At 74.6% G+C, this 47,979-nt stretch carries 51 protein-coding genes and 2 pseudogenes; 21 read left to right on the top strand and 32 right to left on the bottom strand.

Annotated elements, in window-relative coordinates; translation table 11 throughout:
* Positions 1-160: 160 nt before the first annotated feature.
* The 3 genes from ACGFIZ_RS28665 to ACGFIZ_RS28675 form a co-directional block, all read right to left on the bottom strand.
* A complete protein-coding gene (locus tag ACGFIZ_RS28665) occupies positions 161-997 on the bottom strand; it encodes an undecaprenyl-diphosphate phosphatase (protein ID WP_393424555.1) in 837 nt (278 codons plus the stop codon).
* Positions 994-2,046 (bottom strand): LLM class F420-dependent oxidoreductase, encoded by a 1,053-nt coding sequence (locus ACGFIZ_RS28670; RefSeq protein WP_393424558.1) that lies wholly within the window; start codon positions 2,044-2,046, stop codon positions 994-996. The genes ACGFIZ_RS28665 and ACGFIZ_RS28670 overlap by 4 nt, the downstream gene beginning before the upstream one ends.
* Positions 2,047-2,109: 63 nt before the next feature.
* On the bottom strand, positions 2,110-2,247 hold the full coding sequence (locus tag ACGFIZ_RS28675; protein ID WP_393424561.1) for a hypothetical protein: 138 nt from the start codon (positions 2,245-2,247) through the stop codon (positions 2,110-2,112).
* Here ACGFIZ_RS28675 and ACGFIZ_RS28680 point away from each other — a divergent pair.
* On the top strand, positions 2,246-3,217 hold the full coding sequence (locus tag ACGFIZ_RS28680) for an aldo/keto reductase (protein ID WP_344750565.1): 972 nt from the start codon (positions 2,246-2,248) through the stop codon (positions 3,215-3,217). The genes ACGFIZ_RS28675 and ACGFIZ_RS28680 overlap by 2 nt on opposite strands.
* 96 nt (positions 3,218-3,313) lie before the next feature.
* Complete coding sequence (locus ACGFIZ_RS28685) at positions 3,314-3,505, top strand: DUF5703 family protein (RefSeq protein ID WP_091265978.1); 192 nt, start codon at positions 3,314-3,316, stop codon at positions 3,503-3,505.
* A gap of 81 nt (positions 3,506-3,586) precedes the next feature.
* Here ACGFIZ_RS28685 and ACGFIZ_RS28690 read toward each other — a convergent pair whose 3' ends face one another.
* Positions 3,587-4,255, bottom strand: a complete 669-nt coding sequence (locus ACGFIZ_RS28690) for a hypothetical protein (RefSeq protein WP_393424565.1) — start codon at positions 4,253-4,255, stop codon at positions 3,587-3,589.
* Positions 4,256-4,313: 58 nt separating this feature from the next.
* Positions 4,314-5,642: a M20/M25/M40 family metallo-hydrolase gene (locus tag ACGFIZ_RS28695; protein WP_393424568.1), complete on the bottom strand. Its 1,329-nt coding sequence runs from the start codon at positions 5,640-5,642 to the stop codon at positions 4,314-4,316.
* Between the two features lie 145 nt (positions 5,643-5,787).
* Between ACGFIZ_RS28695 and ACGFIZ_RS28700 the strand changes: the two genes are divergently transcribed.
* The 4 genes from ACGFIZ_RS28700 to ACGFIZ_RS28715 all read left to right on the top strand — a co-directional run bounded on the left by ACGFIZ_RS28700 (position 5,788) and on the right by ACGFIZ_RS28715 (position 9,128).
* Entirely contained in the window at positions 5,788-6,993 is a 1,206-nt protein-coding gene (locus tag ACGFIZ_RS28700; protein ID WP_393424571.1) for an RNA-guided endonuclease InsQ/TnpB family protein, read from the top strand.
* A gap of 167 nt (positions 6,994-7,160) precedes the next feature.
* A complete protein-coding gene (locus ACGFIZ_RS28705; protein ID WP_393424574.1) occupies positions 7,161-7,775 on the top strand; it encodes a hemerythrin domain-containing protein in 615 nt (204 codons plus the stop codon).
* Positions 7,776-7,866: 91 nt separating this feature from the next.
* Positions 7,867-8,871, top strand: a complete 1,005-nt coding sequence (locus tag ACGFIZ_RS28710) for a LysR family transcriptional regulator (protein WP_393424577.1) — start codon at positions 7,867-7,869, stop codon at positions 8,869-8,871.
* A 20-nt stretch (positions 8,872-8,891) separates the two neighbouring features.
* Positions 8,892-9,128: a hypothetical protein gene (locus ACGFIZ_RS28715; protein WP_393424580.1), complete on the top strand. Its 237-nt coding sequence runs from the start codon at positions 8,892-8,894 to the stop codon at positions 9,126-9,128.
* 232 nt (positions 9,129-9,360) lie between these two features.
* On the opposite strand, the gene ACGFIZ_RS28720 is transcribed toward ACGFIZ_RS28715, so the two are convergent.
* The 3 genes from ACGFIZ_RS28720 to ACGFIZ_RS28730 are packed head-to-tail and all read right to left on the bottom strand — an operon-like array spanning position 9,361 to position 12,460.
* Complete coding sequence (locus ACGFIZ_RS28720) at positions 9,361-9,711, bottom strand: DUF3140 domain-containing protein (RefSeq protein ID WP_347668215.1); 351 nt, start codon at positions 9,709-9,711, stop codon at positions 9,361-9,363.
* Positions 9,711-9,887: a hypothetical protein gene (locus ACGFIZ_RS28725; protein ID WP_393424583.1), complete on the bottom strand. Its 177-nt coding sequence runs from the start codon at positions 9,885-9,887 to the stop codon at positions 9,711-9,713. The genes ACGFIZ_RS28720 and ACGFIZ_RS28725 overlap by 1 nt, the downstream gene beginning before the upstream one ends.
* 17 nt (positions 9,888-9,904) lie before the next feature.
* Positions 9,905-12,460 carry an ATP-dependent Clp protease ATP-binding subunit gene (locus tag ACGFIZ_RS28730; protein WP_393424586.1) on the bottom strand — a complete coding sequence of 852 codons (2,556 nt, stop codon included), beginning with the start codon at positions 12,458-12,460 and terminating at the stop codon, positions 9,905-9,907.
* 157 nt (positions 12,461-12,617) lie between these two features.
* Between ACGFIZ_RS28730 and ACGFIZ_RS28735 the strand changes: the two genes are divergently transcribed.
* The 5 genes from ACGFIZ_RS28735 to ACGFIZ_RS28755 all read left to right on the top strand — a co-directional run bounded on the left by ACGFIZ_RS28735 (position 12,618) and on the right by ACGFIZ_RS28755 (position 17,927).
* Positions 12,618-13,001: a hypothetical protein gene (locus ACGFIZ_RS28735; protein WP_393424589.1), complete on the top strand. Its 384-nt coding sequence runs from the start codon at positions 12,618-12,620 to the stop codon at positions 12,999-13,001.
* Positions 13,002-13,323: 322 nt separating this feature from the next.
* The gene (locus ACGFIZ_RS28740; RefSeq protein ID WP_091462511.1) at positions 13,324-13,584 is read left to right on the top strand and encodes a hypothetical protein; all 261 of its coding nucleotides are present in this window, start codon (positions 13,324-13,326) and stop codon (positions 13,582-13,584) included.
* An 8-nt stretch (positions 13,585-13,592) separates the two neighbouring features.
* Complete coding sequence (locus tag ACGFIZ_RS28745; RefSeq protein ID WP_393424592.1) at positions 13,593-14,588, top strand: hypothetical protein; 996 nt, start codon at positions 13,593-13,595, stop codon at positions 14,586-14,588.
* A complete protein-coding gene (locus ACGFIZ_RS28750; RefSeq protein ID WP_393424595.1) occupies positions 14,581-17,265 on the top strand; it encodes an FtsK/SpoIIIE domain-containing protein in 2,685 nt (894 codons plus the stop codon). Before ACGFIZ_RS28745 ends, ACGFIZ_RS28750 begins: the two co-directional genes overlap by 8 nt.
* A complete protein-coding gene (locus ACGFIZ_RS28755; protein ID WP_393424598.1) occupies positions 17,262-17,927 on the top strand; it encodes a hypothetical protein in 666 nt (221 codons plus the stop codon). Before ACGFIZ_RS28750 ends, ACGFIZ_RS28755 begins: the two co-directional genes overlap by 4 nt.
* A 10-nt stretch (positions 17,928-17,937) precedes the next feature.
* Here ACGFIZ_RS28755 and ACGFIZ_RS28760 read toward each other — a convergent pair whose 3' ends face one another.
* From ACGFIZ_RS28760 to ACGFIZ_RS28810, 11 genes and pseudogenes are all read right to left on the bottom strand, one after another.
* Positions 17,938-19,215, bottom strand: a complete 1,278-nt coding sequence (locus ACGFIZ_RS28760; RefSeq protein ID WP_393424601.1) for a cupin domain-containing protein — start codon at positions 19,213-19,215, stop codon at positions 17,938-17,940.
* A 9-nt stretch (positions 19,216-19,224) separates the two neighbouring features.
* Entirely contained in the window at positions 19,225-19,515 is a 291-nt protein-coding gene (locus tag ACGFIZ_RS28765) for a hypothetical protein (RefSeq protein WP_393424604.1), read from the bottom strand.
* A gap of 203 nt (positions 19,516-19,718) precedes the next feature.
* Entirely contained in the window at positions 19,719-20,147 is a 429-nt protein-coding gene (locus ACGFIZ_RS28770) for a DUF2267 domain-containing protein (protein WP_393424607.1), read from the bottom strand.
* 270 nt (positions 20,148-20,417) lie between these two features.
* Positions 20,418-20,699: pseudogene (locus ACGFIZ_RS28775) on the bottom strand (DUF72 domain-containing protein); the annotation flags it as partial.
* Positions 20,700-20,740: 41 nt separating this feature from the next.
* A complete protein-coding gene (locus ACGFIZ_RS28780; RefSeq protein ID WP_393424610.1) occupies positions 20,741-21,139 on the bottom strand; it encodes a TraR/DksA family transcriptional regulator in 399 nt (132 codons plus the stop codon).
* A 171-nt stretch (positions 21,140-21,310) separates the two neighbouring features.
* Positions 21,311-21,949 (bottom strand): uridine kinase, encoded by a 639-nt coding sequence (locus tag ACGFIZ_RS28785; RefSeq protein ID WP_393424613.1) that lies wholly within the window; start codon positions 21,947-21,949, stop codon positions 21,311-21,313.
* Positions 21,950-21,966: 17 nt separating this feature from the next.
* Entirely contained in the window at positions 21,967-22,572 is a 606-nt protein-coding gene (locus ACGFIZ_RS28790; protein ID WP_393424616.1) for a winged helix-turn-helix domain-containing protein, read from the bottom strand.
* 328 nt (positions 22,573-22,900) lie between these two features.
* Positions 22,901-23,593, bottom strand: coding sequence for a winged helix-turn-helix domain-containing protein (locus tag ACGFIZ_RS28795; protein WP_393424620.1), 693 nt, complete (start codon positions 23,591-23,593; stop codon positions 22,901-22,903).
* Positions 23,594-23,644: 51 nt separating this feature from the next.
* Entirely contained in the window at positions 23,645-24,142 is a 498-nt protein-coding gene (locus ACGFIZ_RS28800) for a rhodanese-like domain-containing protein (protein WP_393424623.1), read from the bottom strand.
* A gap of 61 nt (positions 24,143-24,203) precedes the next feature.
* A complete protein-coding gene (locus ACGFIZ_RS28805; RefSeq protein ID WP_393424626.1) occupies positions 24,204-24,665 on the bottom strand; it encodes a cysteine dioxygenase in 462 nt (153 codons plus the stop codon).
* A gap of 136 nt (positions 24,666-24,801) precedes the next feature.
* Positions 24,802-25,179, bottom strand: coding sequence for a signal peptidase I (locus tag ACGFIZ_RS28810; protein WP_393424629.1), 378 nt, complete (start codon positions 25,177-25,179; stop codon positions 24,802-24,804).
* A 105-nt stretch (positions 25,180-25,284) separates the two neighbouring features.
* Between ACGFIZ_RS28810 and ACGFIZ_RS28815 the strand changes: the two genes are divergently transcribed.
* Positions 25,285-26,235, top strand: coding sequence for a DUF3500 domain-containing protein (locus ACGFIZ_RS28815; RefSeq protein ID WP_393424632.1), 951 nt, complete (start codon positions 25,285-25,287; stop codon positions 26,233-26,235).
* A gap of 46 nt (positions 26,236-26,281) precedes the next feature.
* On the opposite strand, the gene ACGFIZ_RS28820 is transcribed toward ACGFIZ_RS28815, so the two are convergent.
* The 7 genes and pseudogenes from ACGFIZ_RS28820 to ACGFIZ_RS28850 all read right to left on the bottom strand — a co-directional run bounded on the left by ACGFIZ_RS28820 (position 26,282) and on the right by ACGFIZ_RS28850 (position 33,701).
* Positions 26,282-27,043 carry a class I SAM-dependent methyltransferase gene (locus tag ACGFIZ_RS28820; RefSeq protein ID WP_393424635.1) on the bottom strand — a complete coding sequence of 254 codons (762 nt, stop codon included), beginning with the start codon at positions 27,041-27,043 and terminating at the stop codon, positions 26,282-26,284.
* Positions 27,040-27,535: pseudogene (locus ACGFIZ_RS28825) on the bottom strand (GNAT family N-acetyltransferase). The gene ACGFIZ_RS28820 and the pseudogene ACGFIZ_RS28825 overlap by 4 nt, the downstream one beginning before the upstream one ends.
* Positions 27,536-27,658: 123 nt before the next feature.
* Entirely contained in the window at positions 27,659-28,159 is a 501-nt protein-coding gene (locus ACGFIZ_RS28830) for a DUF2231 domain-containing protein (protein WP_393424639.1), read from the bottom strand.
* A 110-nt stretch (positions 28,160-28,269) separates the two neighbouring features.
* Positions 28,270-29,010 (bottom strand): GAF and ANTAR domain-containing protein, encoded by a 741-nt coding sequence (locus tag ACGFIZ_RS28835; protein WP_393424642.1) that lies wholly within the window; start codon positions 29,008-29,010, stop codon positions 28,270-28,272.
* A 208-nt stretch (positions 29,011-29,218) separates the two neighbouring features.
* Positions 29,219-31,513: an accessory Sec system translocase SecA2 gene (secA2, locus tag ACGFIZ_RS28840; RefSeq protein WP_393424645.1), complete on the bottom strand. Its 2,295-nt coding sequence runs from the start codon at positions 31,511-31,513 to the stop codon at positions 29,219-29,221.
* A 75-nt stretch (positions 31,514-31,588) separates the two neighbouring features.
* Positions 31,589-32,677: a zinc-binding dehydrogenase gene (locus tag ACGFIZ_RS28845; protein WP_393424648.1), complete on the bottom strand. Its 1,089-nt coding sequence runs from the start codon at positions 32,675-32,677 to the stop codon at positions 31,589-31,591.
* Entirely contained in the window at positions 32,670-33,701 is a 1,032-nt protein-coding gene (locus ACGFIZ_RS28850; protein WP_393424650.1) for a Gfo/Idh/MocA family protein, read from the bottom strand. The genes ACGFIZ_RS28845 and ACGFIZ_RS28850 overlap by 8 nt, the downstream gene beginning before the upstream one ends.
* Positions 33,702-33,917: 216 nt before the next feature.
* Here ACGFIZ_RS28850 and ACGFIZ_RS28855 point away from each other — a divergent pair, with 216 nt between their 5' ends.
* From ACGFIZ_RS28855 to ACGFIZ_RS28870, 4 genes are all read left to right on the top strand, one after another.
* Positions 33,918-34,901: a glucosyl-3-phosphoglycerate synthase gene (locus tag ACGFIZ_RS28855; RefSeq protein ID WP_393424689.1), complete on the top strand. Its 984-nt coding sequence runs from the start codon at positions 33,918-33,920 to the stop codon at positions 34,899-34,901.
* A gap of 29 nt (positions 34,902-34,930) precedes the next feature.
* A complete protein-coding gene (locus ACGFIZ_RS28860) occupies positions 34,931-36,088 on the top strand; it encodes a glycosyltransferase (RefSeq protein ID WP_393424653.1) in 1,158 nt (385 codons plus the stop codon).
* A gap of 143 nt (positions 36,089-36,231) precedes the next feature.
* Positions 36,232-36,678: a DUF4383 domain-containing protein gene (locus ACGFIZ_RS28865; protein ID WP_393424692.1), complete on the top strand. Its 447-nt coding sequence runs from the start codon at positions 36,232-36,234 to the stop codon at positions 36,676-36,678.
* A gap of 116 nt (positions 36,679-36,794) precedes the next feature.
* A complete protein-coding gene (locus ACGFIZ_RS28870; protein ID WP_393424656.1) occupies positions 36,795-37,274 on the top strand; it encodes an STAS domain-containing protein in 480 nt (159 codons plus the stop codon).
* Positions 37,275-37,309: 35 nt separating this feature from the next.
* On the opposite strand, the gene ACGFIZ_RS28875 is transcribed toward ACGFIZ_RS28870, so the two are convergent.
* The 3 genes from ACGFIZ_RS28875 to ACGFIZ_RS28885 all read right to left on the bottom strand — a co-directional run bounded on the left by ACGFIZ_RS28875 (position 37,310) and on the right by ACGFIZ_RS28885 (position 41,111).
* Complete coding sequence (locus tag ACGFIZ_RS28875) at positions 37,310-38,191, bottom strand: SigB/SigF/SigG family RNA polymerase sigma factor (RefSeq protein WP_393424659.1); 882 nt, start codon at positions 38,189-38,191, stop codon at positions 37,310-37,312.
* 263 nt (positions 38,192-38,454) lie between these two features.
* Positions 38,455-39,900 carry a hypothetical protein gene (locus ACGFIZ_RS28880; protein WP_393424662.1) on the bottom strand — a complete coding sequence of 482 codons (1,446 nt, stop codon included), beginning with the start codon at positions 39,898-39,900 and terminating at the stop codon, positions 38,455-38,457.
* A gap of 74 nt (positions 39,901-39,974) precedes the next feature.
* Positions 39,975-41,111 carry a Vms1/Ankzf1 family peptidyl-tRNA hydrolase gene (locus tag ACGFIZ_RS28885; protein ID WP_393424665.1) on the bottom strand — a complete coding sequence of 379 codons (1,137 nt, stop codon included), beginning with the start codon at positions 41,109-41,111 and terminating at the stop codon, positions 39,975-39,977.
* Between the two features lie 141 nt (positions 41,112-41,252).
* On the opposite strand from ACGFIZ_RS28885, the gene ACGFIZ_RS28890 reads away from it, so the two are divergent.
* Entirely contained in the window at positions 41,253-41,798 is a 546-nt protein-coding gene (locus ACGFIZ_RS28890) for a hypothetical protein (RefSeq protein ID WP_393424668.1), read from the top strand.
* A gap of 58 nt (positions 41,799-41,856) precedes the next feature.
* Positions 41,857-42,045, top strand: a complete 189-nt coding sequence (locus tag ACGFIZ_RS28895) for a hypothetical protein (RefSeq protein ID WP_393424671.1) — start codon at positions 41,857-41,859, stop codon at positions 42,043-42,045.
* A gap of 2 nt (positions 42,046-42,047) precedes the next feature.
* Here the strand turns inward: ACGFIZ_RS28895 and ACGFIZ_RS28900 are convergent, their stop codons facing one another.
* A complete protein-coding gene (locus ACGFIZ_RS28900; RefSeq protein WP_393424674.1) occupies positions 42,048-42,386 on the bottom strand; it encodes a DUF3817 domain-containing protein in 339 nt (112 codons plus the stop codon).
* Between the two features lie 183 nt (positions 42,387-42,569).
* On the opposite strand from ACGFIZ_RS28900, the gene ACGFIZ_RS28905 reads away from it, so the two are divergent.
* From ACGFIZ_RS28905 to ACGFIZ_RS28915, 3 genes are all read left to right on the top strand, one after another.
* Positions 42,570-44,048, top strand: a complete 1,479-nt coding sequence (locus tag ACGFIZ_RS28905) for a glutamate--cysteine ligase (protein ID WP_347668249.1) — start codon at positions 42,570-42,572, stop codon at positions 44,046-44,048.
* Positions 44,049-44,429: 381 nt separating this feature from the next.
* The gene (locus ACGFIZ_RS28910) at positions 44,430-44,999 is read left to right on the top strand and encodes a hypothetical protein (RefSeq protein WP_393424677.1); all 570 of its coding nucleotides are present in this window, start codon (positions 44,430-44,432) and stop codon (positions 44,997-44,999) included.
* Positions 45,000-45,143: 144 nt separating this feature from the next.
* The gene (locus ACGFIZ_RS28915) at positions 45,144-45,737 is read left to right on the top strand and encodes a hypothetical protein (protein WP_393424680.1); all 594 of its coding nucleotides are present in this window, start codon (positions 45,144-45,146) and stop codon (positions 45,735-45,737) included.
* Here ACGFIZ_RS28915 and ACGFIZ_RS28920 read toward each other — a convergent pair.
* Together ACGFIZ_RS28920 and ACGFIZ_RS28925 are read right to left on the bottom strand one after the other, a co-directional pair.
* Positions 45,725-46,609: a ribokinase gene (locus ACGFIZ_RS28920; protein ID WP_393424683.1), complete on the bottom strand. Its 885-nt coding sequence runs from the start codon at positions 46,607-46,609 to the stop codon at positions 45,725-45,727. The two genes, ACGFIZ_RS28915 and ACGFIZ_RS28920, sit on opposite strands and share 13 nt — an antisense overlap.
* Positions 46,606-47,628, bottom strand: a complete 1,023-nt coding sequence (locus tag ACGFIZ_RS28925; RefSeq protein ID WP_393424686.1) for an XRE family transcriptional regulator — start codon at positions 47,626-47,628, stop codon at positions 46,606-46,608. The genes ACGFIZ_RS28920 and ACGFIZ_RS28925 overlap by 4 nt, the downstream gene beginning before the upstream one ends.
* Positions 47,629-47,979 lie beyond the last annotated feature (351 nt).

A 47,979-nucleotide genomic window follows, 5' to 3' on the forward strand; every position in this document is an offset into this window, starting at 1 on the left:
GACCGCCACTCACGGGCGGAGGGCGACCACGACGGGCTGGGGGCGACCGTGCCCGGCGTAGGGATCAAGCCTGACCGCCCGGAGCCGGGCACGGTCGCCCCCAGCCCCAACAGCAACCAGCAACCAGCAACCAGCAACCAGCAACCAGCAAAGAGCGAACTCAGGTAGCAGCGATGGTGCCGGTCATCAGGAGGGCGAGGACCAGGGTGCCCACCGCGACCCGGTACAGCACGAAGACGTACAGGGTGTGGTGCGCGACGTAACGCAGCAGCCAGGCGATGGCGGCGTAGCCGATGACGAAGGCGACCAGGGTCGCCACCACCATCTGCGCCCCGCTCGGCGCGGCGGTGCCGGGCGCCGACGGCTCGAACACGTCGGGGATGCTGAACACCCCGGACATCACCACGGCCGGGATGGCGAGCAGGAACGAGTACCGGGCCGCCGCCTCGCGGGTGAGGTTGAGCAGCAGGCCGGCGGTGAGCGTGCCGCCGGAGCGGGACACGCCGGGGATCAGGGCCATCGCCTGGGCGAAGCCCATGACGACGCCGTCGCGCATCCGGAAGTGCTCCAGGGTGCGGGACTGCCGGCCCCAGTACTCGGCGAACGCCAGCACGAACGCGAAGACGATCAGCGTGGTGGCCACCACCCACAGGTTGCGGGCCGTCTCGCGGATCGCGTCCTTGAACAGGAAGCCGAACAGCCCGATCGGAATGGAGCCGATGATGACGTACCAGCCCATGCGGTAGTCGAGGCTGCTGCGGACCGAGCGGTCGACGATCCCGACGAGCCAGGTGCGGGCGATGCGCCCGATGTCCTTGGCGAAGTAGATCAGTACGGCGGCCTCGGTGCCGAGCTGGGTGACCGCCGTGAAGGACGCGCCGGCGTCGCGGCCGAAGAACAGTGCGGAGGTGATCCGCAGGTGCCCCGACGAGCTGACCGGCAGGAACTCGGTCAGGCCCTGGACGATGCCCAGGACGATGGCTTCCACCCAGGTCACTCGCCCACCCCGGAGAGCTCGAGCGCCTCGGCGACCGTACGCAGGGTCTGCACGCCGCTGTCCCGGTCCGCGGTGAAGAGGGTCACCGACAGGGTGGTGACCCCGGCGGCCGCGTACTCCCGCATGCGCTCGGCGATGCGCTCCTTGGGCCCGAGCAGCGAGGTGCGGTCGACGAACTCCAACGGCACCGCGGCGGCGGCGTCGCGCTGCCGCTTGGCCAGGTAGAGGTCCTGGATCTCGCGGGCCGCGTCGCCGTAGCCCATCCGGGTGGCGAGCTGGTTGTAGAAGTTCTGCTGCCGGCTGCCCATCCCGCCCACGTAGAGCGCGGCGTACCAGCGGACCAGCTCGGCGCAGGAGGCGACGTCGTCGCCGACCACCACCGGCACGGACGGCACCACGTCGAAGCCGGCCAGGTCCTTGCCGGCCTTCGCCCGCCCGGCACGGACGGCGGCGAGCTGCTCGTCGGCGAAGTCGGGGGCGTAGAAGATGGCCAGCCAGCCGTCGGCGATCTCACCGGCCAGTTCGAGGTTCTTCGGGCCGACGGCGGCGAGGTAGATCGGGATACGCTCACGCGTCGGGTGGAAGCCCAGCCGCAGCGCCTTGCCCGGCCCGTCGGGCAGCGGCAGCGTGTGGAACTCGCCGTCGTACGCGACCTCCTTGCGCGCCATGGCGAGCCGGACGATGTCGACGTACTCCCGGGTGCGCGCGAGGGGCTTGGCGAACCGTACCCCGTGCCAGCCCTCGGAGACCTGCGGGCCGGAGACGCCCAGGCCGAGCCGGAACCGGCCGCCGGAGAGCGTGTCGATCGTCGCGGCCGTCATCGCGGTCGTCGCCGGCGTGCGGGCGGGGATCTGCATCACGGCGCTACCCACGTCGATCCGCTCGGTCTGGCCCGCGATCCAGGCCAGCATGCTGGGCGAGTCCGAGCCGTAGGCCTCGGCCGCCCACACCACCGAGTAGCCGAGCCGGTCCGCCTCCTGGGCGAGCGCCAGGTGGTCGGCCGGTGTGCTCCACGCTGTCTGATATCCGAGGCTGAGCCCGAGTCGCACTGGTCCTCCCCATCCCGCACCACAAGGTCGCACCAGGTTACGCAATGCCGGCGGCGCGGCGGATCACCGGCTCACCCGAACGCCGCGCACCGTGGGGCGGGCCGGACGGGTCGGGTGCCGGACCCCGGCCGGGAGGGCGAGCAGGAACTTGACGGAGGCGAGGATATCGGTGGCGGCGGGTTCGAAATAAGGTTCAACCATGCAACAGCGACCGCTCGGCCGAAGCGGGCTGGCGGTTTCCCGGCTCGCGCTCGGCACCATGACCTGGGGCCGGGACACCGACGCCGACGACGCGGCCGCCCAGCTGAAGAGCTACCTCGACGCGGGCGGCAACCTGGTGGACACCGCCGACGTGTACGGCGACGGGGACGCGGAGTCGGTGATCGGGTCGCTGCTGGGCAGCCTGGTGCCCCGCGACGAGGTGCTCATCGCGACGAAGGCGGGGCTGCGGCCCGGCAGCGGCCGGCGCCGGGACAATTCCCGGGGCCACCTGCTGCGTACGCTGGACGCCTCGCTGCGCCGGCTCGGCACGGACCACGTCGACCTGTGGCAGGTCCACGGGTACGACCCGGACACCCCGCTGGAGGAGACCCTGGCGGCGCTGGACCACGCGGTGGCCAGCGGCCGGGTGCGCTACGTGGGGGTGTCGAACTTCTCGGGCTGGCAGACGGCGCGGGCGGCGGCGTGGCAGGCGGCCTGGCCGGGGCGGGCTCCGGTGGTGGCCGCCCAGGTGGAGTACTCGCTGCTGGAGCGGGGGGTGGAGCGGGAGGTCCTGCCGGCCTGCGCCGCGCTGGGTCTGGGCGTGCTGCCCTGGTCGCCGCTGGGCCGGGGGGTGCTCACGGGCAAGTACCGGCACGGCCGGCCGGCGGATTCGCGGGCGGCGTCGCCGCACTTCGAGCGGTTCGTGGCGACGTACCTGGAGCCGCGCTGCTCGAGCATCGTGGAGGCGGTGGCCACGGCGGCCGGCGGGCTGGGGGTGTCGCCGCTGGAGGTGGCGCTGGCCTGGATCCGGGACCGGCCGGGGGTGACCGCGCCGATCCTGGGCGCCCGGACGGTCGGGCAGCTGCTCGGGGCGCTGCAGGTGGAGCGAATGACCCTGCCCGAGGAGATCATCGTGGCGCTGGACGACGTGTCGGCCGTGCCGGTCGGCTACCCGGAACGGGACGGCTGACCCGGGCCGGCCCGCCTGACGGGACGGCGAGTCCGCGGCTGCGGTCACGCCGCCGGGGGTGGCGGTGGGCCCCCGGGCTTGGGCAGCATGGAGCGCATGGACTACGAATACGCGCCGCTGCGGTTGCCCTCGAACGTCGACCGGTTGACCGCCGCGGCGCAGCTGGCGATCCAGGCGGAGTTCTCCGGGTGGGAGCTGGCGCGGGTGCGGCTGTACCGGGACGGCACGCGGCAGGTCATGCTGCGGCGCCGCCGGGTCAACCAGCCCCAGCCCGGCCTGTCGTACTGACGTCGGGGCGCCGCCCGGCGCCCGTCGTACGGGAACGCTCCGAGGCCCGGCCGGGTGGTCGGGCCCCGGGGCGTTCGCGGCCTAGTGGCGGTGCCCCGCGTGGTCGTGCTCCTCGTCGTCGACGTCGAGGAAGGGGTGCTCGTCGAGGCGGCCGATGAGCCGGTCGTCGGCGGCCGGCTGGAACGGGCCCACCGCGTCGTCGTCGTCGAAGGACTCCAGGTCGACGGGGCTACCCACCTCGCTGACCATCACCACCCCGTCGAGCGGCTCCAGCTCCGGGACGTCCAGCGCGCTGAGCGAGCCGTCGCCGCTCTGCAGCAGCTCCAGCACGGCCTCGCCGACGCCCTCCACGGGCGCGGGCTCGTCCTCCTCGGGGGTGCCCTCGCGGCGGGCCGCCTCGGCCACGCGGATCAGGGCGGAGACGCTGGGGACCCGGTAGTCGCGGCGCTGGCGCACCGAGATGACCCGCGGGTGCGGGTCGGTCGGCTCGGCGCCCTCCGGCCCGCCGGCGAGGCGCTCGTCGACCTCGTCGGGATCGATGGACTCCACGTCCCAGGGGGTGACCTCGCCGAACGCGTCGAGCAGCAGCTCGTCGTACGCGAACGAGGCGTTGTTCAGGGCGACATACGCCTGCCAGACCTCGTCGTCGTCGATGCGGCCCTCGGCGGCCCGAACGGCGGCCAGGTGTCGGCGGGCGGCGTCGATCACCCGCTCCAGGGCAGCATCCAGCTCCCCGTGCTGGTCGGTCATGTGTGTTCCCTTCGCAGTGGGGGATGATCCGCGCCGGGCGGTCGGGCGGCGGACACGGTCAGCAGGACCGGAGGAACCGGTCGAGAACCCGCACGCCGAACTGTAGTCCGTCCACCGGTACCCGCTCGTCGATGCCATGGAACAGGCCGGAGAAGTTGAGGTCCGCGGGCAGCCGCAGCGGCGCGAAGCCGAAGCAGCGGATGCCGAGCTGGGCGAAGGCCTTGGCGTCGGTGCCGCCGGAGAGCATGTACGGCACGGGTCGGGCACCGGGGTCCTCGGCGCGCAGCGCCGCCGACATGGCCTCGACGAGCGCGCCGTCGAAGGTGGTCTCCAGGGCGGGCTGGCGCTGGATGTACTCGATGTCGATGTCCGGGCCGACCAGCTCGCGCAGCTGCGCCTCCAGCATCTCCGACTGCCCGGGCAGGCTGCGGCAGTCGATGGTGGCGGTGGCCCGGCCGGGGATCACGTTGTCCTTGTAGCCGGCGGCGAGCCGGGTCGGGTTGGCGGTGCTGCGGACGGTCGCGCCGATGATGTTGGCGATCGGGCCCAGCTTGGCGATCGCCGTCTCCGGGTCGTTCGGGTCCACCTCGATGCCGAGCGCGTCGGAGACCTCCTCGAGGAAGGCCCGCACGGTCGGGGTGACGGTGACCGGGAAGCGGTGCCGGCCGATGCGGGCGACCGCCTCGGCGAGCGCGGTCACCGCGTTGTCGTCGTGGACGAACGAGCCGTGGCCGGGCCGGCCCTTGGCGTGCAGCCGCAGCCAGTCGATGCCCTTCTCGGCCGTCTCGATCAGGTAGAGCCGCTGCTGCTCGTCGATCGAGTACGAGAAGCCGCCGACCTCCCCGACCGCCTCGGTGCACCCTTCGAAGAGGCTGCGGTGGCGCTGGACGAGGTAGTGCGCGCCGTAGTCGCTGCCGGCCTCCTCGTCGGCGGTGAAGGCCAGCACGATGTCGCGGGCCGGGCGGACACCCGTGCGCTGCCAGTGCCGCAGCACGGCCAGCACCATGGCGTCGAAGTCCTTCATGTCGATCGCGCCCCGGCCCCACAGGTAGCCGTCGCGGATCTCCCCCGAGAACGGGTGCACCGACCACTCGTCGGCGTCGGCGGGCACCACGTCGAGGTGGCCGTGGACCAACAGCGCGTCCCGGCCGGGGTCGGTACCCGGGATGCGGGCGACGACGTTGGCCCGGCCCGGGGCGGACTCGAGGATCTCGGCGTCGACGCCGACCTCGGCCAGCTTCTGCGCGACGTACTCGGCCGCGGCGCGCTCCCCGGCGCTGGTCTCGTTGTCCCCGGTGTTGGTGGTGTCGATGCGCAGCAGGTCGCGGCAGAGGTCGACGACCTCGTCGGTGGGATCGGGTCGGGCGGGGGCGGCGTCGCTCGTCATCAGATCACCTTCCGTGGATACCCCGACCTTCAGGCCGGGAAGGAAACCGAACCCTGCAGAGCAGGGCAGGGGCAGCCGATGCGCCGCCTAGGCGGACCGACGCGCCAACGTTACGTTCACTGGTTGGCTTGCTAGTTTGTGAGGCGTGACCAAGGCCGTGAAGCGGGCGTTCAAGTACCGCTTCTACCCGACCGGCGGGCAGGCCGCTGAGCTGGCGCGCACGTTCGGCTGCGTCCGGAAGGTCTACAACCTGGCGTTGGCCGCCCGCACCGAGGCGTGGACGTTGCGCCAGGAGCGGATCAACTACAACACCACCTCGGCGATGCTGACCGGATGGAAGAAGACCGACGAACTGGCGTTCCTCAACGACGTGTCGTCGGTACCGCTGCAGCAGGCGCTGAGGCACCTCCAGACGGGGTTCACGAACTTCTTCGCCGGCCGGGCCCGCTACCCCCGGTTCAAGAGCCGGAAAAAGTCCCGGAAGTCGGCGGAGTACACCACCAGCGCGTTCCGCTACCGTGACGGCCGGTTGACGTTGGCGAAGATGACCGCACCGTTGGACATCGTGTGGTCCCGGCCGCTGCCCGACGGGGCGACACCGTCGACGGTGACCGTGTCGCAGGATTCGGCCGGACGCTGGTTCGTGTCCCTCCTGTGCGACGACCGGGTCAACGTTGCCCCCACGTCCGGCGCGGTCGGGATCGACGCCGGGCTCGACAGCCTGCTCACCCTCTCCACCGGGGAGAAGGTCGTCAACCCACGGTATGAACGCGCCGACCGGGCGCGGCTGGCCCGCGCCCAGCGGGCGCTGGCTCGTAAGGAGAAGGACTCCCACAACCGGGCCAAGGCGCGGCTGAAGGTCGCCCGCGTCCACGCCCGGATCACTGACCGGCGCCGGGATCACCTGCACAAGCTGACCACTCGACTCGTTCGTGACAACCAAACGATCGTGATCGAGGACCTGACCGTCCGCAACATGGTCACCAACCATACGTTGGCCCGTGCCATCTCTGATGCGGCGTGGCGGCAGTTCCGCACCATCCTGGAGTACAAAACCAACTGGTACGGACGCGACCTGATCACCGTCGACCGCTGGTTTCCGTCCTCCAAGCTGTGCTCGGCCTGCGGGAAGCTGGCCGAGAAGCTGCCGCTGAACGTAAGGACGTGGACGTGCCGGTGCGGCGCCGCCCACGACCGCGACGTCAACGCGGCCCGCAATATTTTGGCCGCCGGGCTGGCGGTGTCTGCCTGTGGAGCTGGTGTAAGACCTCAACGGGAGTCCTCCCGGACGGGGCGACCGGCGATGAAGCAGGAAAACCCAAGGGCGACCACGGGAACCCCCGCCCATTAGGACGGGAAGGATGTCAACGGTTCTTCATACCAGCCGGGGTCGCGGCGACAGGTCGCCCGGCCGGCGCCCCCGTTTCGCCCGGGCGCGCCGCGGGTACCGCCGCTGCCGTCCCCTACCCCACCGCCGGGCGCCTCCCCCCGCCCCGCCCGCCAGCCCAGGAGGGCACCATGACGGTTCCCCTGCCCCCGCTGCCGCCCGTGCCCGAGGAGGGCTACCGACCCGGCGGGCGCAGCATCGTCGACATCGTCGAACGCGAGCATCGGCAGTTGCGCGACCTGTCGTACCGGATGACCGACCCGGGAATCGCGCCGGAGCGGCTGCGCGAGGCGGTCGAGGTGCTGACCGCCGCGCTGTCGCGGCACCTGTCGGCGGAGGAGCAGTACCTGTTCCCCACCGCCCGGGCGGCGCTGCCGGACCGGTCGGGCCAGGTGGACCGGGAGATCGCCGCGGACGCCGACCTGCTGACCGCCCTCCGGGCCCTGACCGGCCCGGCCGACCCCGCGCTGGCCGCGGTCGCCGACCGGGTACGCCGGCACGTCGACGCCGTCGCCCCCCTGCTCGCGGCGCTGCGGGAGGTGGCCACCGAGGCCGAGCTGATCCGGCTGGGCAACCGGTGGGAGATCGCCGAGGAGGCCGCGCCGACGCGACCGCACCCGGGCGCTCCCGGCACCCCGCCGTGGAACCGCGTCGTCGAGCCCGCGCTGGGCGTGGTGGACAAGGTACGCGACGCGGTGACCGGCCGGCCGACCTACCTGTCGGACCTGGACCAGCCGCCGGCCTGAGGCGACACCGGCCGGACAGCCAGAGATATCGGCCGAGCCCGATCCGTTCCAGCCCTTCCGCCGATCGCCTCGGTGGTCCTACCGTCACCGTATGAATCTGGAGCTGCGACACCTGCGGGTGGTCTGCGCCATCGCGGAGACGGGGAGCGTGACCAAGGCGGCGTCGATGCTCGGCCTGGCCCAGCCGGCACTCACGGCCCAGCTCCAACGCATCGAGCGGGCGCTGGGCGGCCCGCTGTTCGAGCGGGACCGGCGGGGCGCCCGGCCCACCGCCCTCGGCGAACTGGTGCTGTCCCGGGCCCGGGTGCTGCTGCCGGCCATGCAGGGACTGCAGGACGAGGCGGCCCGGCTGGCCGGCGCCGGCCCGACCCCCGCCCGGTACCGCTTCGGCGGGGTGAACAGCCCGATCCTCGGCCCGCTGGTGCGCCGGCTCGCCGCCGAGCACCCCCAGGCCCAGATCACCACGTACGCCTCCTGGTCGGCCGACGGTCTGGCCCAGCAGGTCGGCGGCGGCCGGCTGGACTACGTGCTGCTCGGCGTCTGCGGCGACGCCGTCCCCCCGGTCGGGTACGGGCTGACCTGGCGGGAGGTGGCCCTCGAACCGGTGCAGGTGCTGCTGCCGGAGCGACATCCGCTGGCCGGCCGGGACGAGGTGCGGCTGGAGGAGCTGCGCCGGGAGCAGTGGGTCGCCGCCCCGGGCGACGGCTGCTTCGGCGACTGTTTCGCCGCCGCGTGCGCCCGGGCCGGCTTCACTCCCCGCAAGATGTACGAGGCCGACGTGCGCGGCTGCATGGACCTGGTGGAGGCCGGCGTGGCGGTCGCGCTGTGCCAGGCCACGTTCCGCCCGGTGCCCGGGCTGGTGACCCGGCGGCTGGCGGGGGCGCCCCTGCGCTGGCGACTGCTGCTCGGCTGGCACCCGGACTCGGCGGGCCCGGACTTCGCCGACGAGGTGTTCGAGGCGGCCGTGGCGGCGTACCGGGACTCGCTGGCCGCGCACCCGGACTACCTGGCCTGGCTGCTGCGCAACCCGGGCTTCGGGGTCCGGCGGGTGGGGCCGGTGGCCGGAGGCGCCGCTTCCGGGGTGCGAACCGCCTGACGGCGGGTAACTGAGCCCGCATGACCGATCTCCAGCCGAGCCCGGACGACCGGGAGACGCTGCGGCGGGCCGCCGCCGCGCACAGCGCCGCCTCCCAGGACGTGGAGGCGTTCCTCCGCCGTCTGCCGCAGGTGCCCGACCCGGCCGACCTCACCGAGTACGCCACCCTGCTCAGCCGGGAGGAGCGGGCGCGCGGCGCGCGGCAGGCCGCCGCCGACGCCGCGGGCCTGCAGATCGGCACCATGGAGTCCGAGTGACCTGGCGCTGCGTACGTCAGGGGGTCCGCGGCGCTGCCGCGGACCCCTGAGCGCGGACGGGACAGCAGCCGACCAGAAGGCTTCTCCGGGGCGGTGTGCCGCCGTGGGCGCTCTGCCCGGACGGGTGCCAACCGCCGGCGCTCTGCCCGACCGGCGCCGGGCTCCGCCAGGCCACCGCCGGCGCTCTGCCGTTGTGCGGCCGCCCGCGCTCCGCCAGAACGGCGTGCCGCCGTCAGCGCTCGACGAGCACGTCGTGGCCGAGGTCGAGCAGGGAGCGCCGCCACTCGTCGTCGGCGTTGCCGCGCTCGGGCCGCGCGGCCGTCAGCGACCGGATCCGGTCGACCGTCTCCCGCATCACCTCGACGTCCTCCCGGGTCAGGTCGACCTTGCGCTTGCCCAGCACGTGCAGGATCTGCCGGCCCGGCTCGGGCAGGCCGAGGTCCGGGTCCGGCCCGAACGCCTCCTCCCCCGAGCCGCGGGTGAGCAGCCACCGCCGCAGTTGCTCCGAGGGGACGTTCACCTCGGCGTGGAAGTCGTCCCAGAGCACGTCGACCTCCGGGTCGATCCGCTGCTCTCGTGCCATCACGCCTCCTCTCCGGACGGCGGGCCGGGTCGCTCCGGCTCGCCGCCGCGCTGGGGACCCACGCCCTCCGGCGGCACCCGCACCCGGCCGGGATTGGCCGTCGGCGGGGTCACGATGGGCCTGGATCGTTCCGACTCGGGTTCGGTCTCCGCACGGCCCTCCTCGGGCTCGGTCATCTTCGGCCTCCGCTCGCTCATCGCGGGTGGGAGGTGGCGGCGGCGGTGTGCCCCCGGTCACCGGCGGCCACGTCGAGGGCCAGGTTCCCGTGCCGGGCGTCCACGGTGATCTTCTGCCCCGGCGAGACCGCGTGTTCCAGCAGCATCCGGGACAGCCGGTTGTCGACCTCCCGCTGGATCACCCGGCGCAGCGGGCGGGCGCCGTACTCCGGCTGGTAGCCGTGCTCGGCGATCCAGTCGATGCCGGCGACGGTGAAGTCGACCTGGATGTCCTGGGCGTGCAGCCGGCGGCGGGTCTCCTCCAGCAGCAGCTCGGTGATCTGGCGCAGCTGCTGCTGCTCCAGGCGGCGGAAGATGATGACCTCGTCGATGCGGTTGAGGAACTCGGGGCGGAAGTTCTCCTGGAGCCGGCGGTTCAGCCGCTCGCGCAGCTCGTCGCTCTCCTGCCGGCCGCCCTCGCCGCCCCCCGCGAACCCGACGGTCCGCTGGGTGCCGGTGATCAGTTCCGAGCCCAGGTTGCTGGTCATGATCAGCACGGTGTTCTTGAAGTTCACCGTGCGGCCCTGGCTGTCGGTGAGCCGGCCGTCGTCGAGCACCTGCAGCAGGATGTTGAACACGTCGGGGTGGGCCTTCTCGATCTCGTCGAGCAGCACCACCGCGTACGGGCGGCGGCGCACCGCCTCGGTGAGCTGGCCGGCCTCCTCGTACCCGACGTAGCCGGGCGGCGCGCCCACGAGCCGGGCGACGGTGTGCCGTTCCTGGAACTCGCTCATGTCCAGCCGGACCATCCGGTCCGACTCGCCGAACAACGCCTCCGCGAGAGCCCTGGCCAGCTCGGTCTTGCCGACGCCCGTCGGGCCGAGGAAGAGGAAGCTGCCCATCGGGCGGTCCGGGTCGGCCAGCCCCGTCCGGGACCGTCGCACCGCCTCGGCCACGGCGCCGACCGCGTCGTCCTGGCCGATGACCCGCTCATGCAGGTAGCCCTCCAGGCGCAGCAGCCGGTCCCGCTCCTCCTCGGTGAGCTGCGCGACGGGGATGCCGGTCGCCCGGGAGACCACCTCGGCGATCTCCTGCGGCCCGACCGAGGGCACCCGGCTCTCGCCGTTCTCCTCGCCGCGGGTCCGGCGTACCTGCCCCTCCAGGTCGGCGAGCCGGTCCCGCAGGGCGGAGGCCCGCTCGTACTGCTCGTCGGCGACCGCCTGCTCCTTGTCCCGGCGCACCTCGTCGAGCTGCCGCTCCAGGTCCCGTACGTCGGCGGCGGGGGTGCGGGTACGCAGCCGGACCCGGGCGCCGGCCTGGTCGATCAGGTCGATGGCCTTGTCCGGCAGGTACCGGTCGGTGATGTATCGGTCGGACAGCTCGGCGGCGGCGATCAGCGCCTCGTCGGTGAACCGCACCTGGTGGTGCGCCTCGTAGCGGTCCCGCAGGCCGCGCAGGATGGCGACGGTGTCGTCGACGGTCGGCTCGGGCACCAGCACCGGCTGGAACCGGCGGGCCAGCGCGGCGTCCTTCTCGATGCTGCGGCGGTGCTCGTCCAGGGTGGTCGCGCCGATCACCCGCAGCTCGCCACGGGCCAGCGCCGGCTTGAGCATGTTGGACGCGTCCATGCCGCCCTCGCTGCCCGCCCCGCCCGCGCCGACCAGGGTGTGGATCTCGTCCAGGAAGATGATCAGCTCGTCCCGGTGGGCGCGAATCTCGTCGATGACCTTCTTCAGTCGCTCCTCGAAGTCGCCCCGGTAGCGGGTGCCGGCGACCAGGCCGGCCAGGTCGAGCTGCACCACCCGCTTGCCGAGCAGGGTCTCGGGCACGTCGCCGTCGCAGATCCGCTCGGCCAGCCCCTCCACGATGGCGGTCTTGCCGACGCCCGCCTCGCCGATCAGCACCGGGTTGTTCTTGGTCCGCCGGGAGAGAATCTCCACGGCCTGCTCGATCTCGTCGGCCCGCCCGATCACCGGGTCGATCTGGTCGTTGCGGGCCAGCTCGGTGAGGTCCTGGCCGTACTGGTCGAGGGTGGGCGTGCCCCGGTCGGGCCGCGGGCCGGGCAGCGGGCCCCGCTCGGCGCTGGCCGCCTGCAGCGACTCCGGCTGGATCCGGCCGGCGGCGAGCATCCGGCCGGCCGGCGACTCCGGGTTCAGCGGCAGGGCCATGAGGATGTGCTCGGGGCCGATGTAGTTGGCGCCCATCGCCCGGGACAGCTGGTGGGCGTCGAGCAGCGCGCGCTTCGCCGCCGGCGTGAGCGACAGGTTCGGCGGCACCTCACCCCGCGGCGCGCCGTCGCCGCGCCCGCCGAGCGCGTTGAGCAGCGCGTCGGGGTCCGCGCCGGCCCGCCGGATCAGGTCGCGCAACGGCTCCCGCTGCAGCGCCGCCCACAGCAGGTGGTCGGTGTCGAGGTCGTTGCTGCGCCGCTGGGCCGCCCGGCGGGCGGCGTCGGCGAGCATCTCGCGCGCGTCGGCTGTCATCAGCCGGGTGATGTCGACCCGGTGCGCAGGCCGGCGTCCACCCTCGGCCCGGCCGAAGTACCGGGCCAGGAATTCGTCCCACGGGTCGGAGCCGAAGTCACCGGGTCCCATCATCTCTGTCCTCCGCGGTCGGGTCGGCGCGCTCGCCGTACCGTCAAGCCGGCACGGTCGGCCGTGGCTACCCGACGGTCGGCGCGGCAAACGCCCGCTCCCGGCGCCGCCGACGGCGGGCCGCGCGGCGCTTCCGGGCCCGGATGGCAGGCTGAGGGCCATGGACCCGAGGCCGCTGCTGATCGTGGACGCCGCCAACGTCGTCGGCTCCCGCCCCGACGGCTGGTGGCGGGACCGGGCCGGGGCGACCGCCCGGCTCCGCGACGCTCTCGCTGCGGTGGCCGAGCAGGGGGTGCCGCCGCTACTGGCCGGCCCGGCGGAGGTCGTGCTGGTCGTCGAGGGGGCGGCCCGGGGGGTGCCCGGGGCGCCCGGCGTCCGGGTGGTGGCCGCCAGGGGGTCCGGCGACGACGCCATCGTCGAGCTGGTCGGGGCGGCGCCGGGGCGCCGCCGGCTGGTGGTCACGGCAGACCGGCAGCTGCGCGGCCGGGTGGGTGCGCTCGGCGCCGAGGTGTACGGCCCCCGCTGGCTGCGCGGCGAGGCGTAGGCACGGGCCCCGCCCCGCCCCGCCCCCGCCCGCGCCGCCCCGCCCGCGCCGCCCCCGCCTCGCCATGTCGGCGACGTGGCGGCGTCGGCACCGTCCGGACCCCGCAATGTCGGCGACATGGCGACGTCAGCTCCGCCGGATCGGGTCGTCCCGTGGACGGGACCCGCCGATCCCTCGGCGGGACCGTCCCCGGGCCGGGGAACAGACTTCGCGCACGTCAGGGGCTCAACCGGACACCGGGGCAGCAACAGCGACAGGGCGGATGTTCTCTCCCCGGCGGGGATGGGTTGTAATGGAGATCTCCCCGCCCCCAGGAGGTCCCGTGGCGAGCGTCGCCGAGCTGAAGGCAGCCATCGATGTCGCCCTCCAACAGATCGGCGAGGGACAGACAGCCGTTCAGGCGGCCGGTGAGAAGCTCGCCGAGGCGCAACAGACCCTGGCCGGGGCGCTGGAGGGCAGCGGTCACGAGACGGTCGAGGCGGCGCAGGCCTCGCTGACCCAGGCCAGCCAGGAGCTGGAGGAGTGCCTGGCGGCGACCCTGGTCGCGGTGGAGCAGGCGCAGCTCTACGTCTCCACGCTGTAGGGGCGGGCGTGTCCATCATCGAGGACGTCGGGGCCCGGGTACGGGCCGCCGCAGAGGAGTTTCCGCTCGCCCAGCTCGCCCTGGCGCTGGAGAAGTTCGGCCAGGCCACGGAGCGGCTGCGCTGGGTGCGACAGGAGTCGGCCAACCCGATGGGGGTGCCCGAGCTGTCCGCCGCGACCGAGCACGCCGAGTCCGCCGGGCACGCGCTGCGGGTGGCCCAGGAGCAGCTGTCGGCGTACCTGGCCGCGATCGGGCTGGCCCCGGACGGCGCGCCCGCGCCCCGGCCCGACGGCGACCGGCGGCCGGCGCACGACGCGCCCCGCGACGCCCCACCGCCCGCCGCGCCGCCGCCGGCGGCCGAGGACGACAACCCGGTGCTGCGCCGCTGGTGGGCGGTCCGGGTGGCGGAGCTGACCGGGGGCCGGAAGGGCCCGCCGGACGAACCGGACGAGCGGATCGGCGACTCCCGGGAGCTGCTGCGTCGGGTGACCGACGGGGTCCGCGCCGGGGACCGGGACCGGCTGCACCGCGAGTTGCGCGCCGCGCACGCGGACGTCGGGCTGGGCCTGGCCGCGATCGCCCCGCCGCTGCTGCGCGAGCTGGCCGGGGAGCTGCTCGGGCACCCGCCCCGCGCCGACGACCTGGCCCGGCTGCGCCGGGAGCTGGACGGCCGGGTCCGGGACCTGCTGCCCGGCCTCCCCCCGCCCGTACTGGACACCCTGCTGACCCGGGTCTGCCGGATGCCCCCGCCGCAGCGCTCCGGGGAGCAGCCGCACGCCGCCGACCCGGCGGTCACCGCCGGTGTGGTGACCGGCGTGCTGCTGGCCCGGCTCGGCCGCGACCTGCCCCGGGACGCCGGCAACCCGGCCGCGGCGGGCACCGGCGCCGCCGGCAACCCGGCGGGGAACCGCGCGGGCGCGGGCGGCCCCGCCGGGGCCGCCCGCGCCGGGCTGGGCGGCAACTCCGCCGGCAACGGGTCCGCCCGCCGGGGTTCCGATGGCTGACCGGCGCGCCGAGCTGGTGACCCGGGTGCGGGGGATGCTCTCCGAGGCGCTGGGCGCCACCCGGAGCCGCCTGGCCGACGCCGACGCCGAGCTGGCCGCGGCCCGGGACCGGCTGGCCCGCGTCCGGCGGGCGGCGGCGGGCGTACCGGAGAGGGTGGGTGCCCAGCGGGACCGGCGGCTGGCGGAGATCGACGCCAGGCACGCCACGCGGCTCGCCGAGCTGGCCCACCGGGCCGTCGAGGCGGCCCGCCGGGAGGCACCCGGTGCGGCGTCGGCGGACTGGGCGGACTGGCGGGCCGCTCCGGCCGGTCGGGGCGAACCGCCGGGCGCCGTACGGATCGGCACCGTCCGCATCCGCGGCGCGGAGCCGGTGCCGGCGCTCGTCCCGCTCCTCGACGCCGGCCACGTGCACCTGTCCGGGGCCGAGGCCGACGGCGGCGCCGCGCTGGTGCCCGCGCTGCTGCTGCGCAGCCTCGGCCGGGCCGACCCGGGCACGGTGCGGCTGTTCGGGTACGACCCGGAACACCTCGGTGGCGGGCTGGCCGGGTTCGCGCCGCTGGGCACCGCCGGGCTGCTGACCTTCGTGGGGCCGGGCGGGCTGGCCCGCCTGCTGGACGACCTGGTGGAGCAGATCCGGCGGATCAACGAGACGGTGCTCGCCGGCGAGTACCGCTCCCTGCGCGAGCTGGCCGCCGCCACCGGGCGCCGCCCCGAGCCGTGGCGGGTGGCCGTGCTGCTCGGCGGCGACGAGCTGTCCCGGCACGAGCGGGGCCAGCTCGACCGGGTGGTGCGCACGGGCGCGGCGTGCGGCGTGCACCTGGTCGTACGCGGCATTCCGGTGCCCGACGACCCGACGGTGACCCGGATCGCGGTGGAGCCGGACGGCGCGCGCGTCGGCGGCCCGCGCGGCCTGCCGGTGGCCCTGGACCCGCCGCCCCCGTCCGCGCTGGTCACCGAGACGTGCCGGCAGCTCGCCGCCCGGGTCAACGCCGGCCCGCCGCCGGCGCCGTTCACCGACCTGCTCCCGGCGCCCGAGCTGATGTGGCGGGAGGATTCGTCCACCGGGCTGACCGCGCCGATCGGCGAGGGCCCGCACGGCCGGCCCGTCCTGCTCACCCTCGGCGACTACCCGCCGCACGCGCTGATCGGCGGCCCGTCCGGCACCGGCAAGACCAACCTGATCTTCGCCTGGATCGGCGCGCTGGCCTCCCGCTACTCCCCCGCCGAGCTGGAGTTCTATCTGCTCGACTTCAAGGAGGGGGTGTCCTTCGCCCGGTTCGCCCAGGGCCGGCGCGACCCGAGCTGGCTGCCGCACATGCGGCTGGTCGGGATCAACGTCAACACCGACCGCGAGTTCGGGCTCGCCCTGCTGCGCTTCCTGGCCGAGGAACTGCGCCGGCGCGCCGACGCGGCGAAGAAACATGAGGTGACCAAGCTCGCCGAGCTGCGGGCGGTCGACCCGACCGGGCACTGGCCGCGGATCGTCGCCGTGGTCGACGAGTTCCAGGCGTTGCTGGCGGGCCGGGACGTGGTGGCCCGGGAGGCCGCCGACCTGCTGGAGGACCTCGCCCGGCGGGGCCGCTCCCAGGGCATCCACCTGGTGCTGGCGTCGCAGGACGTCCGCGGCATCGAGGCGCTGTGGGGGCGGCCGGCCCTGGTCGCCCAGTTCACCCTGCGGATCGCGCTGCCCAAGGCGCTGCGGATCCTCGCCGAACGCAACGACGCGGCCCAGTCGCTGCCGCGCCACCACGCGGTGGTCAACGCCGAGTCCGGCCTCGTCGAGGGCAACCAGGTGGCCCGGATCCCGTCGGCCAGCGACTGGGACGCCTGGAGCGAGTTGCAGCACCGGCTGTGGCGGATGCGCCCGCAGGACGCGAAGCCGGCCCGCCTCTTCGACGGCGACGCGATCCCCCGGCTGGCCGACGCCCCGGACTTCCGGTCGCTGACCCCGCCGGACGGCGACGGGGCGCCGCGCAGCCCGGTCGCGCTGCTCGGGGAGATCATCGACGTGCAGGCCCGCTCGGCGGCGCTGCGGCTGCCCCGGGCGCCCGGACGGAACCTGGCGGTGCTGGGCACCCGCGTCGACGAGGCGTGCGCCGTGCTGGACGCCGCCGCCCGGTCGCTGGCCCGCCAGCACCCGCCCGGGACGGCCCGGTTCTCCCTCGCCTGCCTCGACCCGGACGCCGACCCGGCCGCCCGCGAGCTCTACGCCGACCTCGCCGACGACGCCGCCTGGTACGACGAGGAGACGGTCGGCGAGCTGATGGCCGAGACGTCCGCGGGGCTGGACCGCCCGGGCACCCCGGCCGTCCCGCACTACCTGCTGCTCTACGCGGTCGACGCCGCGGCCGGGCGGCTGGCCGCGCGCGCCGGTGGGCGTACCGGGCTGGAGCACCTGCGCCGCATCCTGCACGACGGGCCGGAGCGGCGTACGCACGTGCTGGCCTGGTGGCGGGGGGTGGCCCGGATGCGGGTGGACCTCGGCGGGCCGGCGGCCCGCACCGACCAGATCGGGGCGTGGGTGGCGCTGGACGTGCAGGGCGCCGAACTGGGCTCGTCGCTCTACCCGGGCACCGGGGGCCCGGACTGGTACCCCCGGCCGTGGCGGGGGCTCTTCTTCGACCGGGCGGTGCACCGCACCGGCCAGGTGATCATCCCCTACGGATCGACGCGGTGAACGAGCCGGTGACCAGCGAGACGTACGCGGCGCAGCTGCGCCGTTTGGCGGAGCTGACCGAGCGGGTGCGCGTGCAGCGCGCCGAGGCCCACACCTGGCACGCGCAGCAGTGCGCCGCCGCCGACCGGGCGGTCGCCGAGGCCGAGGAAGACCTGCGGTACGCCGAGCAGGAGGTCGTGGCGGCGCGCGAACTGGTGGAGCGGGTGGACGCCGAGGCGGCCCACCTGTGGCAGCAGCTGCGGCTGCGGCTGGGCTCCGGCGCCCGCCGGCTCGGCGACCCGCCCGGCCCGGCCCGGGACGCGTCCGGCGACCCGCTGCTGCTGCTGCACGGGGCGCGCGGGCTGCTGGACCGCGCCCGGCAACCGGGCGAGCTGCCGGCGTCGGCCAACCCGCTGCTGGTGCTCTGCGGGATCGTGGGGGCGGTGGCGATGTTCGCGGTGGGCGCGGGCGCCCGGGCGGCCGGCGCCCGGTACGGCGGCGACCTGGCGGTGGGCCTGCCCGTGCTGGCGCTCGTGGTGACGCTGCTCGGCCCGCTGCTCGGGCTCGCCCTGGCCAGGCAGCTGGCGGACCGCCGGCACGCGGTGCTGGCGCCGCGGCCGGTCACGATCGTCCTGGTGGCCGGCCTGGTCACCACCGCGCTGCTGCTGGTCCTCGGCCGCTAGGAGAGGACCGTCACCCCTCGGCGGGGACGGCGACGGCCTCGCGGAGCAGGCGGCGGGCCAGCACCGCCCGGTCGGCGTCGTCGTCGAGGCCGGGCAGGTCGCCGACCCGGGTCACCGCGCCGGTCAGCAGCGCGCGTACCGCCGGCCCGCACTGGGCGGGCAGGGTGATCGTACGGTCGAACAGGCGCAGCGCGACCCGCCCGCGCCCCTGCGGTTCGAGCCGCCAGCGCAGCCCCGGGCGGGCGGTGAGCCGGGTGTCGGCGTCGAGGGTGGACAGGGCCGCGGCCTGCGCGAGGGGCCGGATCGGCGCGGGCCGGGCCGCCGACCACGCCCGGGCCCGCAGCCGCGCGGCGACCGCGGCGGGGTCGGCCCGCAGCAGCCAGTCCCGCAGCGCCTCGACGGTCTCGGTCAGCTCCGGCTCGATCGCCTCGGGGTCGGCGACGTCGGTGCCGAACGGCAGCCCGGCCCGCAGCCGGGGGTCGGCGGCGGCGAGGGCGAGCAGTTCCTCGACGATGGCGTACCGGGTCAGCGCGCGGACCCCCACCGTCAGGTGCAGCGAGCTGCACTCCTGCGCCTGGGCGCTGTGCAGCCAGCCGCGCGGCAGGTAGAGGGCGTCGCCCGGCTCGAGCACCACGTCGAGCGCGGCCGGGCCCGCGGCGGTGGCGGAGACCTCGTCGGCCAGTCCGCCCCAGGGCTGCCTCTCCAGGGGGTCGGGCAGCACCGGGGGGTGGACGCGCCAGTGCTTGCGGCCGTCGACCTGGAGGACGAAGACGTCGTGGGTGTCGTAGTGGGTGGCGAACCCCTGGTTGCCGGCCGGGGTCAGGTAGGCGTTGACCTGCACCGGCTGCGCGAGGGCGGCCCCGAGGTCGCGGGCGAGGTCGACGAGGGCCGGCCAGGTGCGGTGCAGCCCCTGCAGCACGAGGGTGGCGCCGGAGGCGTACAGCTCCAGGACCCGCTCGTCGAGGACCTGGTCGGCGATCTCGGCGCCGGCACCGCCGCCGCCGGTGTACCGCGCCGCCGGCACGAGCTGGCCGTCCTGCGCCACCCGCAGGAACGGGGTACGCAGGCCGCGACGACTGAGCAGCTCGTCGGCGTCGGCGGGGCTGAACAGGTCGGTGAAGCCGCGCGGGTTGGGCAGCTCGACGGCGCGGGAGAGCAGCGGGGTACGTCCCCAGTGGGCGGCGGCGAACTTCGCGGGCTCGACCGCCACGCAGCGCGCCAGGGCCTCCGTGGCGGCGGACGGAACCGCCGGGCGGACGGCGCCGCCCGGCGGCCGGGTGATCGTCACGGCGCTCGGTCAGCGGGCGCTGCCGTCGGCACCGCCGTCGTGCTGCCCGGGCGTGGCACCGCCGTCGGCCGGACCCTCCGCGCCGCCATCCGCCCCGCCGTCCTGCTGGCCCGGGGTCGCGCCCCCGTCGGCCGGGCCCTCGGCGCCCTTGTCGGCCCCGCGGTCGGCCCCGCGCTCCGCGCCACGGTCCGCGCCGCCGTCGGCCCCGCCGTCGCGCTGCCCGACGGTGGCACCCCCGTCGGCCGGGCCCTCCGCGCTCGCGCCGCCGGTCGTCTGCATGTCGTCGTCGTTGAGTGCCATCCGTGCTCCCTCGCCAAGTGCCGCCCCACCGGACGGCGGGGTTCGTCGTGGAGCGGGTGGTACCCCACGCGCGATCTTCTCTAACCCCACCGTAACCGCCCGGACCGGACCACACAGCCGGTTCGACACGCGCGAGGCCGGCGCGCGGCTGACGACCAACGGCCCGCTCCACGGGTCGTGGGGCGGGCCGGTCGGGGCCAGCGTCAGGGAAAGATCTTCGCGAGGTCCCGGGGCATGTTGTCCTTCACGTCCGCCAACTGGCCCGGGGTGACGTGCCGGCTCAGGGCGTCCAGCACCACCTGCACGACCCGCTCGGTGCCGCCCTCCACGTCGTACGGGAAGCGCTGCCGCACCTCGAACAGGAAGTCGTCCCGGTTCAGCTTGACCGGCACGTCCATCGGCTGCCAGCCGTCGAAGTAGATCCCCCGCACCAGCACCGGCAGCTGCGCGGCGAACTCCACGCTCTCCTGCACCGGCATCCGGTCCCGCAGCAGGTGCAGCACCGTGCGCAGCGCGCAGTAGGACTGGTTGCGCTGAGACTTCGGCCAGCCGTAGGCCGCCTCGATGTCCTTGAGGATCAGGTTGGTCTTCTGGATCGAGGACTCCACCGCGGATTCCAGCTGCTCAGCCATCTGCCCACCCCCGTAGGTCGGTATGCCACCGTCGGTCGTCGTCGCGCGGCGGCGGCCCCGACGGGCCCCGCCACTGCCGGGTCGGGCTGACCCGGCCGGGCCGCGCCCCGCGGCGGGCGCCGGCCGATCCGACGACGTGCAGGACCCTGCCGCGTCGTCGATCCGGTACGTCCCGAACCGTCATGCTGCGCACCCCCTACCTGTCGGCGTCGCGGCCACGACGGACCACGCACACACCGCCATGCTGCGCGGCGGCGGGGTGAGCCGGCCTCACCCCGTACGGGTGACTTCCTCCGCCAGGAGGGCCTGGAGGCGCTGGCCGTTGCGCTGGGCGTAGTCCCGATAGCAGTTGTTCATGAGAACGTGGGTCCGCCCCGCCCGGTCGGCCAGCCCGCGCAGCTTCGGCGCCCAGTCGGCCAGCTCCCGGTCGGAGTAGCGGTAGCCGAACTTCTCGTGGATGTCCCTGCTCGTCCATTTGTCGCTGTGCCCGTGGAACCGGACCACCGCGAGGTCGGCGGTGGCCTCCAGCACGGGCGGCACGGACGAGCGGTGGCGTCCGTCGCGTCCTGTCCCGACCGGCGATCCGGCGCGTCTCAGGCGGCCCGCCGCTCCCGGTACTGTTTGCAGGACACACAGGACGTGGCGGAGGGGAAGATCTCCAGCCGCTCCACCGGGATCGGCGCCGAGCAGCCCTCGCAGAAGCCGTAGGTGCCCTCCTCCAGCCGGGTCAGGGCGTGCTCGAACTGGGCCCGACGGTCGAGGATGGTACGCAGCAGGGACTGCGCGGTGTCCCGTTCGGCGGTCTTGGTGCCGCTGTCGGCCTGGTCGTCGCCGGCGGTGTCGCCGACCTCGACCAGTCGCAGCACCTGGCTCTGCAGCACCGCCTGCTCGTACTCCGCGGTGAGCTCGTCGTAGCGGGCCTGCAGGGCCGACCGGATCTGGCCGGTCTCCGCCAGGGAACGGCCGGTGCCTACCGTGTCGTGGACGAGCATCGCTGCCTGCCTTTCGTGAGCCTGATGCGCCGGGGGCGGTGCCCCGGTCCCGGGACGGTGAGGCGCGCGGGTGAGATCACCCGCGCCCTGTGAGCCGGGCGATTACCCGGGGCCCGGACACGCCAAACCGGCGAATTGTCGGGCGGCCCGTCGATGTCCCGCCCGCGCTGTTCAGTCGAGGCCGTCCGGTTCCACCAGCGCGGGACGGCGGGGATCGTCGGCGCGCACCACCACGTCGGCGAAGGCGGCGGGGGCGACCTCGTCGGCGTACCGGGCGAAGGCCGGCAGGGTCCAGCGCAGTGCGGGGTCGGTGCGCCGGGCCAGGGCGGCCGGGGAGAGCTCCAGGTGCACGGCGACGTCGAAGGGCAGCCCGCCGCCGAGCAGCAGCGGCCCGCTGACCAGCACGACGCCCTCGGGCGGGAGAGTGACGTAGTCCGCCCGGCTGGCCCGGTCGGTCCGCACGTCCCAGAGGGTGGGCAGCAGCCGGCCGGAGCCGCCCGGCCCGGCCGGGTCGAGCACCTCCCGGCGCAGACCCGGCTCGTCGACCCAGCCGGCGTAGTAGGCGTCGGGGTTGGTCCGGCCGTGCTCCAGGCGGACCGACGCGGGCCGCAGGAAGTCCTCGGCCCGTACGTGCAGCACGGGCCGGCCGAGCGCGCGCAACGGGTCGACCAGCGCGGCGGCCAGCTCGTCGGGGGCGGCGGCCGCGGCACCGTCGACGGCCACCCGTAACCGCCCGGGGACCCGGGTGGCGGCCAGCCGTTCGGCCAGCTCGGCGACGAGTCGGTCGGGGGAGATGGGTCGGACGCGCACCCGACCATGGTGCCCCGTCAGCCGGTGCGGTCGATCGTCACCCGGGCGTCGTCGGCGAGCCGGTAGCCGACGCCGTACACCGTGGTGACCAGGGGGACGTCCATCCCGACCTTGCCGCGCAGCCGGCGTACGTGCACGTCGACGGTGCGCACCCCGGCGTGCTCGTACCCCCACACGGCGGTGAGCAGTTGCAGCCGGGTGAACACCCGGCGGGGGTGGGCGACCAGGTGCAGCAGGAGGTCGAACTCCAGCCGGGTCAGCGGCAACGGCTCGCCGTCGCGCAGCACCGACCGGGACGACGCCAGGATGTGCAGCGCCGGGGCGGGCGGGGGCACGGGCCGCGCCGGGGTACGTTCCCCGGGCACCTGGTCGGACCGGCGCTCGGGGGCCACACCGGTCGAGACGATCCCCTCTCCCTGCTCCAGCATCTCCCGGGCCGCGTCCAGCAGACGGCGTGCCGCGGGGTTCATCGACTCCTCGGCGGCCAGCGGAATGGTGAGCGTCACGGTCAGCACGGGTGCCGGGCTGTTGGTGGGGCGGCGCTGGCCACCGGGGGGACGACCGGGAACCGCGGGCTGGGACGCATGCCATCCGGCGCGCGACGAGGCGGGGCTGACCGACATGGTCCTCCTTGGCTGGTCCTGTTCTCCCTACGGACCGGGACGCCGCTGCGTCGAGACTCCCGGCGCCCGTGCGAGGATCAGGGGCGGCTGCGTTGCGTGAATGTGACACTTGACGAACACATCGAAGTCACATGCTCGCTCTGCGTACGAGGCCTGATGATTACAGCAGAGCCGCCGCGATGGCCGGATACGGGGGGTACGTGCCCGGGCGGAGCGCATTGTCCAACCCGCCGCCGGGCGCCGGCGCAAGCGCGGGCGACCCCGGCACGCGAACGCGGCGCATCCCGGGCCGGGATGCGCCGCGTCGGTCGTCGCCGAGGCGGGGTGCCTAGCGGTCCGGGTCGATGCTGACCCGGGCCTCCTCGGCGAGCCGGTAGCCGACGCCGTACACCGTGTCGACCGCGGGCGCGGCGCCGAGCTTGACCCGCAGCCGGCGCACGTGCACGTCCACGGTCCGGGCCACCGCGTGCTCGTAGCCCCACACGTTGGCGAGCAGCTGGGGCCGGGTGAAGACCCGCCGGGGGTGCTGCGCGAGGAAGAGCAGCAGGTCGAACTCGATGCGGGTCAGCGGGATCGCCCGGCGCCCCTGCCGCACAACCCGGGACGCGGCCAGGATGCGCACCTCGTGCGGGTCCTCCGGCGGCGGCACGACGGCCAGGGGCCGCGGCGCGACGGGCTCGCCGACGGGCCCTGCGGCCACCCCGGCCGCCTCCGACGGGCCGGGTGACCCCTCGACCGGGGTGGGCCAGGGCGCGGTCGCGCCGTGGGGCTCCGCCGGTCCGGCGAGGAGCGCGCCCTCCCCCGACTCGGCCAGCTCCCGCAGCAGCTCGACGAGCCGGGCGAGCCGGGGCGTCAGCCCTCCGGGCGTGAGTTCGACGGTCACGGTCAACGTCAGCGCGGACCGGGTATGACGCGGCGGGACCCGGTCGACGCGGCACGCCGGCGCGCGGTCGGGGCGGCCCTGCGGGGACCACTCGGCCCGGCCCGGTTCGGGGCGGAGAGAAATGGCGACGACGGACATGGGTGCCTCCTGGGATGGCGGTGCCGCCGCCGCGACGGCGGGGCGCGGCGGTCAGTGGCGCGCCGGGCCGGCGGCGACCGGCGGCGCGACGGGCGAGGGGCGCAGCGGGGGCGTGGGGCCGAGGGTGGGCAGGCCGGCGATCCGCCAGGCCGCGAAGCCGCCGACCACGTCGGTGGCGCGGTGCAGCCCGAGGTCCTGCAACGCGGCGGCGGCGAGCGAGGAGGTGTAGCCCTCCTGGCAGAGGACCACCACCCGCAGGTCGTAGTCGACGGCCTCGGGCAGCCGGGCGGGGCAGCGCGGGTCGAAGCGCCACTCCAGCACGTTGCGCTCGACGGCGAGGGCGCCGGGCACCGTGCCGTGCGCGGCGCGCTGGCCAGCCGGCCGGATGTCGACCAGCAGGGCGCCGCCGCGGTACGCCAGGTGCGCCTGCTCCGGGTCGAGCCGGCGCAGCCGGGAACGGGCCGCGGCGAGGATCTCGTCGATGCCCCGGGAGCCGGGCGGCGGCACGGGGACGGGACACGCCTGGGCGGGCGCGGGCAGGTACGGCATTCTCGGTCCTTCCGGAAGCGCCGGGCGGTCGCGCCCGCCCGGGCGGGGTCGGTTCTTCATGTCACCAGGCGACGCCGGCCACGGCCACCTCGGCGGCCCGGAGCAGCCCGTCCACCAGTTGGTAGTGGGTCATCCGGCGCAGGGCGGGCCGGTAGACGTGCACGCTGACCGCCGGCTGGTCGCCGCGGTTGCTGACCACGTGCACGTGGCTCGGGCCGAACCGCCGGCCGGCCCCGGCGGCGAGGCGCCGCGCGCGCAACCGGCCGCCGCCGACCGTCTCCTCGGTGAGGACGCCGGCGACGACCAGGAACGCGCCGGAGGCGCCGCCGTGGTCGTGCAGGTCGGTGCCCTGGCCGGGCAGCCAGCTCAGCGCCCACACCTCGTGGTCGGGGCGGGCGTCGAGGCAGGCGTACCAGCGCTGGTCGGGGTCGAAGCGCAGCGGCACCGGCCAGCCGGCCGGGTCGGCGGCGTACCGGGCGGCAACGGCGAGCAGGTCGGGCTCGGGGCGGCGACTGGTGACCATCGGCGGACCTCGCGGGAGTCGGGGCGACGCGGGCACCACCACCATAGATGGTAAAGCCTATAGGTTTAGTAGGTAATTTCGCATGGTGGGACGGCGCTGCCCTGCCCGGCGCTCCTGCCCGGCGCGCGGGTCCGGCTCAGCGGCGGACCGGCGGCGCCACCCGGTACCCGGGCATCGACGGCCAGCGCACGGTCAGCACCACGGACTCGCGCTCGGCGTACCAGGAGTGGTCCACGCCCCGGCCCCACACCACGTAGTCGCCCGGCTCGGACAGCACCACCGTGCGGTCGGGCAGCTCGACCCGGAACCGCCCGCTGACCAGCACCAGCAGCGCGGTACGCCGCTCGCCGGTCGCCCACTGCGAGCGGGTCTCCCCCGGCGGGTGCACGCCCCACTTCACCTCGACGTCCGTGCTGTGCCGGGGGTCGCCGGGCGGGCGGAAGTGCCCGAGCAGCCAGCCGCCCTCGGCCGCCCCGTCCAACCCGGCCTTGCCCACGTACACCGTGTCGTCCATCGCCCCTCCCCACCCGACGGGTCGGCAAGCTACCAGCCGGCGCCGGCTCGCGCCGCTGACCGGGGGTTGACCCCGGCGGGCGCGGGCGCGCGGTATACAGGGTCGGTGGAGGATCCCCTACCGGAGCAGATGCGCGCGGCCGCCACCGCGCTGCTGGACGCGCTCGGCGAGCCGGGGCGGGCGCGCGCGGCGTACCCGTTCGACGACGACACGGCCCGGCGGTGGCTGGAGTACCGGCCGCGCCCGCGGCCCGGCGCCTGCCTCGCCGACCTGGACCGGGCCGGCCGCAAGGCCGCGCACCGGCTGCTGGCCACCGCGCTCAGCCCGGCGGCGTACGCCCAGGCCATGGCGGTCGTCGCGCTGGAGGAGGTGCTGGACCGGGCCGAGGGGTGGCGGCGGGGCCGGCACAGCGGCGACTACTGGGTGGCCGTCTTCGGCGACCCCGGCCGCGACGACCGGTGGGCCTGGCGGTTCGAGGGCCACCACCTGTCGGTGAGCATGACGGTGGTCGACGACCAGGTGTCCCCCGCCCCGATCTTCCTCGGCGCGAACCCGGCCGCCGTCCGGCACGCCGGTCATCCGGTGTCCCGGCCGCTGGGCCCCGAGGAGGACCTGGCCCGGGCGTTGCTGGACGCGCTGGGCCCGGCGGGCCGCGCCGCCGCGATCGTCGCGGACGAGGCCCCCGGGGACATCGTCAGCGCCACCCGCCCCCAGGTGTCCGGGCCGATCGCGCCGCTCGGCGTGCCGGGCGACCGGCTCGGCCCCACCGGCCGGGCGCTGCTGGACCAGCTCGTCGCGCTCTACCTCGACCGGCTGCCGCCGGAGCTGGCCGCGCGGGAGGCCCGCCGGGTCGCCGCGGGGCCGCTGCACTTCGCCTGGGCCGGCCCGACCGGGCCGGGGCAGCGCCACTACTACCGGGTGCAGGGCGACGACCTGCTGATCGAGTACGACAACACCGCCGACGACGGCAACCACGCGCACACCGTGCTGCGCCGGCCGGCCAGCGACTTCGGCGCGGACGTGCTCGCCGAGCACCACGCCGAGGCGCACCGCTGACGGGCCGCGCGGGGGTCGGCCGCCAGGGCGGGCGGCGAGAGCTGACTCAGGCGGGCTTGATCGCCTCGATCAGGAACCGCCGGGCGTGGGCGACGAACGGGCCCTCGGCGGCCATCCGGGCGTGCAGGCGGGCGAGCTGCGGCCGGTACCGCTCGACGGTGAACCCGGGCACCGTCCACACCACCTTGCGCAGGAAGTAGACCACCGCGGCGATGTCGTGGAAGACGGTGCGCAGCGTGGCCTCGCGCAGGTCGATCACGGTCAGGCCGGCCGCCCGGGCGGCGGCCACGGCCTGCTCGGGCAGCTGCCGGGTAGGCGGCGGCAGCGGGCCGAGCAGGGCCTCGCTCAGCTCCCGTACGGTACCACCACGGATCTGCTGGGACAGGTACGTGCCACCCGGCCGCAACACCCGGGCGATCTCGTCCCACGGCGTGTGCACGGGGTGGCGGCTGACGACGAGGTCGAGCGCGGCGTCCCGCAGCGGCAGTGCCGCGTCCTCGGCGACCCACAGCACGGTCGCGCCCAGCGGGCGCAGCGTCCGCCGGGCCACCTCGACGTTGGGCGGCCACGCCTCGGTGGCCAGCAGCCGGCGCGGTGGGCGGGGCACCTCGGCGAGGACCTCCCCGCCGCCGGTGTCGATGTCCAGCGCCGTGTCGGCCCGGGCCATCCGGTCGGCGACCAGCCGGGCGTAGCCCCACGGGGGCCGTTCCTCGCTGGCCCGCCCGCGCAGCCAGGAGAAGTCCCAGCCCTGCACCGGGACGGCGGCGCCCTCGGCGACCAGATCCTCGAAGTCGCGGTCCTCGCTCATCCGACCAGCCTGGCGCCGGTCCCCGGGCTGGTGGCGCACCCGACAGGCCGTGCCGCGGCAGCGGCTCGGCCGGGGTCTTCGAAGTCCAGTACGCCGACGGTCTCGCCGCCGCTCTGCTCGCCGGTCGGCCGGAAGCCGAGCCTCAGGTAGAACTTCTCCGGCCCTCCGACCCGGGGCTTCCAGGTGACGTACGCCCGGGTGCCCCCGCGGGCACCGATCTCGGCACAGACGGCCTCGACGGCGAACCGGCCGTAGCCGTTCTGTTGGGCGTCGGCGGCGATGTTCAGCCGCCACAGGCCAGAGCGCAGGTCACCGGGATCGTCGCCCCACGGTATGTCGACGAAGGCCATCACGAAGCCGACCAGCCGGTCGCCGTCACAGATCAGCCTCGGCCAGGTGCTCAGGAAAGACGTACGCCTCGGCCAGCGACTTGACCACTGGCGCCACCAGATCCTCCTGGTCAGGGCGTACGGACAGCGCGAGGGCCGCCAATGATCGGCTTCACGTCGCCGACATTGCGGCATCCGCGCGGCCCGGACACCCCCATGTCGGCGACACGGCGTGGATCCGCCCGCCCGGCCCACGTCTGGCCCGGTGGCGGGGGCGGGCGGCGTCTCACACGCGGGGCCGGACGACCTCCACCGTGGAGCCGGCGACGCCGCTCAGCGCCCCGATGCTGCTCGCTTCGGCACGGTCGGCCTCGAACTGGCGCAGCAGGCGGGAGCCCAGCCACACACCGACCCCGCCGACCCCGAGGGCGACCAGCTCGATCGCGAGCACGAGGCCGGACGCGCCGCGCTGCGGCGAGTGCGCCCGGCTCAGGCAGGTCAGCAGGAACAGCCCCGCCATCCCGGCGTTGACCAGGTTGAACGTAATCTTGGTGCGCCGGGTACGACCGCCCGAGGCGTCCCACAGGTCGACCATGCCGGCCACGGTGGACAGCGCGGCGGCCACCAGGGCGGCCACGCACGTCCAGTAGCCCACCTCGCCGAGGAAGACCGGCCCGCCGACGACATCCGCCAGGTCGAAGATCGTGGCGCAGACGAAGAGCCCGTACGGGAACGTCACGAGCATCGGTTGGATCGGTTGCCCCTGCACCCGCAGCCGGCTCTCCATGGCATCCTCCCCTGGTCGCGTCAGCTTCCCAGTCCAGAGTGCTACCCGCGGGTACGGGATGGGAAACGACCGGCCGATGGGGACGCACATCGGACAGTCCCGAGGCGGCCTCAGCCGCCCCGGGGACGGGACACGGTCACGACCAGCCGCTCGGCCACCTCGCGCAGCGGGATGTCCAGCGAGGTGGCGGCACTGCGCAGCACCTGCAACGCCTCGGGCGCGGGACAGCCCCGCTGGGTCATGATCACGCCGATCGCCTGGCCGACGACCCCCTCGCCGAGCAGCGTGGAGTCCAGCTCGTCGGCCTGCGCCGCCTGCCGCTCCCGCCCGCGCACGGCGGCGAGCAGCAGCCCGGCGTGCTCGGCGAGCAGCATCGCGGTGAGCTGGTGTCGGGTGCTCAGCGCCTCGGCCGCCGAGGCGTACAGGTTGATCGCCCCGATGACCTGCTCGTCGACGTCCACCGGGGCGGAGATCACCCCGCGCACCCCCAGCTCGCGGGCCCGCGCCGACCAGGACGGCCAGCGCTCCTCCCGCCGCAGGTCCTCCGAGAGGACCATCTCGCGGCGGTGGATCGCACTCATGGCCGGCGAGTCGGGGCCGTGGCTCAGGTCGTCCAGGCCCGCGAGGGCGGGGTCGGAGGCGGCCACCCCGGCCGGTTCCCCGGCGCGCAGGGCGGTGAAGCCGCACCAGGCGACCCCGGCCACGGCCTCCCGGGCGATCCGCACCAGGTGGGCCAGCGCCTCGTCGAAATCGGTCACCGCGATCAGGCCGGCGGTCAACTCCCGCAGCAGCGCGGCCGTCTCCAGCGCGCCCAGGGTCTCACTGCCGGGCGCCTGCGTCTCCAGGTTCACCGGGCCACTGCCCCCACCGTCGGCGCAACCGACGCGCACGCGACCGCGCCGGCCCTCGGATGTCTCATCGTCAGCTCTCTCCCGGTTCGTCGGACCCGGCGTACTACCCCTGCCAGCACGGGCCGAAACGGCCTGCCGTGCCTGGTCAACGGCGGTAAGGGCGGCCGCCCCGGCGCCGGCCACGGTGCCCCGTGGCCGGCGCGGGCGGTCAGCGCGAGGCGGAGCTGAGCCGCCGGCCGACGGAGGCGATGAGCCGGTCCAGCTCGGAGCCGAACGGGTTGTCGTGCACGAGGTACGTCCACGTGGCGCTGGGCCGGACCAGCTTCGCGGAGTCCGGCTCCCAGTCCTCGTCGAATTCGGTCTCGGTGAACGTGTCGATGGTGCGCGTCTCGATCTCGGGGATCAGCGCGTTGAACGCCGGCACGGCCGCCCGGTGGAACTCGTCGAGCGGGTCGAGCCGCCCCAACGCCCGCAGGTGCACGCCCTCGCGGACCTCCGACAGCTCGGCCAGGTGCGCGGCCCAGAGCCGGTCGAGGTGGTACAGGGCGATCGACCGCGCGACCCGCGCCAGCAGGTCCTCGTCCATCTCGCCGGCCTTGTCCGGCACCCGCTCCAGCAGCATGATCGCGGCGACGTCGCTGGTCAGCAGCCGCTCCCGCCGCTCGGCGAGCGCCTTGCGCTGCTGCTCGATCACCACGCTGTAGCGCCAGGTGTTGCGGTGGATCTCGTGGTTGACACCCTCGGCGACCCGCTGGGCGTGCTCCACCGCGTAGTCCACCTGCGAGTCGGTGACCAGACCATCGGCGTTCATCCGCGGCGAGGCGGGAACCGCGTCGCCGGCGTGCCGGACCACCAGGTCGTCCTCCAGGCTGACGAAGAAGACCGAGCCGCCCGGGTCGCCCTGCCGCCCGGCCCGACCGCGCAGCTGGTCGTCGACGCGGCGGCTGTCGTGCCGGCCGCTGCCGATGACGTACAGGCCGCCCAGCTCCGCGACCCGGTCCCGGTCGGCCTGGTCGCTGCCGCCGAGCCGGATGTCGACGCCCCGGCCGGCCATCTGGGTGGAGACGGTCACCGCGCCGAACTTGCCGGCCTCGGCGATGATCGCCGCCTCCTCGTCGTCGTTCTTGGCGTTGAGCACGACGCAGGGCACCCCGGCGGCGTTCAGGCCGGCGGCGAGCTGCTCGGACTCCTTGACGTCGAGGGTGCCGACCAGCACCGGACGGCCCGCCTCGTGGCAGCGCCGGATCTCGTCGACCAGCGCCTCGTCCTTCTCGGCGCGGGTGGCGTAGATTCGGTCCGGCTCGTCCTCCCGGACGCAGGGGGTGTTGGGCGGGATCACCGCGACCTCGAGGCCGAAGAACTCGCGCAGCTGGTCCCCGACCAGCACCGCCGTGGCGGTCATGCCGCAGACCGTGGGGTAGAGCCCGATGTACGCCTGCACCGCGACGGTGCCCAGCACCTCGCCCTCGGCGGTGGCGTCCAGCCCCTCCTTGGCCTCGACGGCCGCCTGGAGGCCGTCGGGCCAGCGGCGGCGCTGGGCCACCCGGCCACGCATCTCGTCGATCAGCTCCACGCTGTCGTCGCGGACGATGTAGTCGATGTCGCGGTGCAGCAGGGCGTGCGCGTGCAGCGCCACGTTGACCGCGGAGAGCTGCCCGACGTGCTCCTCGTCGTAGAGGTCGATGCCGCCGAGCTTCGCCTCGACCGCGGCCAGGCCGGCGGAGGTGAACGCGACGCTGCGGCCGTCCTCGGCCACCGTGTAGTGCTTGCCCTTGCGCAGGCCGCGGACCAGCGCCGCGGCGGCGTGCACCGGGTCCTGCTCGCCGGCGACCGCGCCGGCGAGGACCATCGGCACCCGGGCCTCGTCGATGAGGATCGAGTCGGCCTCGTCGACGATCGCGGTCTTCAGCGAAGGCTGGACCCGGTCGGCGAGGTCGGTGACGAGCTGGTCGCGCAGGTAGTCGAAGCCCGCCTCGCTGACGGAGACGTAGGTGACGTCGCAGGCGTACGCCTCGCGCCGCTCCGCGGGCGTGGACGCCTCGTTGACCCAGCCGACCGTCAGCCCGAGCAGGGTGTAGACCGGCTCCATCCACTGGGCGTCCCGGCGGGCCAGGTAGTCGTTGACGGTGAGCACGTGCACCGGCCCGTTGCCCAGCCGGACGTGCCCGTACGCGGCGATCGTGGCGGTCAGGGTCTTGCCCTCACCGGTGGCCATCTCGGCGACCTTGCCCGACAGCAGGGCCATGGCGCCGAGCAGCTGCACGTCGTACGGCCGCTGGTCGAGCCCGCGGCGGGCGGCCTCCCGGCCGATGGCGCAGATCTCCTCGTACCCCGAGGCGGAGCCGGCGGCCTCGGTGAGCTCGGCGTCGGTCAGCGCCGAGAGCTCGTCCTCGCGCGCCTCGATGGCCGGCAGCAGCTTCTCCAGCGGGGCCAGCTCGACCGTGGTGCCGGGCCGCTGGAGGAACCGCCGGAACCTGCTCTTGAACCGTTGCGACACACCCATGAGCGGCAACGGTACGCGACTCGGGCCGGCTCGCGCTCCCCCGGCCGGGCCGTGGCGGGATCGATCTCCACCGCCTCAGCCCGTCAGCACGACCTGGAGTTCCTGGCGGCGGCGCTCGGCCAGGTCGGTCAACAAGGTCGGCGCCTCCTCGAACGGTACGACGGCGGACACCAGGTGCTTGCGGATCATGTCGCCGTACGCCAGCAGCAGCTCGATCGTCTCGGCCGACAGCCGCTCCCGGTCCCAGATCGGGGCGAGCCCCCGCGGCACCCGCCCGATCTGGGCGCAGCGCAGCGACAGCCCGTTGTGGTGGAACTCCTCGCCGAACCGGACCTCGTCCGCGCCCGCCTGGTAGAAGGCCAGGTCGATCACAGTGCCCTGGGGCCGCAGCAGGCGCAGCGCGAGCTGCAGCGCCCACGCCTGCCCCCGGCACTGGAACACGACGTCGGCGCCCCGGTCCCCCACGGCGTGATTCCACCGGGTCTTCAGCACCACCGCCGGGTCGTCGGCGTCCGGGTCCAGGGTCTCCAGGCCGAGCGCCTCGGCGACCGCCCGGCGCTGCGTGGTGGGGTCGAGCACCACCACCGACGCGGCGCCGTACCGCCGGGCGAACAGCGCGGTGAGCAGGGCCACCACCCCGGAGCCGACGACGGCCACCCGCCGGCCGCGCACCCCGTCGCCGAGGGACCGCACGTCGGTGCCGCACAGGTCGGCGGCGGCGTACAGCAGCCCGTTGGCGCAGATCGGGCCCATGTGCGCGACGTACACGCCCAGCAGCGGGTCCAGGTCGGCGGGCAGCGGGACGAACCGCTCGGCGACGGGGTCGGCGACGTACCCGGTGCGGTGGCCGTAGGTCATGGCGCCGACGGCCCCGACGGCGACGGCCGGGGTGCGGCTCTCCACGACCCGGCCGACCTGCATGTAGCCGAGCCGGGTCACCGGGTACGGGCTGCTCGTCCCGTCCGGCTGGAACAGCCCGAGGTCGGCGTTCCAGGCGGCGTTCAGGTACGGGTTGGTGCCCTTGACGTAGCTCAGCTCGGTGCCGCTGGAGACCCCGCTGTACAGCGTCTCGACCCGGAACGTGCCGTCGCGCAGCTCGTCGGCGTCCCGCTCGACCAGCTCCACCCGGCCCGGGCCGCTGACCACCACCACCCGGTCACGCATCGACGACCGCCCCGGCCGGCGCCGCCCCGGCGGCGGCGACCCGCGGCAGCGCCGCCGGTCCGGTGGGCAGCGACACCGGGCGGCCGGTGCGGGCCGACTCCGCCACCGCGAGGGCCAGCCGCTGGGTGCCGAGCGCCTCGGCGTACGGGACGCGGACGTCGTCGCCCACGCCGCGGACCGCGTCGACGAAGGCCCGGTCGACGGCCATCCGGGCGCCGTCCGGGTCGGCGGGCAGGTGCCGCTCCCCGTCGCCGTCGCAGACGGTCAGCCCGTCCTCGGCCAGCGACAGCGCCAGCCCGTCGGCGAGGATCTCCAGCCCGGCCCGGTGCTTCCAGCCCAGCACGCAGGCGGCCGCCAGGGTGCCCACCGCCCCGCCGGCGAAGCGCAGCGCGGCGGTGGTGACGGAGTCGATGTCCGCGCCGTCCACCGGTGGCGGGCTGCCGTCGCCGTACGCGGTCACCTCGCTCACCTCCCCGACCAGCAGGCGCATCAGGTCCAGCACGTGCGCGGCCTGCTCGACCACCGGGCCGCCGGACCGGTCCCGCCGGGGCCACCAGTCCACCGGGGGGACCTTGTCCAGCCAGGAGCCGCCGACCATGCGCACCGGGCGGTCAGCCAGCAGCGCCCGGGCCTGCTCCACCACGTGCAGGTACCGCCAGTGGTGCCCGACGGCGGTGAGCAGCCCGCGCCGGGCCACCAGGTCGGCGATCCGCTCGGCGGTGTCCAGGTCCACCGCGACGGGCTTCTCCACGAACATCGGCACCCCGGCGGCGACGACCGCCTCCTCGACCGGACCGTGGGCGAACGGCGGCACGCAGACGTAGACGGCGTCGGGCCCGGCCGCCAGCAGCTCGTCCACGTCGGGGAACGCCCGCGCGCCGTACGCGTCGGCGAGGCGGGCGGCGGCGTCCCGCGTCACGTCCGTCACGCCGACGATCTCCACGTCCGGGAAGCCGCCCAGTACGCGGGCGTGGCGCTGCGCCACCCCGCCTGCCCCCACCAGTCCCACCCGGCACCCGCGCATGCTGACCCTTCCTCCGGTCGCTCCCAGTACCCGGACCACTGCCCAGCGAAAACGTGGTCAAACGTCCACCCGGAAACAGGCGGCGCGGAGCCCGTGATCAAGCTGGTAGAGGTAATCCGGTTAGCGCGCGGACCACACCGGGAACATGGTTCCCGGTTTCCGCCACGATCTGGGGGTGTCTCAGTGCGGAAGACAGATGCGAGGGTCACGCCGGTGGTGGAGGCATGGGCCACGTACCGGACCAGCTCGGCGGCCGACTGGACGCCGGGCCGGCTCCTGCGGGCCAAGGGCGACAGCCAAGTCAGCGTGGTGCTGCCCGCGCGCAACGAGGAGGCGACGGTCGGCGCGATCGTGTCGACCATCCGCCAGCACCTGATGGACCGGGTGCCCCTGGTCGATGAGCTGATCGTGGTCGACTCCCGGTCGACGGACCAGACCGCCCGGGTGGCCCGGGCCGCCGGCGCGGAGGTGGTCAGCCAGGACGAGATGACCCGGGGGCTGCCCCGGCTCACCGGCAAGGGCGACGCGCTGTGGGCGGGGCTCGCGGCGGCGGAGGGGGACGTGGTCGCGTTCGTCGACGCCGACCTGCGCGACTTCCGGCCGCACTTCGTCGCCGGGCTGCTCGGGCCGCTGCTGACCGACCCCTCGGTCGAGTTCGTGAAGGGCTTCTACCACCGGCCGCTGGTCGGCGCGGCCAGCGTGGAGGCCGACGGCGGCGGGCGGGTCACCGAGCTGATGGCCCGCCCGCTGCTCAACCTGTTCTGGCCCGAGCTGGCCGGCTTCGTCCAGCCGCTCGCCGGCGAGTACGCCGGACGGCGGGCGGTGCTGGAGCAGGTTCCGTTCGTCTCCGGGTACGGGGTGGAGACGGCGATGCTGATCGACCTGCTCGACCTGGTCGGGCTCGACGCGCTGGCCCAGGTCGACCTCGGCGAGCGCAAGCACCGCCATCAGGACACCGCCGCGCTGGGCCGGATGTCGGCACAGATCATGCTGACCGCGTGGTCGCGGTTGCAGCGGCGCGGCTGGGCCAGCCCGGGCACCGTCCCGGCGGCCCTGCTCACCCAGTTCCGGCGGGGCGGCTCCGACGCGCTGCCCAGCCTGGAGCGGGAGATCGTGGTCAGTGACGTCTCGGTGCAGGAGCGACCGCCGCTGGCGCAGCTCCGCCACCGGGTGCCCCGCCGGCGGGTCGCCGCGGCGTGAGGCGCGAGCGCGCCAGGAGAGGACCGAGCATGAGCCTGACCGTCCTGATGAACGCCGGCCCGTGGCTGTCCGTGCCGCCGCCCGGCTACGGCGGCATCGAGAACGTCATCGCCACCCTGGTACCGGAGCTGCGGCGGCTCGGCGTACGGGTGGTGCTCGCCTCGGTGGCGACCAGCACCCTGCCCGTGGACGAGCGGTTCCACGTCTTCGACGACGGGCAGTTCCCGGCGTTGCAGCGGCCGTACAACCAGGTGTGCGGCGTCTCCCAGGCGCACCTGAACGGCGTGGTGCGGCTGCTGCAGGGCCGCGACGACATCGACCTGGTGCACGACCACGTCGAGGCCGTCGGCCTGGCCACCCTCGCCGCCATGGGCCCGGACGCCCCGCCCGTGCTGCACACCCTGCACTGGGACCTGGCCAAACACCCCGCGCTCTACGGCAACCTGGACGGCGGCGACCGGGTCCGGGTCAACGGGGTCTCGGCGTCGCAGCTGGCGCGCGCCCCGCTGGCGCTGCGCCAGCACTCGGTCGGGCACGTGCACCTGTCCACGCCGCTCGCGGTGGACGCCGACCGCCGCCGTCCGGTGGACAAGGGCGACTACCTGGTGACGCTCGGCCGGATCTACCCGGGCAAGGGCCAGGACCTGGCGGCCCGGATCGCCCGGGCGGTCGGCGTGCCGCTGGTGCTGGCCGGCCCCGTCGGGCCGTACCACCGGCCGGAGGACCTGGCGGCGGCGGGCGACGAGGCCCGGCAGAACCCGGACGTGCGGTTCTTCCACGACGAGGTGGCCCCGCACGTCGACGGCGACCTGGTGCGCTGGGTCGGCACGGTCGCCGGGCGGGAGCGCGACGACCTCGTCGCCGGCGCCCGCGCCGCGCTGTTCCCGCTGCGCTGGGAGGAGCCCGGCGGCACGGCGGTCGTGGAGTCGCTCGCCCTGGGCACCCCGGTGGTGGCCACCGCCCGCGGCTGCCTGCCGGAACTGGTCGAGCACGGCCGCACCGGGCTGCTCACCGACGACGAGGGGGAGCTGGCCGACCTGGTCCTGGCCGCGAGCCTGCTGGACGCCGGCGAGTGCCGGCGGGAGGCCGCGACGCGGTTCACCCCGGCGGTGATGGCCGAGCGCTACGTCGGGCTGTACGACAGGGTCCGCCGGCTCGCCGCCGCCCGCCAACCGCAGGCCGCCTGAGGCCGCCGACCGGGGAACACGCACGCCACCAGGCGACGAGCACGGCCGCCGGCGGGTTTCGAGGTGCCCGGCGCCGGGTAGCCGCGACCGTCGTCGTCGGCGGGAGCTTCCCGCGCAGTGAGGAGATCACGGTGACCGGATCAATGGCTCACTCCCGGGCCCGGCGCAACCCGGCGGACGGCCGCGCCCCCGTACAGCGGGCGGCCGCCGTCTTCGGGGTGGTGTTCCTGCTGGTCGGGGTGCTCGGCTTCATCCCCGGCATCACCACCCGGTACGACGACCTGTACTTCGCCGGGCACACCTCCGAGGCGAAGCTGCTCGGGGTGTTCCAGGTCTCGGTCCTGCACAACATCGTGCACCTGGCCTTCGGCGTCGCCGGGCTGGTGCTCTCGCGCAGCGTGCACGGCGCCCGGACGTTCCTGGTCGGCGGCGGCGCGATCTACCTCGTGCTGTGGCTCTACGGCCTGGTCGTCGACCACCGGACGGCGGCCAACTTCATCCCGGTCAACAGCGCCGACAACTGGCTGCACCTCGGCCTCGGCATCGGGATGATCGCCCTCGGGGTGGCCACCACCCGGGGCCGCCGCTGAGCGGCGCGCGACCCGTCGGTCCCGCCGTTCCTCCCGCCCGCCCGCCGGTTCCTCCGTTTCGCCCTCCGGTCCGCCGGGTACCTGCGGTTAGCCGGAGGATGAGACGAGGACCAGGCATGCCGAGCCGGATCACCTGCGAGGTCCGCGAGGGGTCGCCCGTGACCGTCGTACGGTTGCACGGCGGCCTCGACCTGCGGACCATGCGGTCCGTGCACCACGTCCTGGACGGGTGCCTCACGGCCCAGCCGGACGCACTGGTGGTCGACCTGGCCGACGTCACGGTCCGGGACCGGCTGGCGCTGTCGGTGTTCGCTGCGGCCGCCCGCCGGGCGGCCGACTGGCCGGCCGTGCCGTTCGTGTTGTGCTCCCCGTCACCGGACGCGGCGAGCTGGCTGGCCGGGTCCCGCGCCGGGCGGGCGCTGCCCGTGCGGCGCGTCGCCGACGGCAGCCGGCGGACGGTCCGGCCCGCGGCCGCGCCCGACGTGCGCGCCGAGGACGGCCGGGGCCTGCTGCTGGTACGCGAGCTGGCCCGCCGCTGGGGCAGCGCGCCGGTGGGCGACGGCAAGGTCGTGTGGGCGCTGCTTCCCGCGACGTGACGGGGCCCCTCGTCCGAGGGGCCCTTCCCCGCACCTCAGTCGCGGCGGACCGGTTCGGCGGCCGCACCGGTCCGGGTCTTCGTCGGCGCCGCCTCGGCGGCGCCGTTGTGCCAGGGTGGCGGCGCGTCGGCCAGCATCGCCTGGCGCAGCCACGTCAACGCCCGGGACAGCAGCCGGGAGACGTGCATCTGGGAGATGCCGAACCGGGCGGCGATCTCCGCCTGCGTCTGGTTGCCGTAGAAGCGCATCGCCAGGATGCGCCGCTCCCGCCAGGGCAGCCGGTGCAGCAGCCCGCTGACGGTGACCCGGTCGTCGACCGACTCCAGGGCGTTGTCGGACTCCCCGACCAGGTCGCCGAACTCGGCCGAGCTCTCCCCGCCGACCGGCGCGTTCAGCGACGCCGGGCTGTACCCGGCGGCGGACTCCAGCGCCGCGAGGATCTCCTCCTCCGGCGTCTCCAGTCGCGCGGCCAGCTCGGCGACCGTGGGGGCCCGGGACAGCTCGCTGGTCAGCGCCGCGGTGGCCTGCCCGACCTCCAGGATCAGGTCGCGCAGCCGGCGGGGCACGTGCACACCCCAGGTCCGGTCGCGGAAGTGCCGCTTGATCTCGCCGACGATCGTGATGGCCGCGTACGCGGTGAACGAACCGCGTTCCGGGTCGTACCGGTCGACGGCGTTGACCAGGCCGAGGCGGGCGACCTGCTCCAGATCCTCCAACGGCTCCCCCCGCCCCCGGTACCGGCGGGCGAGCCGGCCGGCGAACGGCAGCGCGAAACGCACCAGGTCGTCACGCGCCTCCTGCCGCCGTTCCGGGGGGAGCCCCTCGATCCGCGCCGCGTACGCCAGCGCCGCCGCGTCGAGGTCCTCCAGGCCCCGATCGGTGGGTGGTGGTGTGGTCGTGGTGGTCTGTCCGAACATCCGCGCCTCCCTCAGGAAGGTCCCCCGCCCGGTTCGGAAACCGGTCGTGCGCATGGTCTGGCCACGCACCGGGCCGGAAAAGGTGGGTCGTGACGGGAACGTCGACGGGGCGGCGACCGCGGGCCGCGCGGCCTGGCCGGGCCGTCGAGCCAGCGGTGTTCCCGCTCCGTAGGTACTCAATCACGCGACCGCGGGTTCGCGAGGATGTTTCGGCCGGCTGGTGGCACCGGCCGCGGGCGCGCCGCGGGGGCGCGCGGATCAGGTCAGCACACCACCAGTCCCTGGTGGGCCGCGCCGGCGCGCAGCGCCGCGACGGCGGCCGCGGCGGGCAGTGGCGGCGGGACCGGCAGGTCGTACGGCTGGGCCCGCAGCACCTCGGTGGCCCGGCGGGTGGGCACCGACGCGACCGGGTAGCCCCGGGCGGCCGTGCGGTCCAGCGCCCGGCGGCGGCGGCCGAACGCGGCCACGGCCAGCCACTGCGGCAGCCCCGCCAGCGCGGGCGAGCGCAGCCCCGGCGACTCCGGCAGCACGTCCACCGAGCTGAAGGGCTCACTGCCGGCGAGCCACCACTCGACGGCCTCGACGCTGCGCCGGGCCGCGTTCTCGCACCAGTACGGCACCAGCCCCGCGCGTACCACCTGCCACGGGTCCAGCAGCCGGCCGCACTCGACCACCAGCCGGTCGCCGGTCTTGCCCGCCCGGCGCAGCCAGGTCCGGTACAGGTCGGCGATCACGGCGCTGAGCGCCTCGGGCCGGGGGGACAGCACCCGGTGCAGCGGGTGCCCGCGCCGGGCGGCCCAGTCCCGCAGGGACAGCTCGAAGCCGGGCTCCACGGCATGCTCGGCGTGGTCCTGCGGGCCGGAGACCCGCGGCGACTCCCACCGGGCGCCGTCCCCGCCGGCGGAACGGAGCACCTGCCGCAGGACGTGCGAGTCGGGGTGGAAGTCCGCCGGATCGAGGCCGCTGACCGGGGAGCCGGCCTGGAAGCTGTGCCCGGGAGCGGCGTCGTACACCGGCCAGGTGCGGGCGTCGCGCAGCAGCAGCACCGGGGCGCCCGGGTCGAGCCGGTCGGCGAGGAACCGGGCGTACGCCGCCGGCAGCGACCGCCAGCGCAGCGCGAGCCAGACGGTCGCGCCGGCGAGCGGTCCGCGGCTGGCGGGGCAGTGCACCTGGCGGACGTGTACGTCCGGGTTGCCGGCCAGCAGCCGGGTGGTCAGCGCGGCGCCGTGCTCCAGGGCGGACCCGGGCCGGTCCACCGCGCCCCGGGTCCAGTGCACGGCCGTCTCGAAGGCGGCGGGCAGCCACGGTACGCCCATGGCCACCGCCAGGTGCATTGCCGCGCCGTGCGGGGAGCCCAGCACCGCCCCGGGGTAGCTGCGGCGGGGGTACTGGTCGACGAGCCACCGGGCCACCCCGGCCGCGTCGACCTCGGTGGCCTGGTCGGGGGTGAGCGCCGTGCGCCCGGCGGCCCGGGCGGCGACGGCCCGGCGTACGGGCTCCGGCGCGCCGGTGAACCGGGCCGGCGTGCCCGGGTGGTGCCCGAGGTCGGCGCAGTCCTCCCCGCGCAACGCCCGGGCGGCCGCGGCGACCAGGAGCCGGCCGGTGCTGCCGGCCGCCACCACGCGGTCGCCGGCCAGCCCGAGCCCGTCCGCCGTGTGTCCCCCGCGCACCGTGTGTGCCGGTCCCGGCCACCCTCGTTCATTCACCACGCGGGCCGGCTTCCCGTCCCGATGGGGTCTAAACGGGGCATCCGCCACCCCGCGGGGCATTCCCCGCCCACCCGTCAGGTGCCGGGCACGTCGTGGCCCCTGCCGGGGGTGGCGGCGTCGACGTAGCGCAGCACGGCGCCCACCCCGTCGGTCAGGTCCGGAGCCTCGTCGGGCCCCAGCACGGCCAGCTCCGCGTGGGTGCCGACCAGTGCCCGGACCAGCGCCGCGTCGGCGCGTACCCGGTGCGGGTCGGGCACCGACATCGCGGACAGCTGGGCCGGGTCGGTGGCGATGTGGGTCGGCTCCGGGCCGATCCACAGCTGCTCGGTCGAGGACGGGTCGTCGACGAGCAGCATGGTGTCGACCTGGTTGCGCCGCAGCGCCGAGACGACGGCGTCCAGCCCGGCGCCGACGTCCTCCTGCATCCCGAAGCGGTCCAGCGCGGTGCTGATGCGCTGGTCGGCCACCTCGGCGATGGTCTGCACGGTGACGTCGTCCATCCGCATCGGGTCGGCGCCGCCGGCCCGCGACCCGGCGTCGGTGCGGACCACCATGTCCTGCCAGCGCTCCGGCAGCTGGGCGGCGATCATCCCGGTGGCCCGGACGTCGCCGGCCACCACGAGCACCTCCGCGCCGACCTTCTCGGCCAGTTCCACGGTGGCCGCGACCGTGTCGCCCGCGTTGTGGTGCCACGCCTCCATGGCGGCCCGCTGGTAGCGCGACTGCGACCAGCCGCCGGGGTTGACCCGCCGCAGCTGGAAGTCCTCCCGCCCCTTGACGTGCGCCTTGCGGGGCACCCCACCGGCGCTGACCGCGACGGCGTCGGCGCCGGTCCGGTCGGCCAGCACGCGCACCCAGGCGACCTGCTCGCCGCGCTGGGCGAGCAGCGGCATCGTGTGCGGCAGCTCGGACCAGGACGCCAGGTCCCGCAGCGGCGGGGCGGACAGGTACTCGGTGAGCGCGGGCCGGCCCCGGGCGGCGAACACGGCGATGCCGTAGTCTCCCGGCAGCGGATCATGGCCGCGGACCACCCGCTCGACGGCGTCCACCGTCGCGGCGTCGGCGCCCTGGTTGAGCAGGTCGCCCTTGAGGGCCCGCCAGCGCAGGTCGACCCCGGGGCGCGAGTCCTGGGTGTCCCGGGAGGCGTCGAGGTAGACCGAGCACCACGGCCCGGGACGGTCGTAGAGCGGGCGCAGGAAGGACAGCTGCATGCTCGACCCCTTTCCAGCTCGGCCCCCCGCTTACCCGCGCCGGGGGGCTTGTCACCTGGCGGGCCGCGAACGTGACGGGATTTCATTTATGTGGTTCAATCGTCGGTGCGGCTACCATCGCTGCACGGAACCGGACTCTGGGTGGTGAACATGGACGGCGACCTCGACTACCGGTGGATCGCCCACCCGACGCAGCGGATCGTCACCGGCCGGGTGGTCCGGCTCCTCGACGGCTACCCGCGCGAGCTGCGGATCGGCCAGCCGGTGCTGGTGGCCGTGGTGACCGCGGCCGCCGTGATGGGCCTGCTGCTGCTTGCGGTGCGCGCCCTGCTGTCCACCGGCGGGGCCGGCGCCCGGCGCAGCTGGAAGGAGCTGCGCAAGGGCCCCGAGTTCCTGGTGACGCCGCTGCGGCTGCGCGACTCCGACAACCGGCTCTGCGAGGTCGAACTGCACGGGCACCTGCCGCAGAGCGCCCTGCACCCCTCCGACTGGATACAGGTCACGCTCCGGCCGCAGGACCCGGACCTGCCGCCCCGCGTCGAGCGGATCGTCAACCTGACCACCGGGCAGCTGCTGCGGCCGCGCCACGCCACCCTGTGGAGCCACCTCGGCCCGCCCCTGCTCATCCAGGCCACGCTGGGCGCCCTGCTGACGTTCGCGACCGCCGCGCTGATCGTGCTCGCCTGACTCCCCGTCGGCGGGCGGCGGGGTTTCCGGCGCGTCGGCGGCGGGCACCGTGGGAGGCGTGTTCGACGGGTTCGCGCTGGAGGAGATCGACGTCGGCGAGGTCCGGCTGCGGGTACGCCACGGCCGGGGCCCGGACCGGGCGGCCGACGACGTGCGGACCGCGTCGATCGATTCCGGGCACCACATGGCCGAGGAGGCTCCGGAGCGACTGGCCGCCGTGCTGACGGCGTTCCTGGCCGCCGCCTGAGCTCAGCCCACCCGGGTCAGCGGGCGGGCCGGCTCCGGCGCGCTGCGCAGCATGCCCCGGCGCCGGGCCCAGCGCTCGAAGAACAGGGTGGCGAACGGCGGGACGGCGCAGACCAGCGCGCCGAGGACGGGCAGCGGGCGCCAGCGGTGCAGCCGGGCGACGACGAGCACCAGGGCGACGTACGCGATGAACAGCCCGCCGTGGATCGGCCCGAAGATCTTGACGCCGATCTCGTTGGCCGGCGGGCCGTACTTGACCGCCATGCCGGCCAGCAGCGCCAGCCACGAACCCGCCTCGGCGACCGCCGCCGCGACGAACAGCCTGGTCAGTTTCTCGCGCATCCCCACTCCCCCACGGGTCGGCGGCCATGCTATCCAGCGGGGCCCGCGGGCCGGGCCCGTACGGGCCGGAGGGCGACAGGGATCACCCGGGCCGCATCCGGGTACGTGGAGGGGGCCTCGGGTCTTCCTTGGCCAGCCCACGCGTGCGAGGTTAGAGGAACCAACGGTGACAGGGTGGTGACCATGGGCCAGGACGTCGGCGTGCGGACCTTCAGTCGCGAGGACCGGGCCCGGTACCGGGAGAAGGTACGGCGGTGCCTGGACGTCTTCGCCGAGATGCTGCGGGAGTCCCGCTTCGACGTCGAGCGCCCCATGACCGGGCTGGAGATCGAGCTGAACCTCGTCGACGAGGACTCGATGCCGGCGATGCGCAACGCCGACGTGCTGACCGCGATCGCCGACCCGAGCTTCCAGACGGAGCTGGGCCAGTTCAACGTCGAGATCAACGTGGCGCCGCGCCGGCTGGCCGGCACCGGCACGGCGGAGTTCGAGGAGAACGTCCGGGCCAGCCTGAACGCCGCCGAGACGAAGGCCCGGGGCATCGGGGCGCACATGGTGATGATCGGCATCCTGCCGACCCTGCGGCCGGAGCACCTGACCGCCGCCGCGCTGTCGGCCAATCCGCGCTACCGGCTGCTCAACGAGCAGATCTTCGCCGCCCGGGGCGAGGACCTGCGGATCTCGATCGGTGGCGTGGAGCGGCTCGCCGTCACCGCCGACACCATCACCCCGGAGGCCGCCTGCACCAGCACCCAGTTCCACCTCCAGGTCAGCCCTGCCCAGTTCGCCGACTACTGGAACGCGGCCCAGGCGATCGCCGGCGTCCAGGTCGCCGTGGGCGCCAACTCGCCGCTGTTCTTCGGCCGGGAGCTGTGGCGGGAGACGCGCGTACCGCTGTTCCAGCAGGCCACCGACACCCGGCCGGAGGAGATCAAGGCCCAGGGCGTACGCCCCCGGGTGTGGTTCGGGGAGCGCTGGATCACCAGCGTGTTCGACCTGTTCGAGGAGAACGTGCGGTACTTCCCGGCGTTGCTGCCGGTCTGCGACCCGGAGGACCCGGCGGAGACCCTCGCCCGCGGGGACGTGCCGAAGCTCGCCGAGCTGCGGCTGCACAACGGCACCGTCTACCGCTGGAACCGCCCGGTGTACGACGTGTCGAGGGGCCGGCCGCACCTGCGGGTGGAGAACCGGGTGCTGCCCGCCGGCCCGACGGTGCTCGACACGATCGCCAACGGCGCGTTCTACTTCGGCCTGGTCCGGGCCCTGGCCGAGTCCGACCGGCCGCTGTGGTCGCAGATGTCGTTCAGCGCGGCCGAGGAGAACTTCGCCAGCTGCGCCCGGTACGGCATCGACGCGCAGGTGTTCTGGCCCGGCCTGGGATACCTGCCGGTCACCGAGCTGGTGCTGCGCCGGCTGCTGCCGCTGGCCCACCACGGCCTGGACCGCTGGGGGCTCGACCCGGCGGAGCGGGACCGGCTGCTCGGCGTCGTCGAGCGGCGCTGCCTGACGGGCCGCAACGGCGCGACCTGGCAGGTGGAGACGCTGCACCGGCTGGAGTCGGCCGACCACCTGGACCGGCCGGAGGCGCTGCGCGAGGTGGTGCGGCACTACGTCACCCTGATGCACAGCAACCGTCCCGTGCACGAGTGGCCGATCCCCTGACGGCGGTCGGCCTCTGGTCGGGCTCCCCTGCCATCCCTGGCGACAAAACGGTTTTTGTCACCCGGAGATCGGATTCCGACGCAATTCTCATGCCCGCCGCGGCAAAGAGGCGGACGCATGGATGGGGCAACTACACAGGGACCGAACGATGTGCCCGAACGGCGTAGCCGGCCTGCTCGAACCTCTGAAAACACCCCCCGGCCCGCCCGCCGACCCGGCCACGACAAAATCGCACTTTTCCGCCATCCCATAGACGCTTTTCAAAGCGCTTCTTAATATGGGGCCCTACGTTCGACGAATTCTCCCTACCCCCGTCAGGAGACAGACTTGATCAAGCGTGCGTTATTGGTAGTCGCAGCGGCCGTTCTCGGCCTTTCCGCCGTGGCCGCCCCCGCACAGGCCGCCGCCCCCGCGCCGGCCGTCGCGGTGGCGCAGTCCAACGTCGGCGTCCAGGTCGCCCCCACCGGCTGCACGACGTGGGTGGAGTGGGTGCAGGAAGGCTCCAACGTCTACTACCAGGGCCGCGGCAACGTGCAGTGCGCCACCGGCCGTTACAAGGTCAAGCTCCAGTGCCGCAACCTGCAGACCGGCGTGGGGTACGTCGTCTACGGCGGCTACGCGGTGAACGCCCCCGGCACGGCCACCGCCCTCTGCTACAGCGGCAACGTCGCCGAGCGCGTGTACCCCGTCGAGGACCCGCTGCCCACCGTCGGCGTCACCGGTTGCATCGGCTGGGCGGAATGGGTCCACGAGGGCAGCAACTACCACTACTACGGCCGCGGGACCGCGCAGTGCGACACCGGCACCTACCGGGTCCAGATCAATTGCCGCAACGTGCAGACGGGCCAGCGGTACGTCGTCTACGGCCCGGCGGTGACCGCCCCCAGCATCTCCACCACCACCTGCTACCGGGGCAACGTCGCGGACGCCGTGACGGGCGTGCCGGCCTGACGGGTGCCGGGGCCGCGCCGCGCCCACTAGACGAGTGATTCCTAATTGATGTTGGGCGGCGTGTCGGGTTGAGGGTGAAAAGAGAGGAGTATATCGATGGCCGCTCGTGACTACAGACCTCGACACCCTCTTGACCAACTGTACGTGCTGATCGACGACCACGTCATCCCGGCAGGCCGGCGTCGACCAGGACGACCGAAGCGGCTCTCGGACGCCGAGTTGGTATGCCTGGCCGTGGCGCAGGTGCTGCTGGGTGCCCGGTCGGAGCACCACTGGCTGCGCCTGTGCTACGCCCGGCTCGGGCACCTGTTCCCCTACCTGCCGAAACAGCCCGGCTACCACAAACGGGTCAAGGCCGCCGCGCCGCTGATCTGCCGCACCACCATGTACCTGGCCGGACTGTGCCCGAGCCTCGACGACCAGTTGCGGCTGCTGGACGCCACCCCAGTCCCGTGCGGCACCTCCCGCTCCACCACGCAACGCTCGGCGCTGGCCGAGATCGCCGACTACGGCTACTGCGCGTCGCATTCACGCTGGTACTGGGGATTGAAGCTGTACCTGCTGACCACCGCCGAAGGCCTCCCCCTCGCCTGGTGCCTGGCCAACCCGAAGCTCGGCGAGCGGGAGATCGCCGAGGACCTGCTCGGCTACGCCCGCGAACTGGGCGCTCTGACCCCGGCATGGTGGTGCTGGCCGACAAGGGCCTGGCCGGCTAGCTCTTTGGCTTACGAGGCCTGAGCGCCAGCGTGCCGTACAGCTTGGGCCCCGACGTGGACGGCGGTGGTAATGGCGTCAGGCAATGGGATGCCTCGCGCCAGGTCGAGGGCGAGGGAGCCGAGGAAGGCGTCACCGGCTCCGGTGGTGTCGACCACCGATACGGCCGGTGCCGGCACTGACCCGGCCCCGTGGGGGTCGATGTAGGCGGCGCCGTTCGCTCCGGCGGTGACCACGACGGTACTGGGTCCGAGTTGCCGTAGCTCGGCGGCTGCGGTGAGGGGGTCGTCGGTGGTTGTGTGCAGGACGGCAGCGGCTTCGTGTTGGTTGACCACCAGAACGTCGAGGTGCCGCAGCAGGGCGTTGTCGAGCTCTCGGTGGGGTACGAGGTTGCCGATGATGATCGGGGCGGGCCGTCGGTTTAGCAGCGCGGTGACCGGTTGGGGTGGCAGGTCGAGCTGAACAACTACGGCTTGTGCATCGAGGCCGTCGGTGGCGCGCCGGATGTCGTCGGTGGTGAGTTCCGTCGCGGGTGATAGGGCAAGCGTGATGTAGCTTTCGCCGTCGGGCGTGACTTCGATGATCGCCGCCCCGGTGGTCGTCTGTGGAAGGAGCGTGACGTGGCGGGTGTCGACGCCCGCGCCGGTCAGCGCCGCCGCGACCTGGTGACCCCAGCTGTCGTCGCCGACGTTGGCGATGAGACAGGAGCGTCCTCCGCGGCGGGCTGCGGCGATGGCTTGGTTGAGGCTCTTGCCGCCGGGACTGGCCGTTAAGGACGAGGCGAAGCTAGTGCGTCCCGGGCTGGCTCGACGGGGGACTTGGACGGTCAGGTCGATGTTGGCCCGGCCGACGAAGGCGACGTCAACGACGCCGTTGGGATCTCTCTGGTTGGTCATGTTGGCTGCGGGGACGCGGCGAGCGCGACGCGCAGGTCCGCCACGCCGGGCTCCGTGGGGAACACGGCCGTGAGCTGGCTGCCGACGGCAGTGACTTCACGCGTAGTGCGCGCCGACCGGGTGAGGCGGCCCAGTTCGAGAGCTGCGAGGGCAGCGGCAGCGGCGCGCCCGGGCTCACCAGCAGCGGCGTACGCGGCAGCAGTTCGTGCCAGGTACAAGCCCCGCTCCCGCCGGTAGGAATCTGGCCACGCGTCGAGAGCCCGGTTGAAGCAGCCGACAGCAGCGCGTGGGCGCCCCAGCCGGTGCCACCCGTCGCCTTCCTGCGCCCATACGTAGGCAGTGGTGCAGAAAGAGCCGAGGCTGCCGCCGTCATCGACGGCACCCGCGACAAGGTGATGCGCGTCGTCGACCGCAGCTTGGAATCCGGCCGTGTTACCCGCGATGGCGTGGCCGTGCGCGCGTTGCAGCGCCGCGAACGCCCGGACCTGGCCCCGGCCGTTGCCGCTGCACCCGGCCGCGCGGGCGAGTCCGAGCACCCGGTCCCGGTCGGTGGCCTCGGCCGCGCGTTGCGCCATACGGGCGAACACGTAGGTGGTGAACTCCGCGTCGCCAACTTCCTGCGCCATGGTCAGCGCCTGCGCGAGCCACCAGTCACCAGCGACGCGATCACCCAGGTCGTCGCTGAGCCAGCCAGCGAACTCTGCCCACCGTGCCTCGGTGCGCAGGAACGCGTCGTGCAGGTCGCCCCGGGCGGCTGCACGGAAACCAGCGATGTGGCCGAGTTGCTGCCGAGCCGTCGGCAGGATCGCCGCAGCGCCAACACGGTTGTCAGATTCGACGAGAACGGACCGCAGCATCGCAAAGTGCTCGACGAGCGCAGGATCGACGTGAGCCGTGTCCGCCCCGAGCGCAGCATCCACACCAACAAACGGCGCCACCAGGCTGCCAGCCACCGCCTGCAATAGCGCGCGGCGGCTGAGCCGAACCTGCCGCGCTCGTCCCTCGATCACCACCGTCACGATAGTCGTGTCGTCAGCTGCGGCTTCAGGCAACCAAGCAGCCCGGTCATAGGCCACGTCGCTTGACGTAGCCCCCCGCCCCGAAACTAACGCATGGTCAGCTGAGCCTGCCGGTGCATGCGACAGCGTTTCGCTTTTCGCCACCGAGGTGAGAGCACCGTTCCGTCGGGGGCTGTAGAGCCCGAGCCTTTCATCGCTTTCGACGCCAAAGACCCTACGTAGGGCAGCTCGGCGCTGCGCACTTGGCCAGCGGTGTTGTAGGGTGGGCCGCCCGGCGAGGTGCCTGCCTAACGAGCAGGTCCTTTTCCGTGCGGCCTCCCTCCGAACCGGGCGGACCCGTTTCCGAGTACC

Source organism: Micromonospora sp. NPDC048830, from assembly GCF_043198215.1.
Lineage (GTDB): Bacteria > Actinomycetota > Actinomycetes > Mycobacteriales > Micromonosporaceae > Micromonospora.

Bases quoted from the DNA above. Each gene is read 5' to 3' on its own strand.
- ACGFIZ_RS28680 (WP_344750565.1), top strand. From the start codon at position 2,246: ATGCAACAGCGACCGCTCGGCCGAAGCGGGCTGGCGGTTTCCCGGCTC.
- ACGFIZ_RS28675 (WP_393424561.1), bottom strand. From the start codon at position 2,247: ATGGTTGAACCTTATTTCGAACCCGCCGCCACCGATATCCTCGCCTCC.
- ACGFIZ_RS28685 (WP_091265978.1), top strand. From the start codon at position 3,314: ATGGACTACGAATACGCGCCGCTGCGGTTGCCCTCGAACGTCGACCGG.
- ACGFIZ_RS28690 (WP_393424565.1), bottom strand. From the start codon at position 4,255: ATGACCGACCAGCACGGGGAGCTGGATGCTGCCCTGGAGCGGGTGATC.
- ACGFIZ_RS28695 (WP_393424568.1), bottom strand. From the start codon at position 5,642: ATGACGAGCGACGCCGCCCCCGCCCGACCCGATCCCACCGACGAGGTC.
- ACGFIZ_RS28705 (WP_393424574.1), top strand. From the start codon at position 7,161: ATGACGGTTCCCCTGCCCCCGCTGCCGCCCGTGCCCGAGGAGGGCTAC.
- ACGFIZ_RS28710 (WP_393424577.1), top strand. From the start codon at position 7,867: ATGAATCTGGAGCTGCGACACCTGCGGGTGGTCTGCGCCATCGCGGAG.
- ACGFIZ_RS28715 (WP_393424580.1), top strand. From the start codon at position 8,892: ATGACCGATCTCCAGCCGAGCCCGGACGACCGGGAGACGCTGCGGCGG.
- ACGFIZ_RS28720 (WP_347668215.1), bottom strand. From the start codon at position 9,711: ATGGCACGAGAGCAGCGGATCGACCCGGAGGTCGACGTGCTCTGGGAC.
- ACGFIZ_RS28725 (WP_393424583.1), bottom strand. From the start codon at position 9,887: ATGACCGAGCCCGAGGAGGGCCGTGCGGAGACCGAACCCGAGTCGGAA.
- ACGFIZ_RS28730 (WP_393424586.1), bottom strand. From the start codon at position 12,460: ATGATGGGACCCGGTGACTTCGGCTCCGACCCGTGGGACGAATTCCTG.
- ACGFIZ_RS28735 (WP_393424589.1), top strand. From the start codon at position 12,618: ATGGACCCGAGGCCGCTGCTGATCGTGGACGCCGCCAACGTCGTCGGC.
- ACGFIZ_RS28750 (WP_393424595.1), top strand. From the start codon at position 14,581: ATGGCTGACCGGCGCGCCGAGCTGGTGACCCGGGTGCGGGGGATGCTC.
- ACGFIZ_RS28765 (WP_393424604.1), bottom strand. From the start codon at position 19,515: ATGGCACTCAACGACGACGACATGCAGACGACCGGCGGCGCGAGCGCG.
- ACGFIZ_RS28770 (WP_393424607.1), bottom strand. From the start codon at position 20,147: ATGGCTGAGCAGCTGGAATCCGCGGTGGAGTCCTCGATCCAGAAGACC.
- ACGFIZ_RS28780 (WP_393424610.1), bottom strand. From the start codon at position 21,139: ATGCTCGTCCACGACACGGTAGGCACCGGCCGTTCCCTGGCGGAGACC.
- ACGFIZ_RS28790 (WP_393424616.1), bottom strand. From the start codon at position 22,572: ATGTCGGTCAGCCCCGCCTCGTCGCGCGCCGGATGGCATGCGTCCCAG.
- ACGFIZ_RS28795 (WP_393424620.1), bottom strand. From the start codon at position 23,593: ATGTCCGTCGTCGCCATTTCTCTCCGCCCCGAACCGGGCCGGGCCGAG.
- ACGFIZ_RS28800 (WP_393424623.1), bottom strand. From the start codon at position 24,142: ATGCCGTACCTGCCCGCGCCCGCCCAGGCGTGTCCCGTCCCCGTGCCG.
- ACGFIZ_RS28805 (WP_393424626.1), bottom strand. From the start codon at position 24,665: ATGGTCACCAGTCGCCGCCCCGAGCCCGACCTGCTCGCCGTTGCCGCC.
- ACGFIZ_RS28810 (WP_393424629.1), bottom strand. From the start codon at position 25,179: ATGGACGACACGGTGTACGTGGGCAAGGCCGGGTTGGACGGGGCGGCC.
- ACGFIZ_RS28820 (WP_393424635.1), bottom strand. From the start codon at position 27,043: ATGAGCGAGGACCGCGACTTCGAGGATCTGGTCGCCGAGGGCGCCGCC.
- ACGFIZ_RS28830 (WP_393424639.1), bottom strand. From the start codon at position 28,159: ATGGAGAGCCGGCTGCGGGTGCAGGGGCAACCGATCCAACCGATGCTC.
- secA2 (WP_393424645.1), bottom strand. From the start codon at position 31,513: ATGGGTGTGTCGCAACGGTTCAAGAGCAGGTTCCGGCGGTTCCTCCAG.
- ACGFIZ_RS28845 (WP_393424648.1), bottom strand. From the start codon at position 32,677: ATGCGTGACCGGGTGGTGGTGGTCAGCGGCCCGGGCCGGGTGGAGCTG.
- ACGFIZ_RS28850 (WP_393424650.1), bottom strand. From the start codon at position 33,701: ATGCGCGGGTGCCGGGTGGGACTGGTGGGGGCAGGCGGGGTGGCGCAG.
- ACGFIZ_RS28860 (WP_393424653.1), top strand. From the start codon at position 34,931: ATGAGCCTGACCGTCCTGATGAACGCCGGCCCGTGGCTGTCCGTGCCG.
- ACGFIZ_RS28865 (WP_393424692.1), top strand. From the start codon at position 36,232: ATGGCTCACTCCCGGGCCCGGCGCAACCCGGCGGACGGCCGCGCCCCC.
- ACGFIZ_RS28870 (WP_393424656.1), top strand. From the start codon at position 36,795: ATGCCGAGCCGGATCACCTGCGAGGTCCGCGAGGGGTCGCCCGTGACC.
- ACGFIZ_RS28875 (WP_393424659.1), bottom strand. From the start codon at position 38,191: ATGTTCGGACAGACCACCACGACCACACCACCACCCACCGATCGGGGC.
- ACGFIZ_RS28885 (WP_393424665.1), bottom strand. From the start codon at position 41,111: ATGCAGCTGTCCTTCCTGCGCCCGCTCTACGACCGTCCCGGGCCGTGG.
- ACGFIZ_RS28900 (WP_393424674.1), bottom strand. From the start codon at position 42,386: ATGCGCGAGAAACTGACCAGGCTGTTCGTCGCGGCGGCGGTCGCCGAG.
- ACGFIZ_RS28905 (WP_347668249.1), top strand. From the start codon at position 42,570: ATGGGCCAGGACGTCGGCGTGCGGACCTTCAGTCGCGAGGACCGGGCC.
- ACGFIZ_RS28920 (WP_393424683.1), bottom strand. From the start codon at position 46,609: ATGACCAACCAGAGAGATCCCAACGGCGTCGTTGACGTCGCCTTCGTC.